This window comes from Actinopolymorpha singaporensis (genome assembly GCF_900104745.1).
In the GTDB taxonomy this organism is placed as follows: Bacteria; Actinomycetota; Actinomycetes; order Propionibacteriales; family Actinopolymorphaceae; genus Actinopolymorpha; species Actinopolymorpha singaporensis.
Window position 1 is genome coordinate 2,334,021 of sequence record NZ_LT629732.1, and the last position, 57,671, is coordinate 2,391,691.

37 protein-coding genes, 1 tRNA gene and 3 pseudogenes (2 of these 41 cut by a window edge) are annotated in these 57,671 nt (G+C 67.7%); 27 read left to right on the forward strand and 14 right to left on the reverse strand.

What is annotated here, in order from left to right:
- The 7 genes from BLU27_RS10670 to BLU27_RS10700 form a co-directional block, all read left to right on the forward strand.
- Positions 1 to 475: the 3' portion of an NADH-quinone oxidoreductase subunit J family protein gene (locus BLU27_RS10670; protein ID WP_092652863.1), read on the forward strand. 116 nt of this gene lie to the left of the window's left edge; the window shows 475 of its 591 coding nt (coding positions 117-591); its start codon lies off the left edge, out of view; its stop codon occupies positions 473 to 475.
- On the forward strand, positions 475 to 939 hold the full coding sequence (gene nuoK / locus BLU27_RS31390; protein ID WP_092652865.1) for an NADH-quinone oxidoreductase subunit NuoK: 465 nt from the start codon (positions 475 to 477) through the stop codon (positions 937 to 939). Before BLU27_RS10670 ends, nuoK begins: the two co-directional genes overlap by 1 nt.
- Positions 936 to 2,846, forward strand: a complete 1,911-nt coding sequence (locus tag BLU27_RS10680; protein WP_092652867.1) for an NADH-quinone oxidoreductase subunit 5 family protein — start codon at positions 936 to 938, stop codon at positions 2,844 to 2,846. The genes nuoK and BLU27_RS10680 overlap by 4 nt, the downstream gene beginning before the upstream one ends.
- The gene (locus tag BLU27_RS10685) at positions 2,843 to 4,357 is read left to right on the forward strand and encodes a complex I subunit 4 family protein (RefSeq protein WP_092652869.1); all 1,515 of its coding nucleotides are present in this window, start codon (positions 2,843 to 2,845) and stop codon (positions 4,355 to 4,357) included. Before BLU27_RS10680 ends, BLU27_RS10685 begins: the two co-directional genes overlap by 4 nt.
- Positions 4,354 to 6,072 (forward strand): NADH-quinone oxidoreductase subunit N, encoded by a 1,719-nt coding sequence (locus tag BLU27_RS10690; RefSeq protein ID WP_197681769.1) that lies wholly within the window; start codon positions 4,354 to 4,356, stop codon positions 6,070 to 6,072. Before BLU27_RS10685 ends, BLU27_RS10690 begins: the two co-directional genes overlap by 4 nt.
- A 61-nt stretch (positions 6,073 to 6,133) precedes the next feature.
- Complete coding sequence (locus BLU27_RS10695) at positions 6,134 to 7,894, forward strand: FAD-dependent oxidoreductase (protein ID WP_092652871.1); 1,761 nt, start codon at positions 6,134 to 6,136, stop codon at positions 7,892 to 7,894.
- Positions 7,895 to 8,012: 118 nt separating this feature from the next.
- Positions 8,013 to 8,867, forward strand: coding sequence for a M48 family metalloprotease (locus BLU27_RS10700; protein ID WP_241827906.1), 855 nt, complete (start codon positions 8,013 to 8,015; stop codon positions 8,865 to 8,867).
- Positions 8,868 to 9,008: 141 nt separating this feature from the next.
- On the opposite strand, the gene BLU27_RS10705 is transcribed toward BLU27_RS10700, so the two are convergent.
- Positions 9,009 to 9,503, reverse strand: a complete 495-nt coding sequence (locus tag BLU27_RS10705) for a YajQ family cyclic di-GMP-binding protein (protein WP_092652875.1) — start codon at positions 9,501 to 9,503, stop codon at positions 9,009 to 9,011.
- A 103-nt stretch (positions 9,504 to 9,606) separates the two neighbouring features.
- On the opposite strand from BLU27_RS10705, the gene BLU27_RS10710 reads away from it, so the two are divergent.
- The 3 genes and pseudogenes from BLU27_RS10710 (at position 9,607) to BLU27_RS31180 (ending at position 12,224) form a co-directional block, all read left to right on the forward strand.
- Positions 9,607 to 9,688, forward strand: a tRNA-Tyr gene (locus BLU27_RS10710).
- 445 nt (positions 9,689 to 10,133) lie between these two features.
- Positions 10,134 to 10,829 (forward strand): annotated as a pseudogene (locus BLU27_RS31175) (DUF262 domain-containing protein); the annotation flags it as partial.
- Positions 10,830 to 11,423: 594 nt separating this feature from the next.
- Positions 11,424 to 12,224, forward strand: coding sequence for an HNH endonuclease family protein (locus BLU27_RS31180; protein ID WP_422386099.1), 801 nt, complete (start codon positions 11,424 to 11,426; stop codon positions 12,222 to 12,224).
- Between the two features lie 417 nt (positions 12,225 to 12,641).
- On the opposite strand, the gene BLU27_RS28925 is transcribed toward BLU27_RS31180, so the two are convergent.
- On the reverse strand, positions 12,642 to 13,214 hold the full coding sequence (locus BLU27_RS28925) for a DUF6642 family protein (RefSeq protein ID WP_157728397.1): 573 nt from the start codon (positions 13,212 to 13,214) through the stop codon (positions 12,642 to 12,644).
- Positions 13,215 to 13,615: 401 nt separating this feature from the next.
- Here BLU27_RS28925 and pglW point away from each other — a divergent pair, with 401 nt between their 5' ends.
- Genes pglW through BLU27_RS10745 form a run of 6 tightly spaced genes read left to right on the forward strand, consistent with a single transcriptional unit; the run spans position 13,616 to position 31,098 of the window.
- The gene (gene pglW, locus BLU27_RS10720) at positions 13,616 to 17,761 is read left to right on the forward strand and encodes a BREX system serine/threonine kinase PglW (protein ID WP_092652879.1); all 4,146 of its coding nucleotides are present in this window, start codon (positions 13,616 to 13,618) and stop codon (positions 17,759 to 17,761) included.
- Positions 17,758 to 21,315, forward strand: coding sequence for a BREX-2 system adenine-specific DNA-methyltransferase PglX (pglX, locus tag BLU27_RS10725; protein ID WP_092652881.1), 3,558 nt, complete (start codon positions 17,758 to 17,760; stop codon positions 21,313 to 21,315). The genes pglW and pglX overlap by 4 nt, the downstream gene beginning before the upstream one ends.
- 15 nt (positions 21,316 to 21,330) lie before the next feature.
- A complete protein-coding gene (locus BLU27_RS10730) occupies positions 21,331 to 24,996 on the forward strand; it encodes a DUF6079 family protein (protein ID WP_092652883.1) in 3,666 nt (1,221 codons plus the stop codon).
- Complete coding sequence (pglZ, locus tag BLU27_RS10735) at positions 24,993 to 27,665, forward strand: BREX-2 system phosphatase PglZ (protein ID WP_092652885.1); 2,673 nt, start codon at positions 24,993 to 24,995, stop codon at positions 27,663 to 27,665. Before BLU27_RS10730 ends, pglZ begins: the two co-directional genes overlap by 4 nt.
- Positions 27,662 to 28,990 (forward strand): BREX system ATP-binding protein BrxD, encoded by a 1,329-nt coding sequence (gene brxD / locus BLU27_RS10740; protein ID WP_092652887.1) that lies wholly within the window; start codon positions 27,662 to 27,664, stop codon positions 28,988 to 28,990. Before pglZ ends, brxD begins: the two co-directional genes overlap by 4 nt.
- A gap of 41 nt (positions 28,991 to 29,031) precedes the next feature.
- Positions 29,032 to 31,098 (forward strand): DEAD/DEAH box helicase, encoded by a 2,067-nt coding sequence (locus BLU27_RS10745; RefSeq protein WP_277869306.1) that lies wholly within the window; start codon positions 29,032 to 29,034, stop codon positions 31,096 to 31,098.
- Between the two features lie 22 nt (positions 31,099 to 31,120).
- Here the strand turns inward: BLU27_RS10745 and BLU27_RS10750 are convergent, their stop codons facing one another.
- The 5 genes from BLU27_RS10750 to BLU27_RS10770 form a co-directional block, all read right to left on the reverse strand.
- Entirely contained in the window at positions 31,121 to 33,061 is a 1,941-nt protein-coding gene (locus BLU27_RS10750) for a protein kinase family protein (protein WP_172804928.1), read from the reverse strand.
- A gap of 305 nt (positions 33,062 to 33,366) precedes the next feature.
- Positions 33,367 to 34,194 (reverse strand): protein phosphatase 2C domain-containing protein, encoded by an 828-nt coding sequence (locus BLU27_RS10755; RefSeq protein WP_277869291.1) that lies wholly within the window; start codon positions 34,192 to 34,194, stop codon positions 33,367 to 33,369.
- Positions 34,191 to 35,036 carry a vWA domain-containing protein gene (locus BLU27_RS10760; protein WP_092652895.1) on the reverse strand — a complete coding sequence of 282 codons (846 nt, stop codon included), beginning with the start codon at positions 35,034 to 35,036 and terminating at the stop codon, positions 34,191 to 34,193. Before BLU27_RS10760 ends, BLU27_RS10755 begins: the two co-directional genes overlap by 4 nt.
- A gap of 413 nt (positions 35,037 to 35,449) precedes the next feature.
- Entirely contained in the window at positions 35,450 to 35,842 is a 393-nt protein-coding gene (locus BLU27_RS10765; RefSeq protein WP_092652897.1) for a hypothetical protein, read from the reverse strand.
- 376 nt (positions 35,843 to 36,218) lie between these two features.
- Positions 36,219 to 36,671: a lamin tail domain-containing protein gene (locus BLU27_RS10770; RefSeq protein WP_241827907.1), complete on the reverse strand. Its 453-nt coding sequence runs from the start codon at positions 36,669 to 36,671 to the stop codon at positions 36,219 to 36,221.
- 168 nt (positions 36,672 to 36,839) lie between these two features.
- Here BLU27_RS10770 and BLU27_RS31185 point away from each other — a divergent pair.
- Both BLU27_RS31185 and BLU27_RS31190 read left to right on the forward strand, forming a co-directional pair.
- Positions 36,840 to 37,283 (forward strand): annotated as a pseudogene (locus tag BLU27_RS31185) (glycoside hydrolase family 2 TIM barrel-domain containing protein); the annotation flags it as partial.
- Between the two features lie 13 nt (positions 37,284 to 37,296).
- Complete coding sequence (locus BLU27_RS31190) at positions 37,297 to 37,422, forward strand: hypothetical protein (protein WP_277869325.1); 126 nt, start codon at positions 37,297 to 37,299, stop codon at positions 37,420 to 37,422.
- Positions 37,423 to 37,609: 187 nt separating this feature from the next.
- On the opposite strand, the gene BLU27_RS10780 is transcribed toward BLU27_RS31190, so the two are convergent.
- Positions 37,610 to 37,951 (reverse strand): hypothetical protein, encoded by a 342-nt coding sequence (locus tag BLU27_RS10780; RefSeq protein ID WP_092652901.1) that lies wholly within the window; start codon positions 37,949 to 37,951, stop codon positions 37,610 to 37,612.
- A 972-nt stretch (positions 37,952 to 38,923) separates the two neighbouring features.
- Here BLU27_RS10780 and BLU27_RS31195 point away from each other — a divergent pair.
- Positions 38,924 to 39,025, forward strand: a complete 102-nt coding sequence (locus BLU27_RS31195; RefSeq protein WP_422386100.1) for an exonuclease domain-containing protein — start codon at positions 38,924 to 38,926, stop codon at positions 39,023 to 39,025.
- A 450-nt stretch (positions 39,026 to 39,475) separates the two neighbouring features.
- On the opposite strand, the gene BLU27_RS10785 is transcribed toward BLU27_RS31195, so the two are convergent.
- A complete protein-coding gene (locus BLU27_RS10785) occupies positions 39,476 to 41,530 on the reverse strand; it encodes an NAD(+) synthase (protein WP_092652903.1) in 2,055 nt (684 codons plus the stop codon).
- Between the two features lie 4 nt (positions 41,531 to 41,534).
- Positions 41,535 to 42,062 carry a CinA family protein gene (locus BLU27_RS10790; protein ID WP_092657542.1) on the reverse strand — a complete coding sequence of 176 codons (528 nt, stop codon included), beginning with the start codon at positions 42,060 to 42,062 and terminating at the stop codon, positions 41,535 to 41,537.
- 928 nt (positions 42,063 to 42,990) lie between these two features.
- Between BLU27_RS10790 and BLU27_RS10795 the strand changes: the two genes are divergently transcribed.
- The 3 genes and pseudogenes from BLU27_RS10795 to BLU27_RS31395 form a co-directional block, all read left to right on the forward strand.
- On the forward strand, positions 42,991 to 43,449 hold the full coding sequence (locus BLU27_RS10795) for a hypothetical protein (protein WP_092652905.1): 459 nt from the start codon (positions 42,991 to 42,993) through the stop codon (positions 43,447 to 43,449).
- A gap of 531 nt (positions 43,450 to 43,980) precedes the next feature.
- A complete protein-coding gene (locus BLU27_RS10800) occupies positions 43,981 to 45,360 on the forward strand; it encodes a glycoside hydrolase family 3 N-terminal domain-containing protein (RefSeq protein ID WP_197681770.1) in 1,380 nt (459 codons plus the stop codon).
- Positions 45,361 to 45,381: 21 nt separating this feature from the next.
- Positions 45,382 to 45,579: pseudogene (locus BLU27_RS31395) on the forward strand (hypothetical protein); the annotation flags it as partial.
- Between the two features lie 84 nt (positions 45,580 to 45,663).
- On the opposite strand, the gene BLU27_RS10810 reads toward BLU27_RS31395, so the two are convergent.
- Both BLU27_RS10810 and BLU27_RS10815 read right to left on the reverse strand, forming a co-directional pair.
- Positions 45,664 to 46,164, reverse strand: coding sequence for an aminoglycoside phosphotransferase/kinase family protein (locus BLU27_RS10810; RefSeq protein ID WP_092652909.1), 501 nt, complete (start codon positions 46,162 to 46,164; stop codon positions 45,664 to 45,666).
- A 113-nt stretch (positions 46,165 to 46,277) separates the two neighbouring features.
- Positions 46,278 to 49,280: a carbohydrate-binding protein gene (locus BLU27_RS10815; protein ID WP_092652911.1), complete on the reverse strand. Its 3,003-nt coding sequence runs from the start codon at positions 49,278 to 49,280 to the stop codon at positions 46,278 to 46,280.
- A gap of 622 nt (positions 49,281 to 49,902) precedes the next feature.
- On the opposite strand from BLU27_RS10815, the gene BLU27_RS10820 reads away from it, so the two are divergent.
- The 3 genes from BLU27_RS10820 to BLU27_RS10830 all read left to right on the forward strand — a co-directional run bounded on the left by BLU27_RS10820 (position 49,903) and on the right by BLU27_RS10830 (position 52,809).
- On the forward strand, positions 49,903 to 50,691 hold the full coding sequence (locus tag BLU27_RS10820; protein WP_157728402.1) for a hypothetical protein: 789 nt from the start codon (positions 49,903 to 49,905) through the stop codon (positions 50,689 to 50,691).
- 85 nt (positions 50,692 to 50,776) lie between these two features.
- Positions 50,777 to 51,451, forward strand: coding sequence for a response regulator transcription factor (locus BLU27_RS10825; protein WP_092652915.1), 675 nt, complete (start codon positions 50,777 to 50,779; stop codon positions 51,449 to 51,451).
- A complete protein-coding gene (locus BLU27_RS10830) occupies positions 51,448 to 52,809 on the forward strand; it encodes a sensor histidine kinase (protein ID WP_092652917.1) in 1,362 nt (453 codons plus the stop codon). Before BLU27_RS10825 ends, BLU27_RS10830 begins: the two co-directional genes overlap by 4 nt.
- 674 nt (positions 52,810 to 53,483) lie before the next feature.
- Here BLU27_RS10830 and BLU27_RS10835 read toward each other — a convergent pair.
- On the reverse strand, positions 53,484 to 54,137 hold the full coding sequence (locus tag BLU27_RS10835) for a hypothetical protein (protein ID WP_092652918.1): 654 nt from the start codon (positions 54,135 to 54,137) through the stop codon (positions 53,484 to 53,486).
- A gap of 216 nt (positions 54,138 to 54,353) precedes the next feature.
- Between BLU27_RS10835 and BLU27_RS10840 the strand changes: the two genes are divergently transcribed.
- Positions 54,354 to 55,633 (forward strand): IS3 family transposase gene (locus BLU27_RS10840; protein WP_092652920.1). Its coding sequence is split into 2 segments (ribosomal slippage): positions 54,354 to 54,657 and positions 54,657 to 55,633, totalling 1,281 coding nucleotides; the frame shifts between segments, so codons are not numbered across the junction.
- Positions 55,634 to 55,875: 242 nt separating this feature from the next.
- Here the strand turns inward: BLU27_RS10840 and BLU27_RS10845 are convergent.
- Positions 55,876 to 56,226: an ArsC/Spx/MgsR family protein gene (locus BLU27_RS10845; protein WP_092652922.1), complete on the reverse strand. Its 351-nt coding sequence runs from the start codon at positions 56,224 to 56,226 to the stop codon at positions 55,876 to 55,878.
- A gap of 920 nt (positions 56,227 to 57,146) precedes the next feature.
- On the opposite strand from BLU27_RS10845, the gene BLU27_RS10850 reads away from it, so the two are divergent.
- Positions 57,147 to 57,671: the 5' portion of a phytanoyl-CoA dioxygenase family protein gene (locus BLU27_RS10850; protein WP_206744647.1), read on the forward strand. The gene runs 384 nt beyond the window's last position; 525 of the gene's 909 nt are visible here — the first part of the coding sequence; it begins with the start codon at positions 57,147 to 57,149; its stop codon lies beyond the right edge, outside the window.

Here is a 57,671-nt window from a genome sequence, read left to right on the forward strand (position 1 = left end):
GCTGGGCGCGCTGGCGGGGTGCTTCCTGCTGTTGACAGCGGAGTTCGTGGCCTGGGTGCAGGTGCTCATCTACCTCGGCGCGGTCGTCGTACTGCTGGTGTTCGCGCTGATGCTCACCCGCGCGCCGATCGGGCCGGTGGAGCGGCCGCCGCGGTCCCACGTCGTGGTGGCCGGCCTGGTCGCCGCCGCGGTGGCGGCGGTCCTGCTGGTTGCGCTGGTCGCGGGCTTCTCCGGTGCGGTCATCCCGCTGGACCGGGTCGAGGTCGGCGGGGCGCGGGCCACCGGGCGGGCGCTGTTCTCCACGTGGGTGCTGCCGTTCGAGGTGCTGTCCGTGCTGTTGCTGGCCGCGCTGGTGGGCGCGATCGCGCTGTCCCGGCGGGACGGCCCGGCGATCTCCGCGAACTCCGCGAACTCCGCGAACTCCGAGGTGCCGGCCGGCCCGACCGCCCCGGCGAGTTCGGAGGGGAGCCGCTGATGCCGCTGCTGTTCCCGCTCGTGGTGGCGGCGCTGCTGTTCGCCATCGGGGTGTACGCCGTACTCGTGCGGCGCAACGCCATCCTCGTCCTGATGGGCGTGGAGCTGATGCTGAACGCCGTCAACCTCAACCTCGTCGCGTTCGACGCCTGGCACCGCGACGCCCTGCACGGCGGTCAGATCCTGACGCTGTTCGTGATCACGATCGCCGCCGCCGAGATCGGCCTGGGGCTGGCGATCGTGCTGCTGGTGTTCCGGACCCGTCGCCAGGTGGACGTGGATGCGGTCCGCGAGCTGGCCGACCGTGACCGGACCGACGAGCACGTCGCCGAGGCCGAACGCGCGGAGCTCGCCGAGCGCGCCGAACTCGCGGCGCGCGCCGAGCGCGCCGCGGGTGAACCGGGGGATGCCGGACGCGCCGACCCTGCCGAGCAGCGCCCGGCGACCGCGGAGGCCGGCCGATGACCGCTGTCTGGGTCGCGCTGCTCGCGCCGTTCGCCGCCGCCCTGGCCGCGCTCGCCCTCGGCCGCAGACTCCCCAAGATGGTCGCGCCGATCGGGGTGGCCGGGGCCGGGGTGGGGTTCCTGGCCGCCTGCGTCCTCGCCGGGTTCGACATCGCCGGTGACCTCGGTCAGCGCGGCGCGACGCTCGCGCACGTGCCGACCGGCGGGCTGGCGTTCGACATCGCGTTCCGCGTCGACGGGCTGAGCGCGCTGGTCGCGGTGCTGGTGACCGGGGTCGCGCTGGCCGTGCAGATCTACTCGATCGACTACCTGCGCGGCGACCCCCGCTACGCCTCCTACTCCGCGTTCGTCTCGCTGTTCACCGCCGCGATGCTGGTCGTGGTGACCGCGAACGACCTGTTCGTGCTGCTGGTCGGCTGGGAGGTGATGGGCATCTGCTCGTACTTCCTGATCGGCCACCACTGGGAGCTGCCGGAGGCCCGCGACGGCGCGATCAAGGCGTTCCTCGTCACCCGGCTGGGGGACATCGGCTTCCTGTTCGGCATCTTCGCCCTCGGTCTCGGCGCCGGCACGTTCTCGATCGGCGGCGTGCGCGACGCCGCCGCCAACGGCGGGTTGACATCGGGTACGGCAACCGTGGCGACGTTGCTGTTGCTGTGCGGCGTGGCCGGCAAGTCCGCGCAGTTCCCCCTGCACGTGTGGCTTCCCGACGCGATGGCCGGCCCGACCCCGATCAGCGCGCTAATCCACGCGGCCACCATGGTGGCGGCCGGGGTGTTCGTGGTGGCCCGGCTGCTGCCGGTGTTCCAGGAGGCTCCGGCCACGCTCGCGGTGCTGGCCGTGGTCGCCGCGGTGACGATGGTGGGTTCGGCGCTGTGCGCGCTGGCCGAGAACGACATCAAGCGGGTGCTGGCGTGGTCGACGGTCAGCCAGCTGGCGTACATGCTGGCCGGTCTCGCCGCAGGCGGCTACACCGCGGGGGTGTTGCTGCTGGTGGCGCACGGAGCATTCAAGGCGCTGCTGTTCCTGTGCGCGGGCGCGCTGATCCACGCGGTCGGCAGCAACTCCATGGACGCGATGGGCGGGCTGCGCCGCACGCTGCCGGTGACGTTCGTGACGATGACGGTCGGGTTGGGCGCCCTCGCCGCGGTGCCGCCGCTGTCCGGGTTCTTCGCCAAGGACGCCGTGCTGGGGGCGATCTCGCGGGCGGCGTTCCACGGCGGGCCGCTGCCGGGCTGGGCCGCCTGGGTGGCGCTGGTCGCCGGCTTCGCCACCGTGGCGCTCACCGCGGCGTACGCCACGAGGATGTGGCTGCGGGTCTTCTTCGGCACGCCCACCGGCACCGTCCCCGCCGCGCCCAGCCAGCCCGCGCACACCGAGCCGCACCTGGCCGAGGCGCCCGCCCTGATGCGCCGGCCGCTGGTGGTGCTCGCCGTCCCGGCCGCGCTGGTCGGCTGGCTCGCCCTCGTACCCGGCACGTGGGCACGCTGGCTCGGCGGCGGCGGGCCCGGCATCCCCGAACCCACCATGGTCCACTGGACGACCACACTGCTGGCGCTCGTCCACCTGGTTCTCGCCTGTGCGCTGGTGACCTGGGCCTGGCGGCACGTCGAACGCGACGACCCCGCGCGGATGCTGGGCCGGTCGCGTCCGCTGCTGGCGAACGGCTTCCGGATGGACGAGCTGATCGCGGCGTACGTCGTCCGGCCGGTGTGGGGCCTGGCCCGGGCCGTCGTCGCCGGTGACCGCGACGTCGTCGACTTCTACGTACGAGGGTCCGGTCGCGCGGCCCGCTGGGTCGGTGGCGGCCTGCGGCTGCTGCAGACCGGCAACGTGTCCACCTACCTCAGCCTGCTGCTCGCCGGGGTCGTCCTGCTGGCCGTCGCGGCGTTGGGGGCGTTCGCATGAACGTCGTACTCCAGCTTCTCCTCGCCGTACCCCTCCTCGGCGCGCTGATCCTCACAGCCGGCCGTCGGCTGGTGCCCGACCGCGCCACCGCGGCGTTCGGCGCGGTGGCCGGCGCGGTGACCCTGCTGCTCGCGGTCTGGCTGGCCGCGGCGTTCGACTATGGCGCCGCGCACCGGGTGCAGTTCCAGACCGACGTGAGCTGGATCCCGGCCGTCGACGTGCGCTGGCACCTCGGCATGGACGGCGTCTCGTTGCCGATGGTGCTGCTCACCGCATTGCTGGCGTTCCTGTGCCTCCTCTACACCACCCGGGTCGCGCCGGAGGGCGGCCGGGTGCGCGCGCTGGTGGCGCTGGTGCTGCTGCTCGAGGTCGGCATGCTCGGCACGTTCGTGGCGTTCGATCTGATCGTCTTCTTCCTGTTCTTCGAGGTCGTGCTGGTCCCGATGTGGTTCGTGATCGCGGTGTGGGGCGACCCGCACGACGCGGCCGGCCGGCGCCGCGCGGCGACGACGTTCATCCTGTACACCCTGCTCGGCAGCGCGATCATGCTGCTGGGCTTCCTGCTGGTCTACACCGGCGCGCACACGTTCGACCTGACCGAGCTCGCGAGGCGCGGGGGCAACGGGATCCCGCGCGGGACCCAGGTGCTGGCCGCGGTGGCGATCGGCCTCGGCCTCGCGGTGAAGAGCCCGATGTGGCCGCTGCACAGCTGGCTGCCGGACGCGCACGCCAAGGCGCCGACTGTCGGGTCGGTGCTGCTGGCCGGGGTGCTGCTGAAGATGGGCACGTACGGCTTCGTCCGCGTGTGGCTGCCGGTGGTGCCCGACGGCGCCCGGGCGGTCGCGCCGTACCTCGCGGGGTTGGCGACGGTCGGCATCCTCTACGGCGCGCTGGCCTGCCTGCGCCAGAGCGAGCTGAAACGGCTGATCGCGTACTCCTCGGTCGGGCACATGGGCTTCGTGCTGCTCGGCATCGCCACCCTCACGGCTGCGGGCGTCAACGGCGCGTTGTTCGCCGGGGTGGCGCACGGTCTGATCACCGGGCTGCTGTTCTTCGTGGCCGGGGCGATCAAGGACCGGCACGGTACCGGCGACCTCGCCCGGCTGGGTGGCGGGATGTACGCCCGGATGCCGCGCCTCGCCGGGGTGTTCGTCTTCGGTGCGGTGGCCAGCCTCGGGCTGCCCGGGCTGGCCGGCTTCTGGGGCGAGATGCTGGCCTTGTTCGGCGCCTGGCACCCAGCCGCCTCGCTCACCCGTACGACGTACCTCGTCCTGATGGTGCTCGCCGGGCTCGGTGCCGTCCTCACCGCGGCGTACTTCCTCGTCCTCGTCCGCCGGATGTGCCAGGGCACCGACACGATCGGGCCGAGCCTGCTGTCCGTGCGCGACGTCACCGCCGTCGAGGTGGTGGCGTGGGCGCCACTGGTCGCGCTGACGGTGGTGCTCGGCCTGTATCCGGGCGCGGTGCTGACGGTGACCGACCCGGCCGTGCGGTTCCTGGTGGGCGGGTGAGTGCGGTGGTGAGTGCCGTGGGTTTCGTGCAGCCGGTCCCGTGGCTGGTGATCAGCCCGCCGTTGGCGGTGGCGGTGACCGCGCTGCTGGTGCTGGTGGTGGACGCGTTCGCGCCGGCCCGCCGGCGTGGTGCGGCGCCGTGGCTCTCGCTGGCCGGGCTGGTGGCCGGGATCGCACTGCTGGTGGTGTCGATGGCGCGGGCGTCGTCGTGGGCGGAGGGCGCCTTCTGCGCTTCTGGGACGGGTGCGCCGTTGCGGGCCGTCGCGTGTTCGTACGTCGCCGACCCGCTCACCTGGACGTTCCAGTTCATCGTCGCGGGCGGGGCGGCGATCGTGGTGCTGCTGTCCGCCGGCAGTGGGTGGGAGGGGCGCAGGTGGCCGCCCGACCGGCCGGGGGTGCGGAGCTACGGGGAGCCGGCCGGGACCGGGACGCTCGGCGGCGGCATCCCCACCGGTGAGTACCACTTCCTGCTGCTCGCCTCGGCGGCCGGCGCGATGACCCTCGCCGCCGCCCGTGACCTGATCACGCTGGTGGTGGCGCTGGAGGTCGTGTCGCTGCCGGTGTTCGCGCTGGTCGGGCTGCGACGGGGGGACCGGCGCGGTGCCGAGGGGGCGCTGAAGTTCTTCCTGGTGTCGGTCGTCTCGGTCGGGGTGATGCTGTTCGGGGTGTCGCTGGTGTACGGCGTGACCGGCACGATGTATCTCGACCGGATCGCCCGGGCGCTGAGTCCCGCGGGGCACCCCGGCGTGGCGGGGTCCGCCGCCATCGCCGCCACCCCGGCCCTGCCCGGTGGCGATCTGGCCGCGGTCGCCGGGCTCGGGGTGATGCTGACGCTGGTCGGGCTGGCGTTCAAGGTCGCCGCCGTGCCGTTCCACTTCTGGGTGCCGGACACCTACGTCGGCGCGCCCGTGCCGGTCGCGGCGTACCTCTCGGTGGTCTCCAAGGCGGCCGGGTTCGTCGGCATCCTGCTGGTCGTCGGGTGGGCGTTCCCGGGGTACGTCGGGATGTGGGCGCCGATCATCGGCGTACTGGCGGCGGCGACTATGACGCTCGGCAACCTGGTGGCGCTGCGCCAGCGCAACGCCGTCCGGCTGCTCGCGTGGTCCAGCGTCGCCCAGGCCGGCTACCTGCTGGTGCCGCTGGCCGCGAGCAACGGCGACGTACGCGGGAACACCCTCAGCGCCACCGTGGCGTACCTCCTCGTCTACGCGGTCGCCAACCTCGGCGCGTTCGCCGTCGTGTCGCTGACCGTCAGTACCGGACCGGGGCGGCTGCTCGGCGACTACCGCGGGCTGTTCTGGCGGCGGCCGGCGCGGGCGCTCGCGCTCGGGTTCTTCCTGCTGGCGCTGGCCGGACTGCCGCCGGGGGTGCTCGGGCTGTTCGGGAAGTTCGTGCTGTTCCGGGCGGCGATCGACGGCGGTGCCGGCTGGCTGGCCGTGGTGATGGCGGTCAACGTCGTGATCGCGCTGGCGTACTACCTGTACTGGACGGCGCTGCTGTTCCGTTCCCCGGAGGGAGTCACCGAGGCGGGGACGGAGGCGAACGGTGCTGCCGGGGTCGGGGCCGGGGCGGCCGCCGGGGCCGCTGGAGCTGGGGTGTGGGCGGGGCCGTGGCCGGCCCGGATCGCGGTCGGAGTCCTGGTGGTGATCGCCGTCCTACTCTCCGTCTTCCCCGAGATCGCCCTCGGCTTCCTGGCCTACCCCGCCCGCGCCTGACCACGGCCGGATCCCACCCCCGGACTTGCCGCGCCGAGGCGGTGGGGAGAGGCTGTGGCGCGTGACAGAGATCCAGCCGGACGCAGGCCAGCCGGATTCGAGCCGGCCGGGTTCAGGGGAGTTCCGCTCCGACCGCTACGCCGACGTGATGATCGTCGGCGCCGGGCCGGTCGGGCTGGCCGCCGCTCTCGACCTCGCCCGGCGCGGCGTCCGCGTACGGGTGGTGGAGCCGGAAGCGGCCCGCCGGTCCCGCCCGCCCGTGCGCGGCCTGGGCCCGCGCAGCCTGGAACTGTTCGACGACCTCGGGGTGACGCCCGAACTCCTCGCCGCCGGGACCCCTGCCCAGCCGATTCGCCGGTACGCCGGATCCCGGGTGGACGAGTCGCCGACCGCCCCGACCGGCAAGCGAGGCCCGCGCGGCCGGACCTACCTCGGACCGCTCACAATCGCCGGCCGCCAGGTGGAGGCGATCCTGCAGGACAGGCTGGCGGCGTACGGCGTGCGGGTCGAGCACGTCGACGGCCTCGGCCGGCTGAGCCAGGACGAGTCCGGCGTGAATGTCCCGCTGGCCGGGGGAGCGGTGCTCGGGGCAGCGGCGAGCGCCAACGGAGGCGGGACGCCGGCCAGGGCGGCGTACGTGATCCTCACCGACCCGCTGCCGGGCGTCCTGCCCGAGCCGGAGCCGGAAGCCGGGGGCGAGCCGGAGCCGGATGGAACGCAGCCGGAACCGACGCCCGAACCCGAGCCCGCGCCGCTGGCGTACGTCGGTGAGCTCACACTGACCGGCCTGGCCCGCGACGACGTACTCCACCTCTGGGAGCAGGGGATCGTGGTGGCCCCGCTGCCGGGCGGGGAGACCTGGTGGTTCCTGGCGTACGACGTACCGGACGACCGTCCGCCGGCGCGCCGGGCCGCGACCGCGCCGCAGCCGCCCACCCTGGACCGCGCCCAGCAGGTGTTCCACGAGCGGACCGGCCTCACCGACGTCCGCTTCCGCGACGCCGCGTCCCTGGTGGCGTACTCCGGCGGTACGGCGCCCGGCGCCACCCCGACCCCCTCTTACCGGCTCGGCCGGATCCTGCTCGCCGGCGACGCCACCGGCGCCCACCCGTACCCGCTCGGCGGCCTGGACGCGGGGCTGCAGGACGTGCACAACCTGGGCTGGAAGCTGGCCGCCGCGCTGGTGAGCGGGGAGGAGACGGCGCTGGAGACGTACGACAGTGAACGCCGGCCAGCGGCGCCGCGCCGGACGCTCTTCGGCCGCACCAAGCCCCGCCCCTGGCACGCCGCCCTCACCGGAGCCGGCTCCGGATCCAAGGCCGGCGCCGGCACCGACCAGCTCGACCTGCACTACCGCGACTCGGCGCTGAGCCAGGAGCTCGGCGGCAAGCGGCTGCTCCTGCATGCCGGCGACCGGGTGCCCGACATCCGGCTGTGGGACGTCCGCCGAGCCGCTGACCTGCGGCTGTTCGACATCCTCCGCGGCCCGCACTGGACGCTGATCGGCCTGGGCTCGGTGTCGGCGGAAACGGTGTCGACGGTGCGGCTGCGGTTCGGGGACGGAGTGCGCGGCGAGGTGATCGGCGGTGGCGCCGGGACCTCGGCGATCCCCGGGGTAAGCCTGCTCGACCGGTACGGCGAGGCCCGGCACACGCTCGGCAGCCGGGGCGGCAGCATTCTCGTCGTACGCCCGGACGGTTATGTCGGGCTGCGCGCCGGCCTGCGGCCGGAGATCGTGGTCGCCTATCTCGAGGGCATGGTCACCGAGGGCGTGGAGGCCGAGGGCCTGGGCGCCGAGGGCTTGGGCGCCGACCGCTTGTAAGCCGGTAAGCCCGGCGGGGCGGGGAACGTCCGCCCTGGTGACGGCGTTCTCACGGTGGAGGTCATGACCACGTATGCACGATCGCGCTCAGTGCCATCGCAACCAGCTCAGGACGACTGTGCTGGTTGCTGTGCTGTCCGGGCTGGCGCTGGTGCTCGGCCGGTCTCTGGGCGGGCGGGCGGGCCTGGCCGCCGGGCTGCTGGTGGCGCTGGCGATGAACGCCGCGGCGTTCTACCGCTGTGACCGGATGGCGCTGCGGTCGATGCGGGCGTACCCCGTGAGCGAGGCGGAACATCCGGAGCTGTGCCGGCTCGTCCGCGAGCTCGCGATCACGATGCGGCTGCCGATCCCCGCCGTCTACGTCTCGCCCACCAAGACGCCGAACGCGTTCACCACCGGGCGCAACCCGCGGCGGTCCGCCGTGTGCGTCACTGAAGGGCTGCTGGACCTGCTGGACCCGCGGGAGCTGCGCGCTGTCCTCGGGCACGAGCTGGGCCACGTCGCCAACCGCGACATTCTGGTCTCCTCCGTCGCGGCGGCGCTGGCCAGCATGATCATGTACGCCGCGCAGTTCGCCTGGCTGGCCCCGACCGGTCGTGCCCGGGGTGGTGAGGAGGCCGACGGCGGGAGGAACGGCGACGGTTCGGCGGTCACCGCGCTCGCGCTACTGGTCCTCGGCCCGGTCGCGGCGCTGCTGCTGCAGGCGGCGGTGACGCGGACGCGGGAGTACTCCGCGGACCAGGTGTCCGCCCGGATCACCGGCGACCCGCTGGCACTGGCGGGGGCGCTCCGCAAGCTGGAGACGGCGACCCGCCGGCATCCGCTGCCGGCGGCGCCGGAGCTGCGGAGCACGGCCGCACTGATGATCGCCAACCCGTTCCACGAGAAGGGTTTCGTACGCGCCTTCTCCACCCATCCGTCCACCCAGGACCGGATCGCCCGGCTGGAGCACCTGGCCGGCGTACGGCGCTGAGAACGGCGTCCGGCGCTGGGAACGGCGACCGGTACTGGGAACGGCGTCCGGCGCTGGGAATGCCGACGGCCGCCCCGCCCGGAACGCGGGACAGGACGGCCGTGGCGCGTGCGGTGGCGCGGCGCGCTTCCGCGATCTACGTCAGCGGTAGTTGACGAACTGGAGGGCGAAGTCGAGGTCCTTGCCCTTCAGCAGCGAGATGACCTCCTGGAGATCGTCCCGCTTCTTGCTGGCGACCCGCAGCTCGTCGCCCTGGACCTGGACCTTGACCCCCTTGGGGCCCTCGTCGCGGACGATCTTGGCTACCTTCTTGGCGTTCTCCTGGGAGATGCCCTGCTCGAAGGTGGCCGACAGGCGGTAGTCCTTGCCGGACTGCTTGGGGTCGTCGGCCTCCAGGCTGCGCAGCGAGACGCCCCGTTTGACCAGCTTCTCCTTGAACACGTCGAGTACGGCCTTCGCCCGCTCCTCGGAGTTGGCGGTGATCTCCACGCCGAGCTCGCCCGACCATCGGATCCCGGCGCCGGTGTTCTTGAAGTCGAACCTCTGTGCGATCTCGCGGGACGTCTGGTTGAGCGCGTTGTCGGCCTCCTGACGATCGACCTTGCTCACGATGTCGAACGACGATTCGGCGGCCATCCGGGCTCCCTTCGTATGCGGCTGTCGGTGACGTACCAACCGGGTGGCACGGGCCGGTAGCGTCTGCGCTATCCTCTCAACTCGCTGCTGTGAAGCAGCACCCGGCAGGTTGCCCGAGCGGCCAAAGGGAGCGGTCTGTAAAACCGTCGGCTCAGCCTACACTGGTTCGAATCCAGTACCTGCCACGCAGCAAGAACGGCCCCTGACCTGCGCAAACAGGTCCGGGGCCCGCTGTTGTTGGCGTTCGGTGTCTAGCTGTGTCCAGCCCGCGCCGACTGTCCACGGCCCGTCCGGCGAATACGTGGCGAAGTTCAGTTCCGGATTGCGCGTCGTGGTTCGGAGCGGTGGCCCGCGCTACGACGTGGAGCGAATCTCTCGCCCCTCCGCATCGTCTTGGCGAACCGAGAAGAGGCCAGGCCGATACGTGATCATCGCCTGCGGCATCCACGGCACATGAGTAGCCTGAGGTCTTGATCATGACGGTTGCTTCCGGGGCGGTGGCATGGACATCGGTTCGACAAGGGGTCGGAACGAACGGCAACGCTCATCCAGACAAGAGGTTGTGCCGTCGGCAAGGCGTGGTGCAGTCTCGCCGAGCTCGGAGGGGCCCGATCGGGAGGCGCTCGACTGATGGAACTCAAAGCCGAGAAGCAGACGCTGAAGGCGCTCCTGGCGGTAGACGAGCAGCAGTTCAGGATCCCTCCATACCAGCGGCCGTACTCGTGGACCCGTGAACAGATTGACGACCTGTGGACCGACCTGATCGAGAATGTGCAGGCAGGTCACTTCATTGGCTCGGTCGTTCTGGCGGCCGAAGATGATGCTCGGCCACTCGTCATCGACGGCCAGCAACGCCTGACCACCCTGATGCTGATACTGGGCGCTGTTCGCGACGCGTGTCATGCCCGTGGCATGACGAATGACGTCCAGCAGATCGAGAAGCGGTTCATCGCGGACGATCTAGCGAATGGCGACGCGCAGTTCAAGTTCAGAACCGGGAACGCCAACTGGCCCGTGTTCCGCGACTTCACACTTCGGTCGGTGGGAGACCCGCTTCGCAAGGCCGAGTCCAGCGCGTTGGACAAGGACATGCGTGCGCGCAACCGGGCTCTACTCAGCAATCGTGACCGGATCGTCTCCCTCCTCGCCTCACATCTGGAGCATCTTCCTGAGCCCGGGCAGGAGAAGTGGCTTCGAGACTTCTGGAAGGCCCTGCTTGGTAAAGTCGAGCTTGTAGTCATCGCGGTGCGAGACCTTGGGGACGCCTTCCTGCTCTTCGAGACCCTCAACGACCGAGGGCTACAACTGTCGGCAGCCGACCTGCTGAAGAGTCACATGCTCGGCGAGATCGCCAAGCGGTCTGCCGAGGAGGATGTCGACCAGGCCGCTTCATCGTGGGACGGGATGCTCGACGATCTCGGCGCAGGTGTCGACGTCACACGATTCCTTCGGCACTACCTCCTTGGCTACGTCCCGAAGGTGAAGAAGGACAGCGTCTTCGACCAGTTCAAGGAACTGGTGAAAGACCGTGGCGCGGAGTCTGTGCTCGCGGACCTTCGGACCGCTGCCGCCGCGTATGGGGAGTTTGAGGCGCCAGCCAAGGCGGGGCACGAGCAGACGAGCGCGGTACTCAAGGACCTTGCCACCCTTCGGGCAGTGACCTGCTACATAGCTCTGCTGCCGGCACGTCGGTACCTGGCGGAGAAGGACTTCGTCGAGTTCGCGCGGCTGGCGGAGGTACTCACCTACCGATACAGCAGCGTGGTTGGTCGAGGGACCAACGAGATCGAACCCGTTTATCACAGGGCGGCCAAGATCCTCCATGACAGCCAAGGGACGCGTTTGGCGGAGGCGCGCGAGACCCTCATCGCAGCTATGCCAGATGCCGAGCAGTTCCGTGTGGCGTTCCAGCGCCTGGAGATGGGGCGACAATACCTCGTTCGATACACGCTCCAGCGGATAGAGCAGGCGCTGCATCCGGCGTTGGAGAAGATGGTTGACGTGTCCACCCTCGTACACATCGAGCATGTCATGCCGCAGACGCTCAACAAGGACTGGTCAGTGAGTCTGGGGTCGTTTGCCGACCAGTACCAGGAGTACGTGAATCGTTGGGGAAACCTGACGCTCCTGTTCGCGGGGCTGAACATACCGGCCAGCAACAAGGCGTTCGAACAGAAGAAGCGATACTACGGCGACTCTCAGGTGAAGATCACCCAGGAACTGTGCCAGTACGAGACCTGGGGGCCAGAGCAGATCGACGCTCGCCAGCGTTGGCTCGCGGAGGTGGCGGAACACGTCTGGCGTGTCTACCCAGTCCCGCACGACCAATTGCCCACCCTGCGGTACGAGCACAAGACATCGCTCGACGACTTTCGAGAGAGGGTCGGCGCGCTGTGGCCGGTGATTGCCCCGTATGCCACCGACACCACGGCTCAGGAGATCCGATCGCTGGCAACTCGTCTGCCAGGCCACCTTGCCGGCCATACCGATCACTCGTCTCTGGCGGGCAAGATCGCTGATGGACTGACCGAGCTCCTCCAAGGCTGGGAGGACTACAGCCACTCGGATCGCAGGCTGGTCCGCGCGGTGGCCGAGTACTTCCTGGAGCCCGAGGACTCGGCTCCGGACGAGCTTCCGGGTGGTTTGGACGATGACCGTGCGGCGCTCATCGCCGCATTCGCGGCACTCGATCGTCAGTTGCCTTCCTGCCTGCAGTCCTGACGACCTGCCGGTCCTCTTCCGCCGCGCGCCCGTGTCCAGCGGTCCACTGTCGCCACTTGCGGTTCAGTCAAATGTAGGAGTGCAACGAGTCGGGGGAGTTCAAGAGCCGATGTTCGGCGAATCAGACCCGCATCCGCCAGTCAGTAAGGATCGCGTAAACATACGCTGGCCCTCGCACAATTGAATTGATCTCGCTTGGCCCTGCTAGCGGCATGAGCTCATATGCTTTCCGAAACTGACTCTTATGGATTGGATATTCGGTTCTGTTAGGAATCACGCTGGTCCCTTCGACGCGGTAGATGAACGGGAGACCAGTCTTTGTGTGGAACTCCTGTCCAGCGCTGGCTTCGATGCGTGCCCAGACTGCGGTAAAATTGCCCATTTCCTGCCTCCTGTGCCGGGCGCAGATCCGTGATTCTACCGGCTGTTCTTTCGCCCATCGGAGTAGAGGATGCGGAAGCCAAGCTTCTGTGTAACTGCGCTCCAGTGGGCTGTGGTGAGCAGCTTCCTTTGCGTACCGTTAGCGAGATGCCCTAGGAACGCCACATCGAAGGCGGCCGAGTCGAGCCAGTCGACGTCTTTGGTATAGCCACAAATGAGCTCTGCACCTGTTAATTTCAGGAAGTCTGTAAGCGACGCGTCGGAAGCGTTCATTACCGAGCAACTGCCAAAGTACAGTCGTCGGCCCCCGCATCTCCCCTCAAGGTGCTGGGCGATGTGATGGAGTGGAACGACGTTCCCGTTTGACAGTCGGAGCTTGCTAGATTCACCGTGCATAGCGAAGTAGCCCACTGCAAAGTCGCTATAGGCCCTCCGCGCCCAGCGCTCCAGGAAATGGTCTAACTCCGGGACGGTGGCGACGTCCTTGTGGATGAACTGTATGTAGCCGAGTCGCTCTAGTAGCTCAAGTGCGGGACGTACGGAGCTGGTGTCGGTCAGGTTCTCGTCCCATTGACCCTCGAGACAGAAGACTCCACGTGGTGTGGCCAAGGCATCTCCAGTGGTAGATCGCTAGGCGGCGGTCGAGCTCGACGCCGACGGGCGTGGAGCTGGAAGTGATGATCACTGAGGTTACGGGACCGAGGAGACACTCGGACGGGACTTGTCACAGTCGTGTGGGCAGTAGCTACGCAGTCGCGGTCCGAGGTGCGCGGCTAACGCTCTTTGAGTAGTTCAACTGGTGCGCAGCAATCTCGTTGGCAAGGCCGGTTAGACCAGATGGCCGACGGTGGACAGGCTTGCGGAATCGGCATCACCAAACGATCACTTTCTTGGTTGTTCACTGGAGAGTGCTTTACGCGCTGCTAAGGTACCGCGCGAATGATCTTGGTCGCGGGTCCAACTACTCGTCGGCCGGTTTTCGCGTGTCCAAGCCGTCGGGGAGGGGGGCGATGGACGTCGGACGCTGGGTTCAGTGCACGCCGTCGGAGTTTTCGTGGGAGCGTGCTGCGCTCGCATATCTGCGCACCCTCCTGCCCGAGAAGGAGCCCTACCGCGCCTGGGCCAACGCCGAGTTCATCGGCACCGATGGGTCTGTCAACGAGATCGACCTGCTGCTCGTCACCCCGCGACGCCTGATCGTCCTGGAGGTCAAGTCGTGGGCGGGCATTCTCGTTGGTGACGCCGGCACCTGGCAGCAGACGCACCGTGCGCCCGTCGACAACCCCGTGATCGGGGCGACCCGCAAAGCCCGCAAGCTGAAGTCTCTTCTCGCAGCCCAGCCCGCATTGCGCGGTAAGCGGGTTCCATGGATCGAGGGCGCGGTTTTCCTCTCCGACGCCAGTCTCGACGTACGCCTGAAGTCCGAAGGTCTCGCCCACGTCTTCGGCCGTCAGGACCACGCCGACCTGCCCAGCGTCCTCGCCCACATCACCGAGCCCGGCGACGACGTCGACACCACGATGGCGGCCGCGATAGCCAAGGCGGTGAACCAGGCGGGCATTCGTCAGTCTCAGCGCGGGCGCAAGGTCGGCAGCCTCCGGCTGGAGATGCCGGCGATGCAGGAAGGCCCGGGCTGGCAGGACTTCCTGGCCCGCCACGAGCGCTTCCGGGACGACCCGCCGCGCCGCGTGCGCATTTACCTGGCCGGTGAGGCGGAGGCTGGTGACCGCCGCGCCCAGCTCGTACGAGCGGCCGAGCGCGAGTACCGCGCGCTTCGCGGCATCGACTACAGCGGCATCGCCAGCCCGATCGACTTCGTCGAACACGACCTCGGCCCGGCGCTGATCTTCCCGCACGACCCGAGCCTCGTACGCCTCGACCACTTCCTGCAGCAGGAGGACGCGAAGCTTGACCTGGATGCCCGCCTGTCGCTCCTGCGGACGCTCGCGGAGACCATCTCCTACGCCCACCGCCGAACGCTCGCCCACCGCGGCCTGAGCCCTCAATGTGTGTGGGTACGCCGCGACGGTGACGGCTTCCATCTCCAGGTCACCGACTGGCAGACCGCGACCCGGGGCTCGGAGTCGACCACGGGCGCGTCGGTGAGTTCGACGCAGACGTTCGCCGAGCTCGCCGAGGAGGGCGCGACCGCCTACTTCGCCCCGGAGTGGGCGTGGGGGAGCCAGAACGGCGTCCCGTTGGACGTGTTCGGCGTCGGCGCGATCGCCTACTTGCTGTTCGCCGGGCACCCGCCGGCTTCGTCGTTCGGCGCTCTGGCCCGTCGGCTGTTGTCCCAGGGGTGCCTGTCCCTGCGTGCGCAGGTCGACAACGTCAGTGACAGGCTGGACATCCTGGTGGCCAAGGCGACGATGGCTGACGCGGCCAAGCGGACGCAGGACATGGCCGCCTTCCTGCTCGACCTGGACACGCTCCGAGAGCAGCTCACGGCCGAGGCGGCGGAGCAGGTTGTCGCCGTCGATCCGCTCACCGCAGAGGCCGGAGCGGAGCTGGAGGACGGCTTCAAGGTCGTACGGCGGCTCGGCCGCGGCTCCACCGCTCTGGCGCTGCTGGTCGAGCGGGACGGGAAGGAAGCGGTCCTCAAGGTCTCACTGGACCCCCAGAAGGACGCCCGGATCCGATCTGAGGCCGCGGCGCTCGCGCTCCTCGGCGAACACCCGGGCATCGTCCAGTTGCTGGATCCCGATCCGTTGCTTGTTGGCGGCCGGCTGGCGATCCTGCTCACGTTCGCCGGCAGGGGCACCCTGATGAGGGAGCTCCGCGAGCGCGGGCGCCTGCAGCCGGAGTGGCTGCACGACTGGGGCAAGGACCTGCTCGCCACCGTCGACTACCTCGAACGCACCGGCGTCGCACACCGCGACATCAAGCCCGACAACCTCGGCATCAGCGAGCGCGGGGGAAAGGGCAAGAAGCGGCGCCTGGTTCTGTTCGACTTCTCGCTGTCCCGGGAGCCGCTGGAGGCGGTCGAGGCCGGCACCCCGCCCTACCTGGATCCCTTCCTGGGCCGGGGAGACCGTCGCCGCTGGGACACCGCCGCCGAGCGGTACGCAGCCGCGGTCACGCTCTACGAGATGGCGACCGCGCGGCGGCCGACCTACGGCGCCGGTGGCGGGCATCCGGGCTACGGCGACGCGGACGTGACGATCGACCCGGAGCTGTTCGACCGTTCCTACGCCGTCGGCCTGGCGGACTTCTTCCGGCGCGCCCTGCACCGCGACGCGCGCAAGCGGTTCGACACCGCCGAGGACATGCAGCGCGCCTGGGACGCGGTGTTCGCCAAGCCGGCCACGGTTGTTCCGGAGCAGCCGGCGGCACAGCGCGTCAGCCGCGAGACCCCGATCGGCGCCGTCGGCCTGTCGCCTCAGGTCCTGGCCGTCCTCGAACGACTGAACGCCGCCGACGTGGGCGCCGCGCTCGACCTGCCGCCGGCACAGCTCACCTGGCTGCCCGGCATCGGCACGAAGACGCGGGAACGCCTGCGCAAGGAGCTGAGCGACCTCGCCGATCAGGTCGCCGCCTCGACCCAGGAACGGCCCACCGAACCCACGTTGCTGGACAAGGTGGCCGACGCGCTGGTCCCCGACTCTGCGGACAGAGCCGTGGCCGAAGCGCTGCTTGGCCTGGGTGAAGCCGGCGGCACCGCCTGGGCGAGCACCCGCGACGCGTCCAAGGCGCTCGGCCGAGACCAGCGCACCATGCGCCAGGCCGTCCAGCGGCTCGAGGACCACTGGGTCGGCCTGGACGGCATGCGCGTACTCCGCGACGTCGTGGTCGAGGTCGTCGAGTCCGTCGGCGGTGTTGCGTCCGCCGCGCACTGTGCGGCCAGGTTGCTGGACCGGCTGGGCAGCACGGTGGAGGAACCACTGCGGTCACGGCTCGCCGAGGCGCTGGTACGGGTGGCCATCGACGCCGAACTCGCCGACGAGCACCTGGACGGTGACCCGCGCCTGGTCTACAGCCGCCAGACCCACGGGATCCTGGTCGCGGCAGGTCCGCTGGAAGTCGGCGAGGGCCCGTCGACCGCCGAGCGGCTGGAGTGGGCTTCGGGGCTCGGCGAGGCCGCGGACACGATGGCGGCGGCGGACCCGCTGCCCGTACCCGCGCGGGTGGTCGAGACGCTGCGCGAGGTCCCCGCTCCCGATGGCACGGACCCCGCCTTGCTGGCGCCTGACCGTCTGGTCGAGGTGGCCGCGCTCGCCGCGGAGACCGCCGCTGTCACCCCGCGCCTGGAGATCTACCCGCGCGGACTGGACGCCGGGCGCGCGGTGCGGCTCGCAGCGGGTGCGTTGTACGGGGTCAGCGAGCTGAGCCCGGGCGAGGTGGCCGAGCGGGTGATGTCGCGTTTCCCGTACGCCGCGCCGCTGCCAGGCCGACCCGAACTCGACGCGCTGCTGGAGTCCGCCGGCGTACCGCTGGTGTGGAACGCCGAGCAGTCGAAGTACCTCGCCCGCAAACCCGAGGGCGTGGGGCTCACCTCGGTCTTCCTGACGACTGGCCGCTCGACGCCGCAGCGGGCTTCGACCGGCGGCACGCTGTCCAAGGCGGACTGGCGCCGAGTCGAGAACGCCGTCGTGGCTGCCGACGACCGGTTGGCGCGTTCGCTGGAGGACGGCGGCTGGGTCGTTCTCTCCGTACGCCCGAGCCGGTTGGCCCGCGCGGAGGCCTGTCTGTCGCACCAACAGGTGAACACCGTCGACGTCGAACGCGAGTTCCTCGCCGGCCTGCGCGCGTACTGCAAGGAACGCCGGGTGAAGTGGGACGTTGTGCTCGCCGCCGACGCTGCCGACCGCTCGTCGCGTGACTGGTCACGGCTGTCGAGTGTGGTGCAGGGCGGCGCACTGCCCCGGGTGCGCGAGGCGATCCGGGAGGCAGGACCGTGCGTGCTGCTCACCCACGCCGGAGTTCTGACGAGGTACGACCCGAGCCTGCGCATCCTCGACGAACTCCGCGACGAGGTGTTCAGGGCGACGGCGGACTCCCCGGTGCGCACGGTCTGGCTGGTGGTGCCGGGGCCCGACGACTCGCCGCCGAAGTTGGACGGCGTGGCCGTGCCGGTGTTCGGGTCGCAGTGGATGCCGCTGCCGGAGGAATGGATCAGCAAGCACGAGTCGGCACTTCGGGAGGGTGGAGCCGCATGATCGACGCGAGGCGACTGCTGACAGACCTGCAACGCCAGGTCCGGTCGATCGAGGCCGATCTCCTGCGGTTGGCCGAGTCCGACACCGGGGCCGCCGAGCGGCTGGCCAAGCGGTACGAGGCGGCTGTGAAGGGGAAGCGGACGGGTCTGCCGTTCGAGACCTGGCGCGGGCAGCAACTTACCCAGGTGGCGGCGGGCTGGGTACTAGCCTGCGTGTTCGCGAGGTTCTGCGAGGACAACCGGTTGGTGGAACAGGCAATGCTGGCCGGCCCGGGCGACCGGCTGGCTGAGGCCCGCGAGCGGCAGGACGCCTACTTCCGCGAGTACTCCTCGCACTCCGACCTTGACTATCTGCGCGCGGCGATCAACCGGTTGGAGGACTCCGAGGTCACCCGGGCCCTGGTCGAGCGGCAGAACCCGTTGCACGTCATGGATCCGGCACCGGACACCGCGACGGCGTTGCTGGACTTCTGGCGGCGGATTGATCCCGAGACCGGCCTGCTCGTGCACGACTTCACCGACCCGTCGCTGTCGACGCGGTTCCTCGGTGACCTGTACCAGGACCTGTCCGAGCAGGCCCGCAAGGACTACGCGCTGCTGCAGACGCCGGAGTTCGTGGAGGAGTTCATCCTCGACCGGACGCTCGACCCAGCCATCGAGGAGTTTGGGCTGGCGGACGTACGGCTGATCGACCCGGCATGCGGGTCTGGGCACTTCCTGTTGGGCGCGTTCACCCGACTGCTGCGACGGTGGCAGCATCTGGAGCCGGGCGCGGACGTACGGGTACACGTCGAGCGCGTGCTGCGTCAGGTGAACGGCGTCGACATCAACCCGTACGCCGTGGCGATCGCTGGGTTTCGGCTGCTCGTCGCGGCGCTGACCGCCTGTGGCATCAATCGCTTGAAGGACGCCCCGGTCTGGCGGGTGCGGGTAGCGATCGGAGACTCCCTGCTTTTCGGTACGCGGAACGGGCAGGCCGCCATCGCCGGCGTGACCGAGGCAGCGATGGCGGGGCAGTCCGCGGAGGGCGAATTCGTCTACGAGTACGAAGACGCCGCCGAACTGGAGGAAATCCTCGGTGATCGCTACCATGCGGTGGTTGCCAACCCGCCCTACATCACTGTCAAGGACCCGCTGCTCAATAAGGTCTACCGTCAGGCGTGGAGTGCATGCGCGGGCCTCTATGCTCTGTCCGTCCCGTTCGCTCAGCGCCTGTTCGACCTGGCGACGACCGGGGGATTCACAGGTCAGATCACTTCGAACGCCTTTATGAAGCGTGAGTTCGGTCGAAAACTAATCGAAGATTTCTTCCCGACCGTGGATCTCGCCCTCATCGCCGACACCAGTGGTGCATACATTCCTGGTCACGGGACTCCGACAGTCATCGTCGTTGGACGCAATCGAAGGCCGGTAGCGCAGGTCGTCCGCGCGGTGCTAGGCGTACGAGGCGAGCCGAAAGCGCCTGTGGACCCCGCCAAGGGGTTTGTCTGGAGCTCCATCACAAACAATGTCGACACACCTGGCGTGGCCGACGAGTACGTGTCGGTCGCTGACGTTGACCGGCTCCTTCTCTCGAAGCACCCATGGAGCCTAAGTGGAGGAGGGGCACCTGAACTGTTCCTCAGAGTGGAAGGTGCGGCCATCGGAAGGCTGTCTAGCCGAGTGATGTTGATTGGCCGAACCACTCACACTGGATCGGATGAGTCCTATTTCTCCTCCGCTGGCACCTGGGCGAGATTCGGAGTAAGTGATCCACAGATTGCAGCGCTGGTTGAAGGGGACCGTGTCCGGGACTGGCACATCGCTACGGTAACCGAAGCCCTGTTCCCCTATAATGAGTGGCTCAAAGCCTCAATTGAGGATCCGTGCCTGCGTGCAATCTTATGGCTAACGAAGCCGTACTTGCGCAAACGTCGAGAACCGGGAGGGACGCATGAGGAGATCGGGCTCACCTGGTTCGAATGGAGTCGTTGGCACCCTGAGAGGTACGTGATTCCGTTAGGTATCGCGATGGCCTTCGTGGCGACGCACAATCAGTTTGTTCTGGATCGCGGGGGGAAGGTCTTCAACCGGACTGGGCCAGCGATCAAGTTGCCAGAGGGGACGAGCGAGGAGGAGCACCTACGGCTGCTTGGGCTACTGAACTCGTCGACCGCGTGTTTCTGGCTCAAGCAGGTCAGCCACAACAAGGGCGAGGGAGGCGGTGCCCGCGTTGAAGCGGGCTACGCCGCAATGGGAAGTGAGGACTGGAAGAACCACTACGAGTTCACTGGCACGAAGTTGCAAGAGTTCCCGTTGGCAGGCGGCGCCCCGCTGACTCTCGCTAGCCGACTTGACTCCCTCGCCCAGGAGTTGCAGGCGATCACTCCGGGCGCTGTTGCGGAGAAGTGTGCACCCGACCGGGAGAGGCTGAAAACCGCGCACGCGGAGTGGTCGCGTATCCGGGCGGAGATGATCTCGGCGCAGGAGGAGTTGGACTGGGAGGTCTACGGGCTCTACGGGCTGCTCGGCGACGACGCTAAGGCGTTTGTTGGCAAGGACGTCATCAAGCCACCGCTGAAGCTGGGCGAGCGGGCGTTTGAGATCGCGTTGGCCCGCAAGATGGCGGCGGGGGAAGTCGAGACGCAGTGGTTCACGCGCCATGGCTCGACTCCCATCACCGAACTCCCCGATCACTGGCCGGCCGACTACCGCGCGCTGGTGGAGCGGCGGCTGGAGAAGATCGCGGACGACCCGTACCTCCATCTGATCGAACGGTCGGAGTGCAAGCGGCGTTGGGCAACCAGGTCCTGGGAGGAGATGGAGTCCGAGGCGCTGCGTGGCTGGCTGCAGGATCGGTTGGAAGACCGGGCCCTGTGGTTCCGTTCCGAACCGACCCTGCGGAGCGCCGCTCAGCTTGCCGACGAGTTGCGGACCGACGAGGACTTCGTGTCCGTCGCCCAGCTGTACACCCGCGACCAGGACCTGCTCGACGTGGTGCAGGACCTCGTGCGGGACCAGCACGTCCCGGGAACGTCCGCCTGGCGCTACACCGACTCCGGGATGCGCATTCGCAAGGCCTGGGAGCAGACCTGGGACCTGCAGAGACGCGAGGACGCGGGAGAGAAGGTCGGCAAGATTGCGGTGCCGCCGAAGTACAAGCAGGGCGACTTCCGCTCCGTGTCGTACTGGCGTAACCGCGGCAAGCTCGACGTGCCCAAGGAGCGCTTCACGTCGTACCCGGAGGCGTCCCGCGACGGCACGCTGCTGTTGGGTTGGGCCGGGTTCGACCACCTTCAGCAGGCGCAGGCCCTCGTCGCCTATGTCACCGAACGCCAGGAGCTGGACGCCTGGGGCGCGGAGCAACTCGTCCCGCTGCTTGCCGCACTGGCCGAGCTGCTGCCCTGGATCCGGCAGTGGCATCCCGACGTCGACCCGGAGTTCGGGCAGGCCCCGGCCGACGCCTACGACGGCTACCTCGACCAGGTGCTGCTCCAGCTCGGCCTGACCCGAGACGACCTCACCGCGTGGCGGCCACCGGCCCCGACCCGCGGCCGCCGGCGCAAGACCACCTGAGGGGTACCGCCAACCATGACGCTGATCTCCGAAGTCATCGAGGTCCCCGATGCGGTTCACAAGGGCGACTTTGTACTCGACCTCTCCCAGGGGGTTGGTGACGTCGACCGCACCCTGGACAACTACGTCGTCACACCGGAGCTCGCCCAGCGCTTCGACGAGGCGCTGTCGCTGATCCGGTCCGCGCTCGCCGACCGCAGCAGCAAGGCGGCCTACCTCAACGGCTCGTTCGGCTCCGGTAAGAGCCACTTCATGGCCGTCCTGCACGCCCTGTTGGACAACCACCCCAGGGCGCGCGCCATCGAAGATCTCGCGCCGGTGGTGCACAAGTACGACAAGCTCATCGGCAGCAAGCGGTTCCTGATGGTGCCGTACCACCTGGTCGGCAAGGAGTCGGTGGAGGACGGCGTTCTCGGCGGCTACCTGTCGTACGTGCGGACCGTGCACCCGGACGCGCCGCTGCCCGCCGTCCTCATCGACACACCGCTGCTGGACAGCGCTCGGGCACTGCGCGAGCGGCTCGGGGACGAGGCCTTCTTCGCCCTGCTCGGGGACAAGGAGGAGGACGACGGCTGGGGTGAGGTCGCCGCCGGCTGGGACGCCGAGCGGTTCGACGCCGCCCTGCAGAAGCCACCCAATGATCCCGACCGGGCCGAGCTGGTCACCTCACTGCAGGACGTCCTGCCGGGCTTCGCCGAACTGGCCCGCGGCGCGCGGTCGTCGTACGTGAACATCGACGACGGGTTGGCGGCGATCAGCCAGCATGCCGCCCAGCTCGGCTACGACGGGCTGGTGTTGTTCCTGGACGAGCTGATCCTGTGGTTCGCAACCAGGATGGGTGACCACACCTGGGTCGCCCGCGAGGCGCCGAAGGTCGGCAAGCTCGTGGAGGCCGCCAACGCCAACCGGCCCGCGCCGATCATCAGCTTCATCGCCCGCCAGCGCGATCTGCGCGAACTCGTCGGCACCAACCTGCCCGGCACCGAGCACCTCGCGTTCGCGGACAGCCTGAAGTGGTGGGAGGGCCGGTTCGGCACGATCAGCCTGTCCGACAACAACCTTCCGCTGATCGCGTCCCGGCGCGTCCTCAAGCCCCGAAGCGATTCGGCTCGCGCGCAGATCGACGCCGCGTTCGCCGCGACCGAACAGGTACGCCAGGACATCCGCTCGGCGTTGATGACGGAGAACGCGGGCCGCAAGGAGTTCCGGCTGACGTATCCGTTCACCCCGGCGTTCGTGGAGACCCTCATCGCGCTGTCCGGTGCGCTGCAGCGGGAGCGGACCGCGCTGCGGGTCATGCGGCAGATCCTGGTCGAGCAGCGCGACACCCTCCAGCTCGGCCAGCTCGTCCCGATCGCGGACCTGTTCGACGTGCTGGTGGCCGGTGACGACCCGCTCACCGGCGAGCTCGGCAACCTGTGGCGCAGCGCGCAGAAGGTCTACGGCGACCTGCGCCGGCTGATCCTGGAGATCAACAAGGTGAGCGAGGACGACGTGCCGGGCCTGGCGGCCACGCACGCCTTCCGCCGCGACGACCGGATCGCGAAGACACTGGTGCTCGCCGCGCTGATGCCCGAGGTCGACTCACTGCGCGATCTCACCGCGCGGAAGATTGTGGCTCTCAACCACGGTTACATCCGCTCGATGGTGCCCGGTCAGGAGGCTGGGATCGTGCTGGGGGCCGTACGCCAGTGGGCGGCTCGGCTGGGCACGGTGCAGATCACCGGTGACGAGACGAACCCGCTGATCTCCGTACGTCTCGAAGGCGTGGACATCGAGGGCATCCTCGACAACGCCAAGTCCGCCGACTCCTCCGGCGCGCGGCGTCAGGTCGTGCGGCTCCTGCTGTTCGACATGCTCGGCACCCGGGAGAGCCTTGGCATCGACGGAGTCACCGTCACCTCCACCATCTGGCGCGGCACCCGGCGTACCGTCGAACTCCTCTACGGCAACGTCCGCGACCCGGCGGACCTCGGCGACAGCGCGTTCCAGCCCAGCCACGACGGCTGGCGGGCGGTCCTGGACTACCCCTTCGACGAGGAGGGGCACTCCCCGGTCGAGGACCTCGAACGCATCCGTAACCTCCGTGACCGCCGGCCCGCGCACACCGTGTGCTGGGTGCCGCGGCACCTCACCTCCCAGGCGGTCAGTGACCTTGGCCGTTACGTACGGCTGCAGTACGCGCTGGGTGCGAGCTTCGACCAGTTGGCCGGGCACCTGTCCGACAACGACCGCGCGGTCGCGCGGCAGCAGATGGTCGCCCAGCGGGACCAGCTGCGAAGCCGGCTGGAGAACGCGCTGCTGCAGGCGTACGGCGTGGGCACTCCCGACGAGACGCTGGTCGACACCGCGCACGGCGGGATCGACATGTTCGCCAGTCTCGACCCCAGCTTCGAGCCGAAGGTGCCGGCCGGGGCAAGCCTGCGGCAGGCGTACGAGAACCTGCTGGACCAGATGCTCACGTCGGACTTCCCGGCGCATCCGCTGTTCGGGACGGCCGAGGTGCGGACCGCGGACCTGCGCAAGGTCCACGCCCAGGTGCGCCGGGCGATCGAGGACCCCGGCCACCGCATCATGGTCGAGTCCGGCGAACGCGGCGTGATGAGCCGGATCGCGATGCCGCTCCGACTCGGCGAACAGCACGCGCAGCACTTCGTGCTCGGTCACCACTGGGTGCAGCACCTCAACCGGAAGATCTCCGACGCGGGGCTGGGCGGGAAGCCGGTGAGCGTCGGCCAGCTGCGCGCGTGGCTGGACGAGCCGAAGCGGATGGGGCTCCCGCAGGAGATCGCGGACCTGGTGTTGCTGGTTTTCGCCGAGCAGACCAACCGCAGTATCGCCAGCCGTAGCCGCCCGCCGATCGACGTGGGGACGCTGCAGACGCTGCCTTCCGACGCCGAGCTCGTCGAGCAGGAACTCCCCGGTGAGGACGCGTGGCGGGAGGCGCGCGAGCGGGCGCAGGCGATCTTCGGGATCGGCGACGTCACCGAACTGCTGACCGCACGCAACGTCAGCGTGCTCGCCGGACACGTGCGGTCGAAGGTCGCGTCGTACCGAAGTGCGGCCGAGCAGTTGGTCACCGCACTCGCCGAACGAGGGCCGACTGTGCTGCGCGGGGCCGACCCGACGTCGACCGAGCGGTACCAGATCGCCGACGGTGCGAGCCGGCTGTGCGAGGAGCTGGGAGCAGCCACTGGCGACGTGGCGCTGGTCGATCGGCTCGCTGGCATCGCGTTGCCTGCTGCCGGACTGCACGTCGGGCGGAGCCTGGCGACCGCTGGGGATCTGCTCAGTGCCATCCGTCGGGTGGACTGGAACATCCTGGCCACCGTGGCGAGCTGGGGAACCGACCACCCGCTCGGGCTGCGGGCCACCGGCATCGTCGACGACCTGGCGCAGGTGTGGACGGCGAACGAGTTCACCAAGCATCTGCAGCCGGCGCTAGGGTCCGCGGATGCCGGCGCGCGCCAGCTCGTCCTGGAGGCGACGAGGAAGCCGGAGACCAAGCCCGACGGTCCTCGTCCGCCGTCGGACCCAGAGTTGCCACCGTGGCGGCGGGACGAAACATCGCACGGGGAGGCGCTCGTCGCCAACACCGCAGACATACGGGGCGTCGTCGCCACGATCGAGGATCTTGTACGAAAGCACCAGCGGGTACGGATCACCTGGGAGGTGGAGTGAGCCTCCTCGCCACACCGGCCCTGGTGCGCTCCAAGGTCGTCGACGTCCTCAAGGCTGACAGCACGGCGCGCGTGGTCGCGTTGCTCGCCAGCCCGTCATGGAGCCACGACGAGCGGGTGGACCTGTCCGGCGGGCGGGGCATCGTCGTACGCCCGTGCGTCTCCACTCTGGCCATCCGGGACGCTCTGGACCAGCTGGAGGAGCTGCCGGAGTCCGATCTGCTCGTCCTCCTCACCGACCAGGAAAGCGCCGAACTCGGCGACAGCATCCGCGCCCGGATCGCGGGGCAGCGGGTGCTACCGCTCGACCGCTGGTACCAGCTGACCAGCCTGTTCCGCTGCCGCGAGATCGCCCCGGAACTCACCCGGATGAGCTGGGCCGTGGACGCCCTGCTGAAGTACGCGCCGAGCGAGGGATACGAGCCCGTACGAAGCGGCTACCTGGACAAGGAGACCGCCCTCTCGGAGCTGTGTCACCGCCTGGCCGGACTTGGCCGGGCTGACCTCGACCTGGCTGCCCTGCTGCAGTGGACGCTCGATCTCGCGCACATCGACAGGTGGCGGGCGGTCGAGGAACCAGTGCGAGCCGGACTGTCGGAGTGGCTGGTCGGGCGCAGCCGGGACGGCCGGGTCATCGACGCGGTGGTGCGCTGCATGTCCGGCGAGCATGGCGAGGACACCGTGGCGGTGGGTCTCGTCCTGTCCGCGCTGACGCAGCCTCGTGTGCTGAACGACGGCAAGGTTCCCCGCACGATGTTGGAGACTCGTACGGTCGGCGGCGCGCTGGCCGACGAGGTGGCCCGTGAATGGGGCAAGGCCGCGGACGCGCTTGTCCAGCGACGGTTGACAGCGGGTGGTCGCGCCGGAGTGGGCGAGGTCATTCACCGCGCCGAAGAGATTCTTGCCGAGCAGAACGCCACGGGTCTGGCGTACGCGAGTGTCATCCTCGAGATCGGCCTCGGCCAGCGCATCGGCCGGCTGGGAGCCGAGATCGCCCGTCTGCTGCGTAAACGGTCTCTCTCGCCCGCGCACCTGGGGCCGATGGAGGAGGCGCTCGGCGACGTCCTGTCCCACGCGCTGGTGGGCAACCACACCGAACGCTGCCGGCGGGCCGAGATGGCCGCTCGGCTGATGCGCTGGGTGGCTTCGCAGCGGAGCAATCCGCCCAAACCCGCGCCCGAGCTGGCCGAGGCTGCGCGCCGGCAACAGCGCGAGGACGCCTGGGTGGACGTGGCGCGAGTGGGGGTCTGGGAGGGCGACGTCGACCGAGCCGTCGGCGAGGCGTACGCAGCACTGTGTGAGGTCGTCGACGGGATTCGCGCTTCGCACGAGGAACGGTTCGCTCGCCTTCTTGCGGATCACGTACGAACCGGCTCTACCCTGACCGACTTGCTGCCCGCCGAGGATGTGCTGAGCGACGTCGTACTTCCGCTGGCAGAGCAGGAACGTGTGCTGGTACTCGTACTCGACGGCATGTCCACCGGTGTCGCCTGCGAGCTCGTGGAGGACCTGTCCAACCGGGGTTGGTTCGAGCACACGTTGGCGCCCGAGCGTCCGGTCATCTCGGTGTTGCCGTCCATCACTCGCGTCTCCCGGACCAGCCTGCTGACCGGCCGCCTCACCGACGGATCAGCCGCCACCGAGCGAGCTGCCTTCGGCGAACGGGGATGGTCGCTGTTCCACAAGAGCGACCTGACGGCGGCGAAGGTTGGCAGCGCCTTGTCGACGGAAGTGCGCGACGCCATCAGCGGGCCCGCGAAGGTGGTGGGCGCGGTCGTCAACACAGTGGACGACACACTCGACAAGGGTGGCCGTGCGCCGTGGACCGCTGACTCCGTGGACCGCTTCGTGGAGCTCCTCACCGCGGCGCAGGAGGCCGATCGGCTAGTGCTCCTGGTCAGCGACCACGGCCATGTCCACGAACGCGGGTCCCGGCTGGAGTCCGACAGCAGCGGGGGAGCGCGGTTCCGTACGTCCACGCGTCCAGTCGAGGTTGACGAGGTCGAACTCACCGGGCCTCGGGTGCTGCTCGGCGGCGGTCGGGTGGTCGCGCCGTGGAACGAGAAGCTGCGCTATGCCAAGCAGCGCAACGGCTACCACGGGGGCGCGAGCGCCCAGGAGGTCGTCATCCCGCTTGCGCTGTTGGCGCGTACGGCGCTGGACCTGCCCGGTTGGCGCGTACGGCATCATCCCCAGCCCGACTGGTGGGTGGGCACGACGAACGGGGTGGAGGCGGAGCGACCGGCGGCCGAGCGTGCACCGTCGAAGCGGAAGAACGGCGGCAACGGCCGCCGCGCGGCCTCGGGCCCAACTCCCGCTTCGGCATCCGCCGAGGATGCGCTCTTCGGGGCCGAGGAACTCGCGGCCGAGAACTGGATCACCTGGGTACTCGCCAGCGAAGCGGTCACCGCCCAGCTGCAGCGCGTCCGGCGCGGTTGCATGCCGGCCGAACGCCTCGAGGTGCTGCTGCGAGCACTCGACGACCACGGCGGTGCTGCGACACGGGCGGTCGTGGCGCGGGCGTTGGACATCCCGGAGGGGCGGGTGGCCAACCAGGTCGCGGCTGCGCAGCGGGTCGTTAACTTGGACGGTTACGAGGTACTCACGATCGAGGGCGACACCGTACGACTCAATGCGGCCCTACTCAGGACGCAGGCGGGAGAGACGTGAGCATCAGCGAGCAGCGTCGACGGGAGGTGGTCGACGCGCTGCGCCGTGGGACCGTGCCGCAGCAGGGGCTGGACGTCCTGGCCGTCGGGCTGGGCCGGTTCGAGTCCGCCGTGGGGGAGGAACTCGGGCGCATCGCTGCTGGTCAGGCGGTCTTCAAGGCGGTGCGCGGTGAGTACGGCGCGGGCAAGACGTTCTTCAGCCGCTGGCTCGCCGAACGCGCCAAACGTGCCGGGCTCGCCACCACCGAGGTGCAGATCTCGGAGAACGAGACGCCCCTGCACCGCCTGGAGACCGTCTACCGGCGGCTCACCGAGCATCTGGCCACCGCCGAGTTCACCCCCAGCGCACTGCGGCCGATCGTCGACTCGTGGTTCTTCGCGCTCGAGGAAGACGTGCTCGCCGAGGGCCAGGTGGACGAGGACGAGCTGGAACGACGCGTCGGGGGACTGCTGGAGCAGCGGCTGGCCGCGGTCAGCCGGGTCGCTCCGTCGTTCGCCGCCGCGCTGCGTGCCTACCGGCGGGCGAGCGTCGCCGGTGACGTCGCGGTGGCCGAAGGGCTGATGGCCTGGTTGGGCGGGCAGCCGCACGTCGGCGCCTCGGTCAAGCGGGTCGCCGGGATCCGGGGCGACCTGGACCATGACGGTGCGCTCGGGTTCCTGCAGGGACTGCTCGCCGTGCTGCGGGACAGTGGGCACGCGGGGCTGCTGGTCGTACTGGACGAGGTGGAGACGCTGCAGCGGGTTCGTTCCGACGTACGCGACAAGGCGCTGAACGCGCTGCGGCAGCTCGTCGATGACGTGGACTCCGGGCGCTTTCCGGGGCTGATGCTCGTGATCACCGGTACACCGGCGTTCTTCGACGGGCCGCAGGGGATGCAACGGCTCGCGCCGCTCGCCCAGCGGTTGCACGTGGACTTCTCCAGCGAGCCGACGTTCGACAATCCCCGGGCGGTGCAGATCCGCCTGCCGGGCTTTGACAAGGACTCCTTGCTAGAACTCGGGTCGCGGGTGCGGGATTTGTACGTGCAGGGATCGTCGCACCGCGACCGGCTCACTGATCTGGTCGACGACGCCTATGTCGCAGACCTGGCGCGGGCAGTTGCCGGCCACTTCGGTGACAAGGTGGGCGTGGCGCCCCGGATCTTCGTCAAGAAGCTGGTCGACGTGCTGGACCGGGTTGATCAGCATGCTTCGTTCGATCCCCGGCGGGACTACTCGGTGCGGGTATCGGGGAGGGAGCTCACCGACGCCGAGCGGGCGACCATGCCCGCACCTCCGCCACTGGCTTCCGCAGAATCCGTCGACGAGATCGACCTGAGGCTGTGAGCGGTTTCGCCGACCTGCACCCGGCCGTTCAGTACCACGTGGTGAACAGCCTGGGATGGTCGTCGCTGCGGCCGTTGCAGGAGGCAGCGGTGTCGCCGGTGCTCGCGGGTGAGGACGCGTTGCTACTTGCTCCTACCGCCGGCGGAAAGACGGAGGCGGCGATGTTGCCGCTGCTATCTCGGATGGCCGCCGGCGGTTGGCGAGGGCTGAGCGTCCTGTACGTGTGCCCGCTGCGTGCGCTGGTCAACAACCTCGAGCCGCGTCTGTCGGCCATGACCGCCTGGCTCGGCCGTCGCGCCACGGTGTGGCATGGGGACGTGCCGGACTCGGTTCGGCAGCGGATCGCCAAGGACCCACCCGACGTACTCCTCACCACGCCCGAGTCGCTGGAAGCGATGCTGATGTCTGCTCGGGTGGACCACCAGTGGCTGTTCGGCGACCTACGGACGATCGTGGTCGACGAGCTTCACGCGTTTGGTGGCGACGACCGTGGCTGGCACCTGCTCGGAGTCCTTTCCCGGCTCACCCGGCTGGCCAGCCGGGCCGTGCAACGGGTCGGGCTGTCGGCGACGGTCGGCAACCCTGAGGTGCTGCTGGACTGGTTCGCGGGGGACTCGCCTGCGGCTCGGCGGGTTGTGAATCCGCCTGTAGCGGGGTCCGACGCCGTGCCGGAGGTGGAGCTGGACTACGTGGGCTCGGTGCAGAACGCGGCCCACGTGATCGCCCGCCTGCACCAGGGTGAGAAGCGGCTGGTGTTCTGCGATTCCAGGACGCAGGTGGAGGACCTGGCGGTCGCGCTTCGATATAACGGCGTGCAGACGTTCGTGTCGCACTCGTCCCTCTCGGCGGCGGAGCGGCGCCAGTCCGAAGCCGGGTTCGCCGCTGCGTCGAACTGCGCCATCGTCGCCACGTCGACGCTCGAGCTCGGGGTGGACATCGGTGACCTCGATCGCGTGATCCAGATCGACGCGCCATCGACCGTCGCTGCCTTTCTGCAGCGAATGGGGCGCACTGGGCGGCGGCCCGGCACCACGCGGAACACGCTCTTCCTCACTACCCGCCAGGCCTCCTTGTGGCAGGCCGCGTCGATCCTGTTGCTGTGGAGTCGCGGCTACGTGGAGCCGGTACGTCCACCTGTGCTCCCGCTGCACATCGTCGCGCAGCAGATCCTCGGGCTGATGCTTCAGGAGCGTCAGGTCGTTCACCACGACCTGTGGGACTGGCTCGACGGACTGGCGGTCGTACCGGGTGCTGACATGGTGCTTGCTCATCTTGTCGCCGAAGGCTTCGTGGTCGACGACGGCGGCTTGTTGTCGATCGGTCCAAGGGCGGAGAAGGAGTACGGGCGACGGCACTTCCTGGAGTTGACGTCCGCCTTCACCAGCGAGCCGATGCTCCAGGTCCTCTTTGGTCGGCAGGTGCTGGGGTCGCTGTCCGCGCTGTCCCTGGTGACGCGGCCCGAGGGCGGACCGCGGTTGGTGTTGCTCGGCGGACGCTCGTGGCTGGTGAGGCACGTGGACTGGAGAAGACGACAGGTCTTCGTGGAGGCGACCGATCTACGTGGCCGTTCGCGATGGAACGGTGGAGGGCGGACGATGTCTCACGAGCTCGCTTGGGCGCACCACGACGCCGTGGCTGGCTCGTCGCCCGACGGAGTGCGGCTTTCCCGCCGAGCCCAGGACGCGCTGGGCGAGCTGCGCGAAGACCACGCCTTCGTTAGCGCCGGCGACCGGACGTACGTGGTCAGCGACAGCGCCGGGGCAGTGAACTGGTGGACCTTCGCCGGCTTCGCCGCCAACTCGGCGCTAGCTCAAGGATTGAGCGATCTTGTGGACGACACCGCAGCCGTCGGGGACCTGAGACTAAGGCTAAGGCCGCACGTGCGCGCCGCCGACCTTCAGTCCGCCCTGGACGAGCGCCGCGAAGCCCTACTCGAAGCCCGCCCCTGTGTGGACAACGCAGCCCTCGACGGCCTGAAGTTCTCCGCCGCGCTGCCACCCGAACTAGCTAGAGCTACCCTCGCAGAGCGACTCAAAGATCTGTCCGGCGTGCGTTGGGCGCGGGAAGCCCTCCTCCGTGATGTCGACGTCAGCGCTGGCCATAGATGACCACCACTTTGCCAACCTGATGTCAGCGACCTGTGAAGACGAAGTGCAGGTAGCGCATGTGCGACAGCCTCTGCTGATCTTCTCTGGCCCGGCCAAGCGCATCATCAACGATGGCAAGGTTGAGTCGGCTGTTCTGCAGATCTGCAAGCTGCTGGTCGAACGACGAACGTTTGGTCTTTGCGCGCATTATTGCGGACGCATCCTCTGTCTCAAGGATCTCTAGCTCTCGTTGGACCCGTCGTTTCACATCGTCCCGCATCTTGCGTGCCGTCTCCGCCGCGGTGGTTCGCTCGCCCTCAAGCTTGATCTTCTTCCTGTTGACCTGACTCTTGATGTCGTCGCGTTCTTGATGCGTAAGCTGGATGGGGCAGCCTTTAGCTGCCAGCAATTCGCGCCGACTTCTCCAATCCTTGAGAATACGGGCCCTTTCCGGTCCTATGCCCGGAACCCTCGTAGTGCGGCCGCTGGGCAGGACAAGAACTACGTTCGTGCCGCCGCCACCCCCGGCAGTGAGTCGAAAATCAACGAAATCCGCAGCTGTCCGGATCCCACGAGCAGCGAGATTGGCGATCGTCTTCTCGCCGATGGAAGAGAGGTTCGCTCGGGAAATCAGCGCTTTCCGCAGTTCGTTCTCCACATATGTCCTCTGACGCGGGGCCAACGCCCTTGTAAAGGCAGCCTGTAGATCGCTGCTAAGATTGGCAATCTTTATGTCGATAGCTTGAATAGCGTCAGCGCTGGTCACGTTAACGGAGGCCAACTCGCGCGACATCCCGTCATTCAGGTCTCGCCGCTTCTTGGCGACGGTGGCAGCTCGGAGAGACTCGGTCTTTTCGAATGATTCTCGCTCCCGCTGAATGCGGTCAGCTTCGGCCGACGGATTAACGGCTGCCCGGCGTTGTTGCTCGAGCTCGCGGATCCGACTTCGGGTGTCCCGGCTCTCTGTCCGTATACGCCTTCCCAGCAGACTCAGGAGCAGTACTCCACTGAATGTGGCGACAAGAGTGCTCGGAAACGCTCCTGGAGCGAGCCGTCCGGAGACGTCTAGAAGCGCTGGCAGCAAAACTGACAGGGGGATTAGTAGTAACAGGACAACATCGAAGAAACGACGTCCTGAGAATTCCGCTCTAACAGATCCACTGGTCGCCGGAGAGGCAGGTACTTGTGACGGGGATGGTGTAGGTGTTCCTTCGGCGGAGATGTGAGAAGCGAGCCACCCAGGCAGGCTGCCGGGCCGTGCCCCAGTGGCATGTGTAGGAGGTGTCGACGTCATCCATGAAGCTTTAACTCCAGCCGCAGGCTGCGTCGACGCGACGGGCTGTGAGGTGGACAGCGGAGGCAGCGCGTCCAGCGGTTGCCACGTTAGGCTGCGAACAGCTTGGGCAAGGTCCCGAACAGCTTGATCCGTATGGCTTAGCAGTTCCGGGAACCGCGGCGCAGTGTCAGGTGACTTGAAATCATCTTCCGCGAGCAGCAGGTATTCGCCGCCGGGTTCGTGCAACTTGGCCCAGAGGCCAGGATCAACGGAGAGCGCGAGAAGGGACAAGTAGATGACCCATGCGGAGAACCGGTCCATGGTCGGCCCGAAGTCTGCCTCACTACGCGACGGAGACTGGTAGTGGCGATGGCCGGTCTCCGACGCGCGGAGGCCGCGCATGCCGGGGACGTACATGCCGTCGTAGTCGACCAGGCGGAAGGTTCCGTCCGATGCGACCAACAGGTTGCCGTGCTGAAGATCACCGTGGGCGATGCCGGCCTTGTCGAGATCAACCGTAAGGTCTGCAAACCGCTTGGCGAGGCGCCTTGTCGCAGCCCTGTCTGAATAGTTTTGCTCAAGCCAGTTCGCCAGTGTGGTTGCCTCTACCCACTCCATTTTCAATACGGGATACCGGCTGCCATTAACCAGTATGCCATCGCGCAAATACTCGAAGCCCATCTTCCATGGCTGCGATAGTTGCGCCATGGAGAGTTTGCTTAGCTGACTGCTGATCTCGTGATATCGTGATTCTTGGTCAGGGACATACCGCGTAAAGCATTTTAGTGCGTATCGTCGACCAGTTGTAGTCTCAAGCGAAAAAACACTCGCGAAGTTCCCCGACATGGGTTTCGGCATGCCGAGTTTGTTCGTGTCAACCCGACATGTCCTGAGCTCAGGTGCCCTAAAAACGTGGGCCGGGTTTTGAAGTGCAGTAGCGTAGTCGGCGCCCGATGGAAAAGCTTTGGGTGAGCCTGCATTTCCGAGACCCGCTGAACCGGCCGCCATCACGACTAACCCTGTACCTCGACATGAATCACAGAGACGTCGTCGTTGTGAATTTCTCCAGTCGCCCGGAGCTCAGAGATCCACTGAGTAAAGTCTTCCAAATTCTCATGCAGGCTGTATTTCCGCAACTGGTGTAGTGCCTCTTCGGACCTGGCCTTATCGTTACACGAGAAGAACCATGCCGCCAGCGCATCAGTCATAATGAATAGCTCGTCGCCAGCTTCGCAGATGCCGTGGCGAAACTGCGTCCGCTCAGAAATAAGAGCGACGTCGCGGTTTAAGCTCCCAAAGAGCATTGGGGTATTCCCGAACTCGTTGATGTTCTGGATCGGAAATGACTCGATGACCTGTTCGTCGCGCACGTGGAACAAGCATGTATCTCCGAGGGCGGCGGCCTTCCACGAAGCGGCGTGGTCGTCACTGGTTGGATCGACCCGCATAACCAGCAGCGTTGAGAACGCCCCCTGCGGAATCTTTGCCTCCTCGTACCACTTCAGCGGTCGTCCCTGCTGAGACCGAGTTGCAAGGTATTCGGCCAGCCAGTTGCGCCATTTGACGATAGCGTCAGTTGCGAAGTCAGAAAATGATTCCGCGGCATCGAAGAATGAGGCAGTCGAAGCGTGCTGCAAGGCGGTCTCGGCAAGTAAGCCGGCCCAGTGCTCAACGAGCATGCTCTCCGAGGCGCCGTCGCACATTGCCGCAATAACGGCGTCCTCAAAGTAGTCGTGGTATGGCACGTCAGGAGAAACTCGCAGTGCATCCTCACACTCGGCAGGAGTGTTTCCGGCTTTCGGTACTTGGAGATGCGTGCGGAAAAAACGTGTCGGAGTCACCGGAGTTCGGAGGCTCGGGTGCCGATGTCGAGGAACTGAACGATCGAAACAATGTCCGCGTTGTAAACAAAGCCTCGTGCGTTTTCTCCGATTCGGCTGCCAAGGACTTCTGCAGCGTATCCGCGGGTATTTGCAGGAAGGAGACTCGACATCCCGAAGAGCGTGCGAGCATACGAGTCCGGGAGACCAGCGTCAGAGTCCGGGAAGGTGACAGGGACGCCTCCAGCTGCGGAAACGTGTGAGTTGAAGAGAAGAGTTTCGCCATCGCTCGTGGCGTGACTCGTCAACGCGCTCGCTGCAGATGTCGGATCTCCGTCGGTCGACTCACCATCGGTGAGGTTCAAGACAATGGGCGGATAGCCATCAGGATGGCGTGCGACCCACTCCGATACTAAGGTTTCTGCGTAGCGCAGTGCCCGGTTCATCGGTGTGCCGCCGTTGGCAACAGGATCCATCCAGATGGCGAACTTGGCCGTGGTCTCGATCAAGCCGCCGGCGCCGTCAGGTATCTTCTTCTGTCGGTCTTCTACGCGCGCGGGGTTGTCGGCGACTTCGCTCAACGGGACCAGGTCCCGGCTGGAAAGTTCCCCGGCAAAAGCTGAGCCGACGGTGGAGCCGTAGCCGATGGCGGCGACATGGAAGTAGTCACGCACGCCCTCTTCCTTGGCGCACCTCACCGACAACTCGATGAGGATCCGGTTGATGGCGTCCGCAACGACGTCCGCCTTCCGCTGGGGAACCTCGCTGTCGCCTCCAATCGCATCGGTCATGGAGGTGGACTGATCTACCAGGAAGATGAAGCAGCCCGGGTTGTTACGGCTGATCTCGGCCGTGTACGGCATGCGTGGTGCTCCCGAAGTGTGTGTCGCCTCAGAGACCGCAGCCCCCAGCACCGGACCGGTCCCCCCTGGGCGGAGATTCTAACGGGGCCGCCCGAGTCCTGTCACTACTTTGGGTAGGGGCGCCCTCGGTGCTGTCCGCTGTGGCCGGCACGTCGGTGCTCCCCGATGGACGCCGGCGACGTCCGGTTCACAAGACCGAGCGCAGTCCAACCTGCGGGATCGTCCTGTTCCGGATGCCTGTAACTAGTAGCTGCCGTGGGGGCCGGTTGTAGCGTTCGACGCACGCGGTGGACTGTCCCCGGGGTTGAGCGGGAGGAGACGGGGTGGTGTACACACCGGGATCGACGTCTCATGTGCAATTGACGTCAGCGGCACTGCTAGCCAGAGTCGCGCACTCCGTGGCTTACAAGGGTTCACTTGGACAGGCCGGGGATAAACGGCGTGATGCTCGCCACGATGCCAGAGACAATCGCGACCACCCCGCCGACAGTCGCTAGGCAGTCCTTCGGGCTCGCCCAAAGTCCCTTGTTGAGAGCCCGCCAGCGGTGGGTTATGAAGATCATCTTGAGCTTCTGCCACTTGTGCTCTCTGAAGTGGCAGCCCAGGAGGAGTCCGTACGCGTTGTTGCGGCACAGCGTGTGCTGGCGTGTCTCTGCTCCACACCATCCAGGCGCGCGGAACAGGAAGTAGACCGCGACGATCGCCGACAGGATGACCAACGCAACGGGGCCGACTTGCCTGCTCCACCAGGCTGCTATGAGCAGCGCAAAGATCAGGTACCCCCAGTACTGACCCAGCTTCTTCATGGAGCCGAACGTAGGCCGATCACGAGGCGAGGTAAACACGTCGCACGGTGTTACTTCCGGACAAGGAGGTCCCGACATACGGGAAGTGCGCGCCCCGCCGGCAGTGATCCCAGGGCTTGCCGAACGTGCCTGTGGCTGACGCGGTGATGGTCCTACGCCGCGTTGCGCCTGCTCCGGATCCTGGCCTGCCCGTTGATCCCGATGGCGCCGCAGCGCCGACGTGAGGTGGCCGGGACAACTGATCCGGCCGCGTCCGACATCGGCCCGGACACCGTCCTGGCGAAGTCGCGAGCGGACATGAGCTAGCCCCGGTGGGTGTACGCGACACCTCCGGGGCCTGCGGGCGAGCAGTACACGCCGGGTGTGCTGTAAGGGTTCAGCAGTAGGTGTAGCTGCCGGTGCTGCCCCAGGAGCAGGTGTCGAGCTGGGTGCCGTTGTTGTTGCGTAGGTATGCGGTGTCGCCGGTGTTGTTCCACACGTATGCGCTGCGGCCCCAGTAGCGGTGGACGCTGGTGTTGGTGCCCTTGCCGGTGTGGATGTAGACGCTCTTCCCGGCGCCGAGGGAGAAGCTGGTGAAGGTGTAGACGTGGTTGGACTTGTCGCGGACGGTGTAGTTCTTGAGGTTGATCGCGTACGTGCGTGTGTTCTTCAGCCGGACGTACTCGGCGTTGAGGCTGGTGTTGGAGCCGGTGTCGGTGCCTGGTGAGTTGTAGTACGCCATGGTGAACATGACGGCCGGTGTGGCGGCCTGCGCCGGTACGGTGGCGGCCAGCGAGACCGCCAATCCGATGGCTAGAGACGAGACGAGGCCGATCAGCCGCTTCCTCACGTGGTTCCCCTCTTGGTGTTGACCTGACATCGGGCCGGATGAGCCGCCCGCTCATTCCGCCCTGCCCCCGCGTTGCTGAGGAGATGTTGCAAGGCCGGCGTCAACGAGTCGTGAACAGCGCGCGGATCGTGCTGGACGACCATCGCCTCGCAAGCGGCGCCGGAAACGATGACGCCGATCGGCCGATGGTGGGGCGAGGCACTGGGCGTCAGAACCGTCTCGGTCGACGGCACCCGTTTCCTGATCAACGGTGAGCCGGTCTACTTCAGGGGTTTCGGCGAGCATGAGGACAGCGACCTGCGTGGTAAGGCACACGACAGCGTGGTGATGGTGCACGACTTCGCGCTGACGGACTGGCTCGGTGCGAACTCGTTCCGCACCTCCCACTACCCCTACGCCGAGGAGGTGTCGGACTACGCCGACCGGCACGGCATCGTCGTCATCGACGAGACCCCCGCGGTCGGGCTGAACCTCGGCCTCGGCGGCGCCTTCTTCGGTGCCAGCGGGCTTGCGACGTTCTCCGAGGAGACCATCAAGGCCGCCACACAGAAGGTCCACCACCGAGCGATCGGGGAGCTGGTCGCCCGTGACAAGAACTATCCGTGCGTGGTGCTCTGGAGCGCCGTTGGCGGAGGAGGCCTGGCGGCTCGACCCGACCCGGCCGGTTGGCTTCGTCAACGTCATGATGGCGTCCGCGGACAAGGAGGTCGTCACCGCCCTTTTCGACGTGGTGATGCTCAACCGCTACTAGGGCTGGTACGTCAACACCGGGGACCTCGCGGCCGCAGAACGCGGACTGGAAACCGAGCTGCGCGCCTGGGCCGACAGGCACCACAAGCCGCTCATCATCACCGAGTCGCCCCTGGGTGCCGACTGCGCGCCCGTGGCGTAGCGCCCACGGCGCGAACTCCTCGGGGACCGGGGACCGCGTTGTTGTGTCAGTCGACGGGTGGGATCAGGAACGGATTCGCCACGTGCGGGTCCGGCGGCTCGATGAGCGTGCGGTCGGCGCCCTCGGGCCAGTCGACGAGCCGGCCCGTCTCTGGGTCGAGGAGGAGTTTGACTTCCGCGACCATCGACTTCACGGCCATGACCACGGCGTCGAGCTCGCCGGTCTCGAACTCCTCGCGCCCCGCTCCGTCCCATGTCTGGACCCGCCAGACGGCCGCGCCGAGCGGGGAGAAGTAGGTTCGGGTGACCAGGAGGACGGTCGCGTGCTGCCTGGGGTCCTCAGGAGGCTCGGGGAGGTCCGGGTCGTGTTCTGCCAGGGTCTCGGTCATGCTTCTGCCTCTCGAGAAGACCGCTCGGGCGATGGAGAAAAGTGTCCACCAGACCGATGCCATGACGAGCAGAACAATCGCCCATTCCGCGACTTTCACCGGGTCGACGTTCAGTTCACGGGCCTAGCCCGCGTTGCGGCCCCGATGGACGACGTACTCCAGGCGGCTCTGCCAGGTCAGCCTGCACCTGGACGACGTTTGATGGCGAGCGATCCACTAATTGATCCATCGCCTGCTCGACGAATGCAGGATCAGCAGCGTGTGGCCCGGTACACGTCGAGAGGGCCACTTCAGGTGTCCCGCCGAGCGCCTGGATCGCTACCTCCGCGGCCCCTTCCGTATTCACTCAGCCCTCGCGACGCTGGCCGCCGCCCGACCGGGGGCGCGCGACGGGTGTGGCCCGGCACGCCGTGTCTGGCGTAGGAGATCATGCCGCGAGCGAAGTGTACGACCCTTCATGAAGTAGATGATCTTACTCCACCGGACGTGGAGATCTCTGAGCTGACCACACTGAACGTGCCTAACGAACCAGTCGCAGTGACCCTGCGAACCCGTCGGCGACCCGCTGTTGAGGCGGCTTGAGCACAGGTCCCGCCGCCATGCCTTCTGTGTTTGTTTCAGAGGGACAGCTATGTTCCCGCTCGCGCAGGGCTGACGGCAGGTCAGCACGGACGTAGGTCTGGGGCACTGTGAGTTCGTTGTTGGCCTGCTGGTGTTGCTGGCTCTGGGGTGGTGGCTGTGGCGGAGGCACGCCGGGAAGAGCGAGCCCAGCTGGCGGCGGCGCAGGATGCTGTGGAGCCGAGGCGGCCTGCCGTACGGGTGACTTCGGGGCCGTATCCGTTCGCAGAGCTGAGTCAGGCCGTGGGCGGAGGTAGGTCCGGGAGGTTCGCCAAGTCAGATGCGCGGGGTCCGCTGTTGGTGTACGGGGATGTACCTGGCAAGTCCGCGTATCGGCACGACGGCGTGTACCTGGTGATCGACCTGGAGACCACGGGCTTCTCTCCGGCTCAATGCGACCGGATCATAGAGATCGCCGTTGCCCGGGTAGACGCATCGGGTCGCATCCTTGGATGAAAACGCGACGTTGATGAATCCGCAGGGCCGCGATGCCGGTCCGGTCTTCGTGCACGGCATCAGCAACGACGCCGTACGCGATGCCCCGATGTTTGCCGATGTTGCCGGTGACATTTGGTCACCAATGCCCTCGGATGGAAGACACCTGCTGAGGTCTTCGAGGATCAACTACGCCCGCTTTAACAAGCCAGTGTTGCGTCGACCGGTTGAACTCACCCAGTCCGGGTCACGGGCCTTCACCGACCGCGCCAAGGACTCCGGCCTGGTGCCCTCGACCAGAGCGCCGATACGGCGTGAACGGGTCTCGCCCGGCGACGTTAGCAACGCCTGGTCTGTAACGAGCCGCAGATCAGAGCCGGTCGATAGTCCGAGGTCCGTGGGGAGTTCCAGTCCCCCCTCGGACATCCTGTGATGTCGCGGGACGGCGTGGCCGGATTTCTCGGCTTGGGCTCAGGTCGCCGGGCCGTTTCGCTGGAGCTCGTCCAGCCAGGCGGCGGCACTGGCGTCGGAGGGTGCCCGCCAATCGCCGCGCGGCGATAGCGCGCCGCCGGCGCTGACCTTGGGCCCGTTGGGCAGTGCGGAGCGCTTGAACTGTGAGAAGGCGACGTAGCGCTGGAGGAATTCTCTGAGCCAGCGCACGATCGTGGGCAGGTCGTAGGCGTGGCGGGCGTCATCGGGTAAGCCGGCGGGCCAGCGGCCCGCGTCGGCGTCGCGCCAGGCGTGCCAGGCGAGGAAAGCGATCTTCGACGGCGGTAGACCGTAGCGCAGTACGTGGAAGAGGAAGAAGTCGTGCAGCTCGTACGGGCCGACGCGGTCCTCGGTGCTCTGGAGCGTCCCGGTTTCCTCGTCGGCGGGGACGAGTTCCGGGGAGATCTCGGTGTCGAGGATCGAGGTGAGCAGTTCGCTGGTGCGTTCGTCGAACTGCCCGGTGTTGACCGTCCAGCGGATCAGGTACTGGATTAGCGTCTTGGGTACGCCGGCGTTGACGGCGTAATGGCTCATCTGGTCGCCGACACCGTAGGTGCACCAGCCCAGCGCGAGCTCACTGAGGTCGCCGGTGCCGACGACGAAACCACGGCGCTGGTTGGCCAGCCGGAACAGGTAGTCGGTGCGGAGCCCGGCCTGGACGTTTTCGAAGGTGACGTCGTAGGCCTGCTCGCCGCGGCTGTAGGGGTGGCCCATGTCCTTGAGCATCTGCTCGGCCGCCGGGCGGATGTCGATCTCGCCGGCCTCGACACCGAGCGCCTTCATCAGCGCCCATGCGTTGGATTTGGTCGCCTCGCCGGTGGCGAATCCGGGCATCGTGAACCCGAGGATCGACGAGCGCGGCACGCCGAGCTGGTCGCAGGCCTTGGCCGCAACGATCAGGGCGTGGGTCGAGTCGAGCCCGCCGGACACGCCGATGACCATGCGGTCGCCGGCGGCACGGTAGCGGCGGGCCAGGGCGGCGACCTGGATGTTGAATGTCTCGTAGCAGTCCTGGTCCAGATGCTGCTGGTCGTCGGGGACGAACGGGAAGCGGCGCAGCGGACGCCGCAGGCCGAGGTCACCGGGGAGCGGCCGGTGCTCGAACGGGACCGTCCGGATCCGCCGCTCGGGCCCGCCCGCAAGCTCGGCGGCGTCGGCGAACGTCGGCGTGCGCATGCGCTCCAGTCGGATGCGTTGGAGGTCGACGTCGGCGATCAGCAGCTGCGCCTCGTCGGCGAAGCGATCGGACTCGGCGAGCAAAGCGCCCAGTTCATGCACCGTGCCCTGCCCGTCCCAGGACAGGTCGGTGCTGCTTTCGCCGGGCCCGGCGGCGGAGTAGATGTACGCAGCCATGGCCCGGGTCGATTGAGCGGCCGACAGCGCCGCCCTGTCGGCAGCCTTGCCGACGGTGATGTTGGATGCCGACAAGTTGGCCAGGACGGTCGCGCCGGCCAGCGCCGCGTAGGACGACGGCGGAGTGGCCGACCAGAAGTCCTCGCAGATCTCGACACCGATGCTGAAGTCGGCCAGGTCCGTCGCCGCGAAGATCAGGTCGGTGCCGAAGGGGACGGTCGCCCCGGCGACGGTGATCTCCTGCCCGGCGGTCCCGGCGCCGGAAGCGAACCAGCGCTTCTCGTAGTACTCGCGGTAGTTCGGCAGGAACGTCTTCGGCACGACGCCCAGGATCTCGCCGCGGCTGACTGCCACCGCGCTGTTGTAGAGGCGTCCGCCGCGGCGCAGCGGAGCGCCGACCAGCAGAACGGGACCGAGCTCGCGGCTGGCGTCGCGCACAGCGGCGACCGCGTCCTCGGCGGCGTCGAGCAGCGCCTCCTGCAACAACAGATCGTCGATCGCGTACGACGAGAGCCCCAGCTCCGGGAACACGACCAGGTCGACTCCCTCGGTGTCGGCCTGCCGGGCGAGGTCGACCGTGGCCTCGGCGTTGCGGGCGGGCTCGGCCGTCCAGACCAGCGGGGTGGCCGCAGCGACCCGGACCATGCCGTGGCTGTGCAGCCCGGCGAACTCTCGGTTGCTCACCGGATCAACTCTCCCGGAAGCCGAGCTGCCGGTCCAGCTCAGCCGCCAGATCTGCCAGGGCGGCGGCCGCGGCCGCCGAGCGGATCTCGCTCCGGTTTCCCTCGAAGTGATGCTCGTGGCTGCTGACGCCCTGCGCCGAGGCGATGCCGACGTGCACCTCGCCGACCGGGCGCCCGCCCTGCGGACCCGGCCCGGCGACCCCGGTGATGCCGACGCCGTAATCGGCGTCGACGCGTTCGCGGGCACCGATGGCCAGCTCCTCGGCGACGGCGGGGTGGACCGGGCCGTGCTTGCTCAGTAGATCGTTGTCCACCCCGGCCATGTGATTTTTGGTGTCCGTTCCGTAGACGATCAGGCCGCCCCGGTAGGTCACACTGGTCGCCGGCGCTTCGGTCAACAGCACCCCGAGGAGCCCGCCGGTCAACGATTCCGTGGTCGCCACCGTGGCGCCGAGCTCCACGAGCCGGCTGTGAACCTGGTCGGCGTGACGTCGCGCCTCCTGCACGGGGCCGAGGGGTTCGGAATCGTTCATCCGGCCGTCAGCCCTCACATTCGTGTCGTGGCCCGTGGCGATGTCGTTCGCCGGCTCCATCGTATCGGCGCGGCCGTGCGGAGTCCTGAGGCCGGTGGGGCGGTCAGGTCGGATCGTCAGGTGCCTCGGGCGGCCAGACCGCCCGGAGGGCCATCCGTCAAGGCCGCCCGGCGCTGGGAGTGCGGGGAGATGAGTGGGGTCGTGGAGTCCTACGACAAGGGGTACGTGATGGCGTGGGTGCGGGCGCGGATGGCGCCGGCGACCGTGCACATGTACGGCGGGGAATCGTGGCCCGAGACGTAAGCGTGCCGTGGCCGCTACCCTCCGTGCGAGGTTTCTTGTAAGCGGAGACCAAGTGACCCGCGGGGCGGCCGAGGCTGGCGCTTGGGCCTCCCTGCTCGGTTCGGACAGTGTCGTCAGCTCGGCCATCTGCCGCGTTACGTACGTGCATCGCTGACGGGCAGGAGTACGGGCTCAAGTGGCGATGTCGTAGGACCCGGCGGCGCCAAGGCTGCGGCTAGCTCGTAAGTTCCAGCCGCTGTACCTGCCACGCGAGGAAAACCAGCCCCTGACCTGCGCAAACAGGTCCAGGGCCGTTCTCGTTGGCTTCCGGTGGCGTTCGGCTGTCGGCGGTCGTGGGCCAGTGTCTGCGGCCGTTGCGGCTGGCGTGGGTCGGCTTCTGGCCTTCGCTACCCGAAGCGCATGCGACTTGATGTCGACGTGACAAAAGTCGACTGCTAGCTGCGGGCCCGTGCCGCCACACACGGGAGGCATGCCCTGTGCGTCTCCGCTGTGCCGCGGGTGTCGCGGCTTACAGTCGTCGGACCTCTGCGAAACTCCTGCGCAAAACGATCTCCCGCGGTGAGAATTGCCGAACAATTGACCGGACGCGCATCGCCGGTGCCGGTCTGACTCCCAGGGAGGGACGATGAAGCGCCTCGTTAGCCTTCTGTCGCTCGCCGCGCTGCTACTCGGGGTAGGTGCGGCACCGGCGACGGCAGCCGTAACCCACGAGCGACACATACGGCACAAGTTCCACTTCACTCAGCACGAGGTGAACTTCTGCGGGAACACCGGCACCTACAGCTACGTGTCCACGGGCCACATATTCTTTGCGTGGAGAGCCGACGGATCGTTCCACTTGAACAGCACGATGGTCAATCGGTGGACCGTCGTCTACGACGATCCCGCACTGGGCACCAGGACCGGCAAGTCGACGGTGACGAACACCGGCACCACAAGATCTGACGGACGCTACAAAGTGTTCCACGAGAGCTGGAATCTCCGAGAAGGGCCGCTGACGATCCGGAACCGCACCACACTCGTCTGGGACGCGAAAGATCGCTTGCGGGTCCAAAACCAAGTGGTCAGAGTCAAAGGCTGCTAGCCTCGACCTTTCACGCAGCTGACGGTCGCTGTTCGGTGGCGTGGTGGGTCTCCCCAAATCTGGGTGGACGGCTTCAGGGGACCGTGCTTATCGCCCCGGGCAAGCAGGTCGGTGAGAAGCTCCGCCGCCTGGGTGAATCTGCTCGCGTCCACCGCGGCGAATGTGGCAGCAGCCCAGCGTTGCTGATGCGAAAATGCGCCGTCGACCTGGCTCAGATCGACGCCGGCCGACCGTACTGCGCTCTGAACCATCTGCCCCCCAACCTCCGCTTCAGGGCTGAGCAGCTCGGGTGTCCGCCGAGCGTCGTCATGCCCCGTTGCTGCAGCGTCGTACGGCCGATACACGGCGTCAATGCGCAGGTCCAGGCCAGTTCCACGCCTCGTTCACCAACGCGGATCACGACCGTTGACGGACCCCTGGGGGACGCCTACTTTGTGGCATCGGCGGCTGATTCGACGGCGGGCCGTCGCGCACGACGGGGGGGGGCGGGGATATGGAGGAGGAGTGTCCGTCGGTCCGACCGTTGCCCGGATGACCCTGCGCGTTGCCGTCGCCGTGCTGGCGGCGGTCGTCGTCGCCGCTGGGTGCGCGAACAACGGGGCCTCACCGGGCCCACCGCCGCGGACATCGTCGATCAGGGCGACCTCGCAGGAACCCAGCCCGTCGGCGACGCCCTCGCAGGAGCCGAGCCCGTCGGCGACGACCTCGCAGGAACCCAGCCCGTCGGCGACGCCCTCGCAGGAGCCGAGCCCGTCGGCGACGCCCTCGCAGGAACCCAGTCCTCCGGCTACTCCCTCCGACACACCGACCACCCCGGCGCGGGACACGCCCACACCGGACTCGACCGCACAGCCCCAGGGATGCGTCGACCGCGTGTACGCCGGGATGTCCCGCGCCCAGCGGGTCGGCCAGCTGATTATGTCCGCGGTCAGCACGTCGGGGGTCACCTCATCGGAGCTCGACGTGCTCCGCCGCGACCATGTCGGCGGGGTCATCCTCATGGGGCACACCTACGCCGGGGCGAACCACGTCAGGTCGGTCACCAACCGCACGCAGTCGGTGGCCCCGACGGTCGCCGGGTCCAGGGTGGGCCTGCTGGTCGCCACGGACCAGGAGGGAGGCAAGGTCCAGGTGCTCAACGGCCCCGGCTTCTCGGCCATACCCACCGCCGTCGTCCAGGGCCAGTGGTTGACGGCGCAGCTCCGGCAGCGTGCGGCGGAATGGGGCCGCCAGTTGCGCGGCGCAGGTGTCAACCTGGACCTGGCGCCGGTGGTCGACGTGGTCCCGCCGAACCTCGTCTCCGCCAACCATCCGATCGGTCGCCTGTCCCGCGAGTACGGCAACGACCCCGAGACCGTCGCCCGGCAGTCCTCCGCGTTCGTCCGGGGGCTCGGGCAGTCGCGTGTCGAGTCTGCACTCAAGCACTTCCCGAGCCTGGGCCACGTCGTCGGCAACACCGACTTCTCGGCGGATGTCGTCGACGACGTGACCACGCGCAGCGGCGACTTCGTCCTTCCCTACCGCAGCGGCACCCAGGCCGGGGCGGGCTTCGTCATGGCGTCGCTGGCCAGGTACACCCGGATCGACCCCGCGAACCTCTCCGTCTTCTCACCCGTACTGCTACGGGACGTGCTGCGCGGCCAGCTCGGGTTCCGGGGCGTCGTGATCTCCGACGACCTGGGCGCCGCCGTGGCCGTGCACTCGGTGTCGCCGGGCAAACGCGCCACTAGGTTCTTGTCCGCCGGTGGCGACATGGTGCTGACGGTCGACCCGTCGACCGTGGACGCCATGACCTCCGCAGTGCTGTCCAGGGTGTCGAGCGACACGTCGTTCCGTGCGCACGTGGACGCGAGCGTGCACCGGGTGCTCACCGCAAAGGTGGAAGCCGGTCTGCTCGGCTGCGCAGGATGAACCTCCGGCGAGGGCGAGCAGGAGGTTGGGGTTCGATGTGTGGCTGTGACCGTACCGGAAGCGCCGGCACCAACGGCGATCTCCATCTCCGGTCCCACCGTTCGCATCACCGACGAGCTTGTGGGCACAGCTGCACGGCTACTCCTGGAGACCTCGGAGCGGCTTGGAGCCGAGTTGAGGTCCTACAAGAGGGGCCCATGGAGGGTGCTGGACGGTTGAGCTCGGGTGGCCACACCCGCTTCGGCGACCACGTGAGCGATCGGACGGGTCTGGCACCGCGTGGGACACGAGGGATGGTCCCTTTCAGCGAGCAAGACGGTTGGTCGCACTTCCATCCTGCCGCCCGGCGATGTACCCCTCCCTCTCGCCCCAGCCCGCGTCAACAACCTCATGAGCCACAACACCTAGACAGTCGTGTAACCGGGCGAGCAGCGGCATCCCGAGCCGCAGCCGATCCCAGGTGTCCATTCCTGAGTCCGACTCGACGAACTCCTCCACCTCCACGAGCCGATCACCGAACTTCGCCCAGCCATGCCCTTCCGGCGTCAGGCACAGGTCAGCCACAGGGAGTCCGCCGCCGGCGAGGATGCTGCGCACCAGATGCAGCGACTCCAACCGCTCGGCATCTACCCACGGCCGATGGGCCCGGACAACCAGCCGACGCCTGCCGGACCATACGGCCATGTTGAGGCTGAACCCGCCGCCCAGGTCAACTGGGTCGACAAGCTCGCCCAGCCCGTACCGCTCACGGACGAACTGAAGCAGATCGCAAGAGAATCCGGCACGTGGCAGAACGTCGGTCATGGTCTGAGAAGCTAGCGAAGCCGCCAATCTCGGCGCCACCCGATTCCGACCCTCCGGCGGGTCTGTGCCCCGGCGGGGCGCCGCGAGGCAGACTTCGCGGCACCCGCCGGTGGCTACTGCCAGGTCACGTTGTCGAGCTGGAACTCGCCGGGCCACGCCCCGTAGTCCGTGTCGGCCGTGCGGGTCCCGATCTCGATCCGGCTCACCGCCGACGCACCTGCCCAGCCCTTCAGCTCGAACGAGAGCGACGTCCACGCGTCCGCCGACGTGTTGAACGTCTTGGTCAGCGTGGCGCCGTTGGCGCCGGTCAGCTTCACGGTCACCTGGTACCCGGTCGCCTGGTCGACGCCGGGCACGCTGCCCCAGGAGTTGAACTTCAGCGAGAAGGTCGAGGCTCGTGACATGTCGATCGGCTGGTCGGGGGCGAGGTAGACGCTGCGTACCGCTGTCGGCGCCACGGACGCGGTGTTCGCCTGCAGGCAGCCACCGGAGAAGCATCTGCCCGGGCTGTTCGCGATGGAGGTCACCTGTTCCACCCCGGTCACGTTCTGACCCGCCTGCCAGCCCTGCACACTGTCGTCGAAGGTGTAGCGAGGATCGATGTTTTTCCACGGGCTGTTCGCTTCACCTGGCACCTGATTGCGGGTGTACTGCAGCGCCTCGTACAGATGGCCCTGATAGCTGGCCTTGTCGCCGGCGTGGAAAATCCGCGAGGGCGTCCAGATTGGCGTGCCGTCGTCGGTCATCGCGATTTCCTGCCACGGACCGTTCGGGTCGCCCGGGGTCTGGTTGCGGGAATGCCATGCGGCGAGGTACGTCTTGCCCTGGTAGCTGACCTTGTCGCCGGCCTCGAATATCCGTGAGGCCGTCCACTTCGGGGTGCCGTCGTCGGTCGTCGCGGTCTCCTGCCACGGGCCGTTCGGGTCGCCCGGGGTCTGGTCGTAGGAGCGCCATGCGGCGAGGTAGGTCTTGCCCTGATAGCTGACCCGGTCGCCGGTGTTGTAGACGGTGGTCAGTTTCCAGGCCGGTGGGTGCTCGTAGTCGTAGCCGGTGGGCAGCGCGTACAGCACCGCCTCGCCCGCATCGAGGTGGCGGTCCAGCGGCGTGCCATCGGTCAGCGCGATCGGCGTGCGGAGGGTTCCGTCGGTGCGGCTGAGCTCCTGTACCGAACCGATGCCGTGGTCGAAGGTGAGGGAGATGTCCTGACCCCTGGTGAAGTCGTTGTTGACGACCATCAGGTAGTTGCGGCCGGTGTCCCGATCACGCAGGTAGGAGAGTGTCAGGTTCTGGTTGGAGCCGGCATGGGTGAAGAAGTCCTTCGGCACCGTCGGCTGACCGTAGGTGTTGCCGTTCTGCCAGACCTGCCTCGCGTCCAGCTTCACCAGGGTCGAGCCGATCGCGTGGATCTCGCTGTCGAGCTGCTTGACCGGCTCGTACAGGTCGGTCTTTTGCCCGTCGGCGGTCACGATGGCGTCGGTGAACGTCTGGCTACGGTTGGTCGGGGTGAACCAGGTGAAGTAGGACAGCTGCTTGTATCCGTAGGCCAGGGCCAGGTTGGCCTCGTAGCGGATCTCGGTGGCGTTGGGTCGGCGGAAGCCGCCCGGTAGCCCTATCGACTGCAGGTAGGTCGCCGTCTTGGTGTTGTTGGCAAGTCCGACCTTGCGTACCGTGTTGAGGTTGGTCAGGAAGCCGGTGTAGTCCATGCTGTCCGCCGCCAGTCCTAACGGATACCGGTCGAACATCAGGTAGCCACGGCCATCGATGCCGGTCAGGTAGTTCTGCATGACCTGCGCGTACGCCGCCTCTGACGGGTAAACGCTGCTGGGCAGGAAGTTCAGGTGCGCGTCGTAGCCGGGTGCGACGTCGGCGATGGCGTTGACGACATGCTGGTACGGGGTGGGGTCGTACGGCTCGTCCACGAGGTAGAACCCACCCACGCCCGGCACGTCGGTGTACTCCCGCACGAGCTTCTTGATCTGGTCGTCGGACATCGACGGGAAGCTCGTGAAGCGACTGTCGTAGACCGTCGCCTGCAGGCCGTGCTGGTACGCGAGTTGGGCCATCTTCAGGTTGATGTCCTTGGTCGCCAATGTGTCGTTGCCCACTACGTCATCGATGCCGGCGTCGCCGAGATAGCGGTACTGGGTGTCGTTGACGTAGTTGGCACCCGTGGGTGGCCAGAACACCGAGATGAGGATGTTGTCCTCACCCATCCGCGCTACGTGGTCCTGCACCTTGACCGAGATCGACGTCGAGACGTCGAGCTGCGGTGCGGTCAACGTGATCGTCGCCTCGCCCGGCGCCACCGCCGTCACCTTGCCGGTGTCGTCCACCGTCGCCACCGCCGGGTCGGAGGAGGACCAGGCCACCTGCGGCGTACCACCGGGTGCGGCGGCCCGGTACGGCAACTGGTCACTGCCGCCGGTCTCCAAGAGCAGCGCGGGCTTGTCGATGGACAGATGTACGCCACTGATCGTGCCGAAGACCGCGAGCTCGGACAGCTGTACCAGGTATCCGTCGCCGGTGGCGACGCCGTTGCGCCGGGTGACGTACAGGCGCAGGTACCGCCCTTTCACCCCCGCCAGGTCAACCACCGCTGGATCGGTGCGGTCGTCGGCGTTGCCGCTGCTGGAGAAGACGGTGGTGTAGGTGTCGCCGTCGTCGGACACCTCGACGCGGAAGTCGGCCGGGAAGCTCTTGCTCCGTGGGAAGACGACGACCCGGTCCAGATCGTAGGTATCGCCGAAGTCGTAGCGCACCCACGCCGTGGCCGTCGGGTCCTGCACCTTCTCGTACGGATTGGTGCTCCACCCGTCGGCGGTGCCCGCCACCTGGTTGTTCAGGAAGGCCATGGCCCAGGTCTCGCTGGGCATCTCGTAACTGGAGGAAGACGTCACCGTGGCACCGACCGCAATGTTGCTGGTGCCGTCCGGAGCGTAGCCGGCCACGTCGTTGGGATCCGAGGGAACCGACGTGGCACCTGCGGGGCTGACCGTGACAGCCGAGCCCGCTGTTGCCGCGGCGAAGGTTCGTGTCGGTGCCAGGGCCACCGACCAGACCGATGTTGCCGCGACGGCGAGAGCTACCGCCATCGCGCGGCGCAGTAGTCCTTGCATCAGTACCCCTCAGAACACTAAGCGCAGGCGTGTCATCACGACGGCGGTGAACAGGGCCGGAAAACACATGGCATGGTCGGGTGTTCCCTTCACCTGGAGCGGATCACGGTGGCGTGTGCAATGAGACGGCGATGGACAGCGCCCTACGGTGTGCTTGAGACGGGATCGGGAACCGGACTGCGAATCTCGTGCCGGTCCGTCGCTCCAGCAGGGCCCCGGCGAACTTGGACCGTTCTACGAAGCGCTGCCATACAAATTCAGCGCCCGTCATCACGATCATCAAGGCCTGTGACACGTTCAGGCCACATCCGCCCCTGTCCGGCGGACAGGCGTGGGCCTGCCCCGCACCACCAAAGCCAGCCAGCCTCGTCTCCGCGATCGCGACCTTGCTCAAGACCAGGTCCGACAGGCCGCCCGCTCGGCCCGTGTCATCCCGGCACCAACCCGGCACACGCGACCGGCTGATGGACGACGCACCCGATCCACGGATCGAGGCCTAAGGCCGGCCTAAGGTTTCTTGAGAGTTCCCTTGAGTTCCACATGGTCTTCTCGACTTTGGGCGGCGGCAGTCGCCGGCCCACGAGTGCGAAGGGGAGCAGGTATGAGAAGCAGGGTGCGTTTGATGGCTGTGGTGGCCGCGGTCGCCACGGCGGTCAGCCTGACTGCGTCCGCGGCCGCGTCCGCGAGCCCGTCGTCCGACACGGCCAAGGCCAAGGCGGTTGCAGCTGCCGGGGCGAAGGGCAAGCCGGGGGACGGCAAGGTCGTCATCAGGCACAGGGGACCGGACGACGCCGGCACCGTGAGGCTCTTGGCCGAGGCCGCCGCCGCCCGGCTGGACGTCGGCGTCGCCTCCGCGGAGCACGCGCTGAAGGAGCTGTTCGCGCTGGCCGATCGGTCGCACGGTGTCGACCCGCGCAGCGCCGAGTTCGCGGCGATCGCGAAGGAACTGGGCGTCAGTCCCGTGCGTTTCGAGAAGGCTCTGGCGGCGGCCAAGCAGGCCCTCGGCAAGCAGGTCGTGGAGGAGAAGGGCAAGGGCAAGCCGGGGGACGGCAAGGTCGTCATCAGGCACAGGGGACCGGACGACGCCGGCACCGTGAGGCTCTTGGCCGAGGCCGCCGCCGCCCGGCTGGACGTCGGCGTCGCCTCCGCGGAGCACGCGCTGAAGGAGCTGTTCGCGCTGGCCGATCGGTCGCACGGTGTCGACCCGCGCAGCGCCGAGTTCGCGGCGATCGCGAAGGAACTGGGCGTCAGTCCCGTGCGTTTCGAGAAGGCTCTGGCGGCGGCCAAGCAGGCCCTCGGCAAGCAGGTCGTGGAGGAGAAGGGCAAGGGCAAGCCGGGGGACGGCAAGGTCGTTATCAGGCACAGGGGACCGGATGAGCTGGCCGCCGGCGGGCAGTCCTCGAAGCGCTGAACCGACAGCGGGCGGCCGGCCCCGGGACTCTCCGGGCTGGCCGCCCATGTTCGCCATTGACCTCCTGGACGGGACGATTGCAGCCATGCGTGTGCTGGTGGTGGACGACGACGACGCGGTGCGCCTCGCGCTTTCCAGGGCCCTGACCCGGGACGGCCACGAGGTGGCCGAGGCAGCGGACGGTACCGAGGCGTTGGAGGCACTCGGCGGTGGCCAGCCCGACGTCGTCATCCTCGACGTGCTGATGCCGGAGCCGAACGGCCTGGAGGTGTGCCGCCGGGTCCGGGCCCGGGGCGACCGCGTGCCAATTCTCATGCTGACTGCCCGGGACCTTGTCGAGGACCGGGTGGCCGGTCTGGATGCGGGCGCCGACGACTACCTGGTCAAGCCGTTCGCCCTCGACGAGCTCAGGGCCCGCGTACGCGCGTTGCTGCGGCGCGGCGCCGCCGCCCAGGAGGAGGTCATCCGCTTCGCCGACCTGGAACTGGACATGGCGGCCTGCCAGGCCCGCCGCGGCGGGCGGACGCTGGAGCTCACCCGCACCGAGTACGCGCTGCTGGAGCTGTTCCTGCGCAACCCGCGGCGGGTGCTGAGCCGGTCGCTGATCTTCGAGTCGGTGTGGGGCTACGACTTCGGGCCGTCCTCCAACGCGCTGTGGGTCTATATCAGTTATCTGCGCGGCAAGCTGGAGGCCGGCGGCGAGCCCCGGCTGCTCCAGACCGTGCGCGGGCTCGGCTATGTGCTGCGGGAGGAGCCGTGACCCTGGGAAACCGGGTGGCACTGGCGGGCGGCACGGTGGTCTTCGCGGCGCTGCTGCTGGCCTCGCTGATCATCTACCCTTCGCTCAGCGCCGACCTGCACCATCAGCACGACGAGATCCTCGTCGCCGCCGCCGACCAGGACGCCTCCAAGCTGCTCGAGGACTTCAAGTTCAAGGTGCAGCAGATGAAGCAGGAGCGGGAGGGATCCCGGCTGACGGTGCCGACCTCGCCGGTCACCGTCGGCTCCACGCAGCTGCAGTTCATGGTCCCGCCGGTCGAGGCCGGTCCTGGCGGCGCCTTCATAGCGGTCACCGAGCGGGACGTGCTGGTCTCCCAGGGCAAGGCCCCGGCGTACTTCCAGGACGCGGAGTACCAGGGGGTGCACTATCGCGTGTACACCGCGCCGCTGGCCGGCTGGAAGGGCGCGGTGGTCCGGGCGGCGATACCGCAGTCAGTGGTCGAGTCCACCCTCCGTCCGCTCGCCGCCCTGCTTGCCGCGATCACGGCCATCGGCACCCTGTTGGCGGCCCTCGGCGCGCGACTCGTGGCCGGCCGGGTACTCCGCCCGGTGCGGAGGCTCACCGAGACGGTCGAGCACGTGACGGCCACCCGGGACCTCACCGCCCGGATCGACGTCCGGGGACGCGACGAGATCGCCCGGCTGGCGCGCTCCTTCACCGCGATGATGGCCGCGGTGGAGGAGTCTGTATGGGCGCAGCGGCGGCTGGTCGCCGACGCCTCGCACGAACTGCGTACCCCGCTGACCAGTATCATCACCAATCTGGACCTGCTCGGCGACGGCCCCGGCGTGGCCGACCCGCAAGCCCCCGCGCTGGTCGAGCAGGCCCGCTCCCAGGCCGAGGAGCTCCGGTCCCTCGTCAACGACCTGGTGGAACTGGCCCGGTACGGGCAGCAGCACACCCACGCCGAGGACACCCGCCTCGACCTCCTCGCAGAACGGGTGGTGGCCCGGGCCGCCCGGCGAAGCCCGCATGTGTCGCTGCATACCGACCTGTCCGAATGCCTGGTACACGCCGACCCCGACGCACTGGAACGCGCCGTGGGCAACCTCGTCGACAACGCGGTCAAATGGAGCCCGGACGGCGGCCAGGTCCTGGTCGGGGTATTCCCCGACGGTACGGTCACCGTCACCGACCAGGGCCCGGGCATCCCGGCGGACGACCTGCCCTTCGTCTACGACCGCTTCTACCGCTCACCGACCGCCCGCTCTCTCCCCGGATCCGGCCTCGGACTCGCCATCGTCAAACAGGTCGTCGAGACCCACGGCGGCACCGTCGCAGCCGAACCCCTGGACCGCGGTCTCCGCATGCGGCTTTGCCTCCCCTCCTCGACCTGACACCCGCGCGGGGGTCCGCGGCCGCACCGAACCGGGCACGCTGGAGCCGCCACTGGTCCAGGATCCGGCCCAACAGACGCGGCAAGATGCGCACAGGGCCGGAAGACTGCCGGCCACCTGGCGCCAGCGCCCGACTGGACCCGACTGCCTGACGCACCGTGCGCCAACCTGTAACTGTGCAGGTCAAGTGCCCGGTTGGGGGCTTTCCTGTAAAAGCATCAATGGCTTTGCGCCACCGTGATGATCGTGTCGGGATCGCAGTTTCGGGCCGTTATGGCTGACTGCGTGTGTGGTCAGGTGATCAGTTGTCTCGCCGAATAAGTGGGCGAGGTGGCAGACGTCAGCGAAGTCGCCTCCCTCCGCCCGATCGAATCCGGCCTCACCGAGAATGGTCTTGGCGGCAACCTCGTCAGGGTCGCTCTCGTAGTGCAGGCGCGAGTCCGGCCAGGCGTCCGCTGCCGACCCGGCGACGTGGCTGCCCAGGTCAGACGACCCGTGGCGGTCCAAGCCTGTGATGGCTCTGAACCGGCGCAGAAGTCTCGCACAATCTCCGTCAGTCCACGCGACACGCAGCTCGTCCTCGGCCGACATACCCAGGAAGTCACAAATCTCGGCAATCACGTGGCGTCGAGGAGCGTCACGAGATCAAGGCGTTGGCTCTGGGGAGGCGCTGGTCAGGGACCCGAGATGTATCCCGATGAGGCGCGTCGGCTGAACCATCCCAGCAGGGTGCCCTCGAATGTCACGACCGCGCCGATACCGCCTACGGCCACGGCAGGCCCCCAGAACCAGTTGTCCGACCACATCCCGCCGAAGCCGAAGGGTAGGTAAGACTGGATCCGGTTGTCCCATCCAGTCCATCCGAAGACGGGGACCGGCCCGTCGTAGAACGTCCACGCACCTTTCCCGTACGGCTGGTCGTAGACGAAGATCGTGTGCAGAATGCCGCGCTCGTGTGCCTCCTTGAACAGCTGCGGTGAGTCCTTGGGAATCCCCAGGTCGGCGGCCAGCTTCGACAACGCAGGCTTGATTGACTCGTTCCTCACGCGCCAGTCATGGACGAACTGCTCCTCGGTGACCGCGCGACTGGATCGCAGCTCCGCGGCCTTGGCGAATGAGTGATGCATCGGTTCTCGCGCCGGGCCGGCCGGCAACCACCGCAGGAAGCTCTGTACGTCGTCGAACACGACGGCCTCATCCGGGTCGTCGTGCAGACCGGCTGCGACGACTCCATGTCCGTTCTTGCCCAAGCCGGGCAGTTGCGCCAGACGTTCAGGAGCGAGGTGTTCGCCGCGGTAGAGGAGGTGAGGTTCCTTCCTTGTGGCCATGGGCTCCCCAGGGATGAGTCGTGTCGTGGTCTTCGAGCGGCATCTCGGGTCTGTCACCCCGTTGCTGCGTCGATGTCAACGCTCCTGAACGTCGTACCGCAGCAATGCCCCGGTGACAAGCGAACAGAACCCCCGCGTCCGGACAAGTCTCTTGGCGGGCACTGAATCGCCCTGGGTCGCTTGGAGGCTCCTGACCTTGGATATGAGGATGGAGCCATGCCGAAGGAGCAGGTGCCTGGGAAGCCGCAGACGCGGCGGTACAGCCCAGAGGAGAAGGCTGCGGCGGTGCGGATGGTGCGCACGTTGCGGACCGAGTTGGGGTCTGAGCACGGGACGGTGCAGCGGGTCGCGGAACAGTTGGGCTACGGGGTGGAGTCCCTGCGGACGTGGGTGCGTCAGGCCGACATCGACGACGGCGCGAAGCCTGGGATGACCTCGGCTGAAGCTGCGCGGATCGCTGAGCTGGAGCAGGAGAACCGGGAGCTGCGCCGGGCGAATGAGATCCTCAAGCGTGCGGCGTCTTTCTTCGGGGCGGAGCTCGACCGCCAGCACAAGAAGTAGCTGCCTTCATCGACGCGAACCGTCACGTGGTGTTTGAGGGTAGGGAGCTTGGAGTCGAGCCCATCTGCGCGGTCCTGCGGTCCGCAGGAGTGCGGGTGGCGTCCAGCACCTACTACGCGATCAAGTCCCGCACACCGTCGGCGCGGGCACGCCGCGACGCACAGCTGCGGGCGGTACTGCGCAAGCTGTGGGAGGACAACTACTCCGTCTACGGGGCACACAAGTTGTGGAAGGCGGCCCGACGGGCCGGGCACGACATCGGCCGGGACCAGACCGCCCGGCTGATGCGGGCCGAACACATCGCCGGCGCCCGCCGCAGTAAACGGGTGATCACCACCCGTCCCGGTGAGGGCATACCGCGGCATTCGGACCTGGTGCGGCGCGACTTCACCGCCACCGCGCCGAACCAGCTGTGGGTGACCGACCTGACCTACGTGCCGACCTTCGCCGGTGTCGCCTACGTGTGCTTCATCGTCGACGCGTTCTCGAGGGCGATCGTGGGCTGGCGGGTCGCCTCCCACATGCGCACCCAGATGGTGCTCGACGCGATCGAGATGGCCCGATGGTCACGGGGCACCCGGCTGGGTGGGCTGCGCTGTCACTCCGATGCCGGGTCGCAGTTCACCAGCGTGCGCTACGGCGAACGGCTCGCCGAGATCGGTGCGGTGCCCTCGATCGGCACGGTCGGGGACTCCTACGACAACGCCCTGGCCGAGACGGTCAACGGCTACTACAAGACCGAACTCATCCGCGGCCCAGCACACACGGGCCCGTGGCGCACCGTCGACGACGTCGAATTGGCCACCCTGGGCTGGGTGCACTGGCACAACACCACCCGGCTCCACGGCTACCTCAACGACCTACCGCCCACCGAGTTCGAAGCAGCGTTCTACGCTACCCAACAGGGCGACAAGCCCCTGGCCGGAATCACATAGCCAGAGCCTCCACAAGACCCAGGGCGATTCACACCTCCGGATGTCACATCTCGAGGCTGGTTTTGACAGTCATATGACCCCGGAGCATCTGCGGCCAGGCCTGAGGGCACTCGCAGGAGGTATTGATCACGCTTGCTCGATCGAACCTGGCTGGCCCGAGATCAGCATTCGCTGCCAGTCGGACACACCCATCCGCAGAGATCGAAGTCGAACCAGGTCAGCGTTGGCCTCCGCCTCGGCTGTCAGGGGAGGAACTTGGAGAGGGTTTCGGGGTCCCTGGCGATGGCGGTGGTGGAGTCGTCGGCGGTGAGGATGGGGCGTTGGATGAGGATGGGGTGGGCGACCATCGCTTCGATCCAGGTCTCGCGGTGTGCGGCGTCGCGGGGTACCTCACGGAGAGGTTTGGCTTGGGGTTCGTTGTGGCGGACGAGGTCCCAGGGTTCGAGGTTCAGGCGGGACAGGACATCGGCCAGCTCCGCGGCGGTGGGCGGGTCGTCGAGGTAGCGGCGGACCGTGTAGGCGAGCCCGGCCTCGTCGAGCGCCTTGGTGGCGGTACGACTCTTGGAACAGGCCGGGTTGATCCAGATCTCCACGGGTGAGGTCCTCCACGTCAGAAGTGGTCTCGGTCGGCTGATAGAGCATCAGTACCAGCAATGTGCCGCGAGTCGCCAGGCGGTCGTGAGCAGCAGACGTCGTATGACGCAACCATGAGCGCGGTTCGAAGTCTTCACTCGCGCGGCCGCCGTTCGAAGGTGCGCCGCACGGTATCCGCGTCAACGCCATCGCGCCGGTCGCCGTGATCACCGACTGGAACGCCCACAGGGCCCGGTTGAACGCGCCCGTCACCGCTCTGGTGTCGACTTCGACCGTACGCACCGAACTCGACGCCTGGGCGCAGAAGATTCTCCACGCCGGGCGACGTTGGTCGCCACGTTGAGCGTGCGGTCACTGCGATTTCAACGCTCTGAGGATTGAGGGTCAAGTCCCGACGCGCAGGACGTCGAGCAGCTGCAGGGTCCCTCTTCCCCACCGAGCAGCCCGGTTGGAGGATCCCGACAGGATGCGGGGAGGGCTTCAGATGCATGCCTGTGACCGGCGACGACCGCCCCTGACCATTGACGGTCAACGCGTTGACCGGGTCCGACCCGAGGATTAGGTTGTCCGCAGTTCTTCGTTCAATCACTGATGAATGCAACACGAAATTGTCTTTGTTTGGCGCCAGAAAAGTTAGTCGCCTCATCGAATTGCAGCCGCCGATGGCGATTAAGTTTTATGCCTTGGAGCAAATGGTAGTCAACGAATATCGGTCGACACTGAAGTCGACCTTCTCATGCGGACTCATAAACGGGCGCTGATGACCTGACGGTCTTCCGAACAGGAGCCTTGTTGTGCCCACAGGGCCCAACCGACACTCGCCCCTTCTTTCGACGAACCGCAGCAACGCACCAGCTGTGACGACCGACCAACAAAGGCGGACGTCCGACGATCGTCGGACGACTCGCCTTGTTACTCGGTGCCTAGTGATTCCGGAGTCGACAGGAGGTACGTAATGACTGCGTCCACACGGGAGCCGAGTTGCGATCAGAGAGACTCGGCGGAGTGGCGCGACCAGATCATGAAGTACGGATACGTGATCGTGCATGACGCGGTTCCCGCCGACGATCTGCAGGCGGTCATCGACGACATGTGGCGACACACCGGCGCCAGCCCGGACGACCCGGATTCGTGGTATCGGCCGGACGTCATCCGGCCGGTGGGCATGGTGGAGATGTATCACTACCAGTCGATGTGGAACATCCGGCAGAGCCCACGGGTCTATGAGATCTTCAAGGCGATTCATGGCACGGACAGGCTCTCGGTGTCGATCGACCGTGTCGGACTCAAGCCGCCGGTAGATCCGCGCTATCCGGAGTACGACCACAAGGGCATGATCCACTGGGATACCGACATGACACAGTATCCCGACATCCCGTTTCGCGTCCAGGGTGTGCTCGCGCTGACCGACACCGAGCCGGACATGGGCGGTTTCCAGTGTGTC

What these genes read in the sequence shown, in the direction of transcription:
- nuoK (WP_092652865.1), top strand. Translation starts at nt 475, where the DNA reads ATGCCGCTGCTGTTCCCGCTCGTGGTGGCGGCGCTGCTGTTCGCCATC.
- BLU27_RS10680 (WP_092652867.1), top strand. Translation starts at nt 936, where the DNA reads ATGACCGCTGTCTGGGTCGCGCTGCTCGCGCCGTTCGCCGCCGCCCTG.
- BLU27_RS10685 (WP_092652869.1), top strand. Translation starts at nt 2,843, where the DNA reads ATGAACGTCGTACTCCAGCTTCTCCTCGCCGTACCCCTCCTCGGCGCG.
- BLU27_RS10705 (WP_092652875.1), bottom strand. Translation starts at nt 9,503, where the DNA reads ATGGCCGCCGAATCGTCGTTCGACATCGTGAGCAAGGTCGATCGTCAG.
- BLU27_RS31180 (WP_422386099.1), top strand. Translation starts at nt 11,424, where the DNA reads ATGGGGCGACAATACCTCGTTCGATACACGCTCCAGCGGATAGAGCAG.
- pglW (WP_092652879.1), top strand. Translation starts at nt 13,616, where the DNA reads ATGGACGTCGGACGCTGGGTTCAGTGCACGCCGTCGGAGTTTTCGTGG.
- pglX (WP_092652881.1), top strand. Translation starts at nt 17,758, where the DNA reads ATGATCGACGCGAGGCGACTGCTGACAGACCTGCAACGCCAGGTCCGG.
- BLU27_RS10730 (WP_092652883.1), top strand. Translation starts at nt 21,331, where the DNA reads ATGACGCTGATCTCCGAAGTCATCGAGGTCCCCGATGCGGTTCACAAG.
- BLU27_RS10750 (WP_172804928.1), bottom strand. Translation starts at nt 33,061, where the DNA reads ATGGCGCAACTATCGCAGCCATGGAAGATGGGCTTCGAGTATTTGCGC.
- BLU27_RS10760 (WP_092652895.1), bottom strand. Translation starts at nt 35,036, where the DNA reads ATGCCGTACACGGCCGAGATCAGCCGTAACAACCCGGGCTGCTTCATC.
- BLU27_RS10765 (WP_092652897.1), bottom strand. Translation starts at nt 35,842, where the DNA reads ATGAAGAAGCTGGGTCAGTACTGGGGGTACCTGATCTTTGCGCTGCTC.
- BLU27_RS10780 (WP_092652901.1), bottom strand. Translation starts at nt 37,951, where the DNA reads ATGACCGAGACCCTGGCAGAACACGACCCGGACCTCCCCGAGCCTCCT.
- BLU27_RS10790 (WP_092657542.1), bottom strand. Translation starts at nt 42,062, where the DNA reads ATGAACGATTCCGAACCCCTCGGCCCCGTGCAGGAGGCGCGACGTCAC.
- BLU27_RS10795 (WP_092652905.1), top strand. Translation starts at nt 42,991, where the DNA reads ATGAAGCGCCTCGTTAGCCTTCTGTCGCTCGCCGCGCTGCTACTCGGG.
- BLU27_RS10800 (WP_197681770.1), top strand. Translation starts at nt 43,981, where the DNA reads ATGACCCTGCGCGTTGCCGTCGCCGTGCTGGCGGCGGTCGTCGTCGCC.
- BLU27_RS10810 (WP_092652909.1), bottom strand. Translation starts at nt 46,164, where the DNA reads ATGACCGACGTTCTGCCACGTGCCGGATTCTCTTGCGATCTGCTTCAG.
- BLU27_RS10815 (WP_092652911.1), bottom strand. Translation starts at nt 49,280, where the DNA reads ATGCAAGGACTACTGCGCCGCGCGATGGCGGTAGCTCTCGCCGTCGCG.
- BLU27_RS10820 (WP_157728402.1), top strand. Translation starts at nt 49,903, where the DNA reads ATGGCTGTGGTGGCCGCGGTCGCCACGGCGGTCAGCCTGACTGCGTCC.
- BLU27_RS10825 (WP_092652915.1), top strand. Translation starts at nt 50,777, where the DNA reads ATGCGTGTGCTGGTGGTGGACGACGACGACGCGGTGCGCCTCGCGCTT.
- BLU27_RS10835 (WP_092652918.1), bottom strand. Translation starts at nt 54,137, where the DNA reads ATGGCCACAAGGAAGGAACCTCACCTCCTCTACCGCGGCGAACACCTC.